Here is a 57,528-nt window from a genome sequence, read left to right as displayed (position 1 = left end):
TACAGCGCACGCAACTCCGGCGACGGGCTGCTCGTCGAGCTGTCGGTCGCGCTGCTGCGCGGCGCGTTCGGCCCCGACACGCGCGTGTCCGTCGTCGCGGCCGATCCCGCATCGTTTGCCGATCGTCCGGACGTGTACCCCGCGCCCGTGCTCGCCGCCGGCGGCGCCGGGCGGCTGATCGGCGCGGCGATGGCGGCGTTGCCCGTTGGCGCCAATCCGGCACTAGCCGATCTGCGCGGCCTGCTGAAGCAGGCCGACCTGATCGTCGGCGTCGGCGGCGGCTACCTGCGCGCGCGCAACAGCGTCGAGGCGCTCAAGCTCGAAGCCGGGCACCTCGTGCAGATGCGTGCGGCCCGTGCGGCGCGCAAGCCAGCCGTCTACCTGCCGCAGAGCATCGGCCCGGCGGCCGGCAACGGAATCCTCGCCGGGCACCTGACGTCGCTGCTCGCCGGCTTCCACACCGTGTTCGTGCGCGACGATCGTTCGATGGCCCTGCTCGCCGCCAACCCGAACACCCGGCGCGCGCCCGATCTCGCGGTGCTCGAATTCGGCCGCCGTGCGGCCGGCCCGCGCAAGCACGCGCATGTGCCGCCGGCCCGCCCCGGCCACATCGCGCTGGTGCTGCGCCGTCCGCCCGCCTGGAGCGCCGCGCAATGCGCGCGTTATCACGCGCAGACGGAAGCGTTGATCGAACGGCTCGGCGCGTTCTGCCGCATCACGTTCGCCGTGCAAAGCACCGGGCGCGGCAACGACGACGCCGCGTACTACCGCGAACGCGGCTTCGACGACACGCGCACGCTGAAGAACGTGCTCGCCGCGGACACGCCCGATGCGGTCGTATCCGTGCGCCTGCACGGCGCGCTCGAATCGATCCTGCATGGCGTGCCGGCCTATCACCTGAGCTACGAGCGCAAGGGGTTCGGCGCATACGCCGATCTCGGCGTCGGCCACTGGGTTGCGAACGCGGCGGATTTCGATGCGAATGCGGTATGCGACACGCTGTTCGCGCCCGACGCGCTGCGCCGCTTCTGGACGCAGACCGACACCGGCATCGCACGGCTCGGCCGCGAGCGCGAGCGGATCGTCGCCGCGCTGCGCGCCGCGCTCCACGACGGAGCGGCACGATGAAGGCCGCATCGTCGCGCCTCGCGCTGCGGGTCGCCGCACTCGCCCTGAAATTCGTGCTGACGATCGTCGTCGCGCGCACGCTCGGCTTCGATGCGGTAGCCGTCTATGGTGTCGCGCTCGCGGTGTCGGTCGTCGCGTCGAAGGTACTTGGGCTCGGCTTCAGCACCGAAATCAACCGCCGGCTCGCCGGCCCCGATCCGCGCGATGCGATCCGGACCTGCATGCGGCTGTCGGTGCTGTATGCAGGCGCCTATGCCGTGCTGTGCGGTGTGGCCGCGCTGCCGGTCGGCGCGTTCTTCGGGCTGCCGCGGGAAGGCGCGCTCGCCGACGTGCCGCTCGCGCTGGTGATGTTCGTCGCGTGCGCCGAACATGCGGCGCTCGAAGTCAACACGTGGCTGTTCTCGCTGCATCGCGTCCGCGCGGCGTCGTGGCTGCTGTTCGTGCGGACCGGCGCATGGGCCGGCGTCGCGGTCGCCGCGCTCATGGCGCGCGTGGCCGCGTCGATCGACGACGTGTTCGCGATCTGGCTCGCCGGCGACGTGCTCGTCGTCGCGCTCGGCTGGCTGTTGATCTCGGGCGCCGCGCGCCGGCTGCCGGCGATGCCGGCGCTGTCGGCCACGCGCTTGCCGCTCGCGACGGTCTGGCGCAGCGGCGCGCCGTTCTTCGTCGCGTTGCTGCTGCTGTCGGTGCTGCAGTATCTCGAGCGTTTCGTCGCATCCGCGCTGCTCGACGCGAGCGAGCTCGGCCGCTACGTGTTCGTGTGGTCGATCGCGAACGCGATCCAGACGGTCGCGTCGGCCACCGTCGCGGCAGTCGCCGCGCCGCGACTCGTGCGCGCGCTCGACTGCCCGCGAAGCGCGCCGCAGGCATTTCGCGGCGAGCTCGCGCACGCGCTGCGCGGGTCGGTGATCCTGACCGGCGCGGCCGCGCTCGCGATCGTCACGGTACATCCGTGGCTGTTCCGGCTCGCGCACGAAGGCGGCGACCTGCCGTCGACCGTCATCCTCGCGATCCTGCTGCTGTCGTTCGTCCTGCGCGCCGCCTGCGACGTACTGTGGGCCGCCGCCGTCGCGTTGCGGGCCGGCCGCATGGTCGCGGGCGTGATGGCGGCGCTGACGCTCGCATGCGTGCCGATGACGATCGCGCTCGTGCATGACGGGCACGCGATCGGCGCGGCCGTCGCGCATCTCGTCGCGAGCGTCGCCGTGATCGCGTGGCTCGTCTGGATCGTGTCGTCGCGCGCCCCGGTGTCGCGCCGCGCCGCCCGGCCCGGAGCGGCCGATGCTGCGTAACCTGATCGCGAGCGGTCCGCTGCTGAGCCGCGGCTTGCGCGATGCCATTGCCGCGTGTCTTGCGCTGCTGTATGTCGGTGTCTATGCGAACGCGCGCGTGCTGCTGCCGGAATTCATCTTCCGCGACGCCGACAAGATCCAGACGCAGATCGGCGGCGGCTCGACCTACGACGGCTCGTCGTTCGATGCGGTCGGCAAGCTGTACCAGGCACTCGGCGGCGCCGGCACGGCCGTGTTCGTCGTCGCGCTGGGCGTCGCCACGATCTGGATCGCGTTGCGCGCGACCCGGCGGCTCGGTGCGCTGGTCGCCCATCTCGCGCTGATCGCGCCGTGCCTGTTCTTCAATCTGTTCGTCGCGAGCAAGGACACGCTCGTCGTCGCGATGTCGATCGTCGTCCTCGCCGTTGCACGCGTACGCGGCACCGTGGGTGCCATGCTGATCGCCGTGCTGCTGTATCTCGGCTACGCGACGACGATCCGTAGTTACTTCGCGCTGATCGTCGCGATCGCGCTCGCGGCATGGGTGTTGCGCCGTGTGTCGACGCTGCCGAGGCTGGCCGGCGCGCTGCTGGTTGTCGCCGTGCTCGTCGCGTTGCCGAATGCCGCCTATACGCTGCTTCAGCAGCCGCGCGATCTCGCGGTCGACTATCTCGTGTATGCATCGCCGTTCGGCGCGCGCACGAGTTTCTACAATCCGTTTCCGCCCGATTCGTTCGTTCACTTCGCGGGCAACTATGCGTATTCGCTCGTGCGGCTCAACCTGCCGGTGCTGTTCTCGTTCGATCCGAAGGGATTCGCGATGCAGGGGCTGGTCGCGCTGTTTCTCTGCGCCGCATGGCGACGCGTTCCGGCGCAGCGTACCGGCGAAAGCGTGAACGACCTGCGCCGCAACGGCGAACTGCTCGCGTGCCTGCTGCTCGGCCATGTGGCGGTATCGATGCTGTTCGAGCCGGATCTCGGCAGCTACCTGCGACACCTGTCCAGCGTCGCTCCGTTCGCCGTCGCGCTGTGGGCGATCCGCACGCACGGCCCGGCTTGACGGCCGGCTAGGGCTGCGGCGGCGGCGCGCGCAGCGACGCGCCGGCGGCATCGAGCGCAGGCTTCGGCGACCGGTCCGCACGCACGAGCCCGTAGCTGCGTTGCGCCGCGTCGTTCGCATTCGCCGTATCGGCCCATTCGTAGACCGACAGCAGCGGCGTGCCGAGCATCGTGCGCGCATCGAGCAGCGCACGCACGCGTTGCGCCTGCCGTTCGTCGCCATCGACACCGACCGACGCCGCGCCGTCTTCGGTCACGAGCGCCGACAAACCGTAGCGTACGCGGATGCCGTGCGCGGCATCGCGGATCTGCGTCGGCGTCATGCCGTACGCGTGGTACGACACGGCATCGAGGCAGGCCGGTGCGGCGCCATGCACGCCCGCCAGCAGACGGCCGGGCACGCTGCCGGGCAGCGGCGGCCGCGCGAAGCCGAAGCCGACGACCGGAACGTCCGGCCGGCGCGCGGCCAGGCCGCGGCACAGTCCTTCGGCAAACGGCGGAAAGGTATGCACGACGTCGCCGGTCGGCCAATAGCGGCCCAGATCCGGTTCGTTCCACAGCTCGATCGCCACCAGCGCACGGTCGTATTGCGCGGCGAGCTGCGTCACCGTGCCCGCGAAACGGGCGCCGGCCGCCGCGAGCGATGCGCGGTCCGCCTTCGCTTCGCGCATCCCGTCCGCTCGTTGCGCGTCGCGCAACGCGGGCCCGAGAGGCGCGAGCGTGCGCAGGGTCAGCAACACCGGCAGACGAGCCGAGCGCGCCGCCGCGAAAGCCTCGTCGATCTGGCGGCGGTAGTCCGCGCGATCGAGACGATCGGTCCATACGCCGAAGCGGACGAAGTCGAAGCCGGTCTGCCGGATCCGCCGCGCATCGGCGGGCGTCAACGACTGGATCTTCGCCTGGACGCCGACAAGCGGCCGGCCGTCGGACACAGCCGGCCAGCGCGCGCGGTCGTCCGCATGGGCGGGCGACAGTGCCGTGAAACACAGTGCGACGGCGACGAACAGCGTGGAAATACGGAGCATGGGCGGGAGAACGATCGGGCATGCCGGCGGCGTGTGGCGTGTTGCGGAACAAACCCGCGCGCGCGCGGCCGGCGGAACACAGGGCATCGTGGCCGATCGTGCATTGTTGCAGAGCCGCGCGCTCGCCACCATCGGACCGGTCCGAGCGCGTTCGCCTCCTCGCCGGCGCACCGCGCGCACGCAGGCCTGCCCGGCCAGTCGCGAGCCTCCGCCGTCACGCCTTCTTCTTCCCTCTCAACACGAACGCCGCCGCCGTACACCCGATCATCGCGATGCCCGCGATCAGGAACGTATCGCTGTACGCCATCAGCAGCGCCTCGCGCATCACGCGCTGGTTGACGAGCCCGAGCGCCAGCTCGTGCACGCCGGAGATCGACCCGCCGGGCAGCACGTCCGCGCGCGGCGCGTGCACGCGGGCAAGCAACCGCGCGAGCATCGCCATGCGTTCCTGGAACGCTTCGGAAAACGGCGTGACCGCCTCGCCGATGCGCATCGCATGCAGCTTCTGCCGCTCGACGACGATCTGGCTCATCACCGCGATGCCGATCGCGCCGCCGACGTTGCGGACCATGTTGAACACGCCCGACGCGGAGCCGAGCTGCGCCTTCTCGATCCCGTCGACGGCCATCACGGCCAGCGCGATCACGACGAACGACTGCCCGATCCCGCGCACGATCAACGACGGGACGATCACGTTCGACGCCGCATCGGCGTCGAGGTGGATGTTCATCAGGCAGCCCGCCGCGACCAGCACGAAGCCGAGCACGATCGTCGTGCGCGGGCTCGTGCGGCGCATCAAAGGCGGCGTCAGGAACGACATCGCGAACTGCACGAGCCCGTACGGAATCATCGCGAGACCGATGTCGCGCGCGCTGTAGCCGTGCAGCTCGGCAAAATAGTTCGGCACGAGAAACACCACGCCGAACACCACCGCGCCGAACAGGAACTGCATCAGGCTCGCGATCCCGAAGTTGTACTGGCCGAGCAGCCGCAGGTTGATGAACGGCTCCTTGCGCCGCAGCTCGATCGCGACGAACGCGGCCAGCCCGAGCGCCGCGACGATCGACAGCTCGACGATCAGGTCCGACGCGAACCAGTCCTTGCGCCCGCCCTCCTCCAGCACGATCTGCAGCGCGCTCAGGCCCACCGCCATCGTCGCGATCCCGAACCAGTCGGCGCGCCTCAGCATCCCGAGCTGCACGGGTACGGGCCGGATCGCCCAGCCGATCGCCGCGACCAGCGCGATCGCCGGCGGAATCTGCAGATAGAAGATCCAGCGCCACGAATACATGTCGGTCAGCCAGCCGCCGACCGACGGCCCCGCCGCCTGCGCGACGTTGTTCGCGATCGCGAACAGCGCCATCCCGAGCGGATGTTTCGACGGGGGCAATTCCGTGACGATCAGCTGGAACGACAGCGGAATCAGCACGCCGCCGAACGCCCCCTGCAACGCCCGCGCGATGATCATCGTCGAGATGCTCGGCGCGACCGAGCACGCGAGCGAAAACGCGAGAAAGCCGGTCGCGCCGACCAGCAGCACGCGTCGCGCGGAAAACACCTGCACGAGCCAGCCGGTCAGCGGAATCACGACGATCTCGGCGACCAGGTACGCGGTGGTGATCCACGAGCCTTCCTCGAAGCTCGCGCCGAGCGAGCCGCGGATGTCGGGCAGCGACGCATTGGTCACGTGCACGTTCATGCCGGCCATGAAGCAACCGAACACGCCGCCGAGCACGGCGACCCACGCGCGAAGCGAAACGGTGTCTTCGTGCGCAACCTGCGCGGTCGTCGCGCTCACGAGCCGGCCCCCTGCGCGCCGCGCGTGTCGACGCGCGCGATCACGGACATACCGGGCCGCAGCACGACGCCGGCCGGCGGCGCATCGACGCGGATCTTCACCGGGATGCGCTGCACGATCTTCGTGAAGTTGCCGGTCGCGTTGTCGGGCGGCAGCAGCGCGAATTGCGCGCCCGAGCCCGGCGCCAGGCCGGTCACGCGGCCGTGCAGCGTGTGGCCCGAATAGGTGTCGACGTCGATCTCGACGGGCTGGCCGTCGTGCATCGCGCCCAACTGCGTTTCCTTGAAGTTCGCGACCACGTACACGTCGCTCAGCGGCACCACCGCGAGCAGCGGCATCCCGACTTCGACGTACTGGCCCGCCCGCACCGCGCGCTGGCCGACGCTGCCGTCGCGCGTCGCTCGGATCACCGTGTGGTCGAGATCGAGCTGCGCGAGCACCAGCTTCGCCTGGGCGGCTGCGAGCCGCGCACGCGCCTGCGCGATCGCGGCCGTGCTCTGTTCGCGACGGCGCTGCAGCACGGTCTGCTGGTCGGTTTGCACGCGCACGGCCGCGCCGGCACGGGCCAGCTCGGCGCGCGCCTTCAGCGCATCCGCGTGGGCCTGCTCCCAGCGCTGTCCGCTCGCGGCGGATTCGGCCAGCAGTTGCTTGTAGCGCGTCGCATCGGCATCGCGCCGCGCGGCTTCGGCACGCGCGGCGGTGGCATCGGCGTCGGCCTGCGCGATCTGGCTGCGCTGCTGGCCGATCTGGGCGTCGAGCGTCGCGGCCGCGGCCTGCTCGGCCTGCAGCGTCGCCTCGGCCGCCGCGACGGCGGCCTGCGCATCGTCGACCTTCGCGCGATAGTCGCTATCGTCGAGCCGCACGAGCACGTCGCCGCGCTTGACCGGCTGGTTATCGTCGACGGCGACCTGCGTGACGTAGCCCGACACGCGCGAGCTGACGGTCACGACGTCGGCGCGCACATACGCGTCGTCGGTGCCCTCGATGAAACGGCCGACGGTCCACCAGTGCCAGCCGAACACGGCGAGCGCGATGACGGCGAGCACGACGCCCGCGGCGATCAGTTGGCGCCGGGAGAACCAGGCGGATTTGGCTTTTTCGGGTACGGCAGTCGTGCTCATGATCGAAATGATGGGTTGGCGTGCAAGAGAACGGGCAGGGATGCTGCGAACGCGGCCGGCTATGGTTGCCAGCCGCCTCCGAGCGCCTTGAACACGGCGACCTGGTCGAGCGAGACCTGCTGCGTCGACTCGGCCAGCGCCGAATCGACCGCGACGAGGCTGCGCTGCGCGTCGAGCACGCCGAGGAAATCGAGTGCGCCGGCCTCGTAGTTCAGCTCGGCGAGGCGATAGGCGCGCGCATGCTCGGCGCGCGCGGTTTCGAGCGCGGCGCGGCGGCGCCATGCGGCGCCGTAGCGAGCCAGCGCCTGCTCGGTTTCCTTCAGCGCGCGCAGCACCTGCGCATCGAACTGGGCACGGGCGAGCGTGTCGTCGGCGCGGGCCTGCGCGAGCCGCGCGCGGCTCGCCGCCATGTTCGGAAAGCGCCACGTGATCAGCGGGCCGACGCCCCAGGCGATCGCGTACTTGTCGCCGAGCGTCGACGGATCGCCGCCGGTCGACAGCCAGTTGACCGAGCCGCCGAGCGAAATCGACGGATACAGTTCGGCCGTCGCCACGCCGATTCGCGCATTCGCGGCGGCCAGCTGACGCTCGCTTTCACGCAGGTCGGGACGGCGGCGCAGCAGCGACGCGCCATCGCCGACCGGGAATGGCCGGGCGAGCACCGGCGCGGTACGGCAATGCGCGACGGCGTCGGGCAACGCGCCGGGCGCACGCCCGGTCAGCACCGCGAGTTCGTACAGCGCGGCGCGGCGCGAGCCGACGAGCGCGGGCAGATCGGCGCGCGTGTCGTCGGCGAACGCGCGCGACCGCGCCACTTCGAGATCGGACACGAGCCCGTGCGTGCGCTGCTTCGCCGTCAGCGCGGCCAGCCGGTCCGCGATCCCGACCGACTGCTGGGCCACGTCGATCCGCTCGCCATACGCGCACACTTGCGCATACGCGGCCGTCGTCTCGGCGGCCACCACCACGCGCATCGCATCGGACGCGGCCTGCACCGCGTCCGCATCCGCGCGCGCGGCATCGACCAGATGACGCACGCGGCCCCACAGATCGACTTCCCACGACAGCGAAAACGACGGCGCGAAGCCCCAGCGCGTATGCGCATCGGTGTCCTTGGCCGCCGCGACGATCTGGTCGGGCGCGTGCTTGCCGTAATCGACGCCGAACCCGGCCGTCGTATCGGGCAGCCGCGCAGCGCCGGCCTCGTCGAACACGGCACGCGCGCGTTCGACCCGCGCCACGGCCGCCGCGAGATCGCGGTTCTGCGCGAGCGCATCGCGCACGAGGCCGTCGAGCACGGGATCGTCATAGAGGCGCCACCAGCGTTCCGGCGGTTCGCCGGCGGCCGCGGCCGGCACGTCGGCCACCGCGTCGAATGGCCCGGTGCGCGCCGCGTCGGACACGGGCGGCCGGTACGGCTCGCCGACCGAACACGCGGCCAGCGCGGCCGATGCCAGCAGCACGGCCGCACAGGTGGCGCGCCGCACGCGCGGCAAGCATGTCTCGACGGCGGGAGAAACGGGCGAAGCGGACGGAATGGACGGAACGTGCATCGGGTGGCAAGGAGGTCGAACAAACGATGGGCTTATGGTAATTTCGACCTGAGCGGTCGATCTCGCGCGTAAAGCGCATTCGTCGTCGAGAAAAGGACAAATCGGATCAATTGGAAAATTTCTTCATCGCACTCGAACGCCAGGCGCGTGACAAGCAGATCGCCGTCGTCGCCTCCGACTCGCCGGCGGGCATGGCGTACCCGCCGCATTCGCACCGCCAGGGCCAGCTGATCCACGCGATTTCCGGCGTGATGATCGTGCACGCGGACGCGGGTAGCTGGGTCGTACCGACGGGCCGCGCGGTATGGGTGCCGGGCGGCACGCAGCACGAGATCCGCTCGGCCGGCGACGTGCAGATGCGTACCGTGTTCGTCGGCCCGGAAGTGCGGCCGAGCCTGCCGACCGAATGCCGCGTGATCGAAGTCGGCACGCTGCTGCGCGAATTGATCGTGACGGCCTGCGACCTGCCCGCCGACTACGACCTGTCGCACCGCGCGGGCCGCGTGCTCGCACTGATCCTCGACGAGATCGAGATCGCGCCGTCGCTGTCGCTGCACGTGCCGATGCCGCGCCATCCCGCGCTCGTCGCGCTGTGCACGCGGCTCATCAACGACCCGTCGTCGGTCGTCACGCTGCAGGCGTGGGCGCGCGACGCACACATGAACGAGCGCACGCTCGCCCGTGCATTCAAACGCGAGACGGGCATGACGCACGGCGCGTGGTGCCGCCACGCGCGGCTGCTGCTGAGCCTGCCGCGCCTCGCCGCCGGCACGCCGATCCTCGAACTCGCGCTCGAACACGGCTACGACAGCCCCAGCGCGTTCGCGGCGATGTTCCGCAAGGCGCTCGGCGTCGCGCCGAGCGAATACTTCCGACGACGCTGACCCGTCCGTCGATTGTCCGTTTTGCGACGATCGATCGCTGATGCGCGCGCGCGGCGTGCCGCGGCCGTCGCTACAGTAGCGACATTGCCACCTGGCCAGCCGGAGGTTTCGTTATCCCGATGGATCTGATTCAAAGCATGCAGGCGTTCGTCACGCTCGCGGACGCGGGCACCTTCACCGAGACCGGCAAACGGCTCGGCATCACGACCGCACACGTCAGCCGGCTCGTCGCGTCGCTCGAGCAGCGTCTCGGCATCCGGTTGCTGAACCGCACGACGCGTTCGATGTGCCTGACCGAAGCGGGCGAGCGCTATCTGGCGCGCGCCCGCGACATCACGCTGGCCGTCGATGCGAGCGAGCGGGAGGCGCGCGACGCGCGCGTGCATCCGCACGGCCGGCTGCGCGTGCATTGCAGCGCCAGCATCGCGAACCATTTCGTGATTCCGCTGATCGGGCAATTCCAGGCGCGCTACCCGGACGTCAGCGTCGACCTGACGCTCGCGCCGCACTTGCCGAAACTGGTGCGCGACAGCTACGACGTCGCGCTGATCGCGATGCCGAGCCTGCCGAGTTCCGAACAGGTCGCAATCGACGTCGGCCGCATCCGCAGCGTGCTGTGCGCATCGCCCGCGTATCTCGATGCACACGGCACGCCCGATTCGCCCGGCGCGCTGGTTCACCATCGTTGCGTACAACTGGTCGCGCCCGCGTATCACGAGCGCATCTGGACGCTGTGGAATGGCGCGGAAGCACAGACGGTGGACGTCGATCCGTCGATGACGGCCGACGTCGCCGCGTCGCTCGCGATCGCGGTGCGCGAAGGCGCGGGGATCGGCTTGCTGCCGGACTTCGTCGCCGCGGCAGACTTGCGCTCGGGCGCGCTGGTACGTGTGCTGCCCCACTACCAGGCGGAAGAAATCGGCGTGTTCCTGGTGTACGCGTCACGTCAGCATCTCGATGCGAAGACGCGCGCGTGGGTCGACTTCATGAAGGCCGCGCTGCGCGATGCATTCGCACAGATGCACGACGACGCGTGCGCACCACCGGCCAGGAAAAAAAACCACGCGCCGGGCAAGGCCGGCGCGTGGGCCGGCGCCGCCGCGTAGCGGCACGGCGCCGACGGGCGATGCACGGTTACTGCGGCTTGAACAGCGCGCGCAGGTTCGTCATCGCCATGTCGAGGAAGCCGGTGACGAACGCGTCGAATTCCGGCTGGCGCGCGGCGCCGCCGTGCGACGGTTCGCCGGCGATGTCCCACGTCACCGTGCAGGCCTGGTCGCCGCGCGGCTCGACGCGCATCAGCGCCCACAGATTGCCGATGTCGAACGACGTATGGATCAGGCTCCACGTCATCACCATCGCTTCGTCGTCGTGGCTGTTGAGCTGTTCGACGACGACGTTGCCGTCCGCGAAATGCTTGATGCGCAGCGAGCGCACGCCTTCGCCGATCATGTCGGTATGGTCGAGCCCCGTGATGAAGCGCGAGAAGCCGGCGAAATCGCCGACCACGCGCCACGCGTCACGCGCCGGCACGTCGAGATCGGCCGAGCCGGACAGGATCGGCGTTTGCGGCGCGTAGACGAGCGTGGACGGACGGGGTTGCGTTGCAGTACGTTGCAGCATGATGCCTCCTTGATGAATGATGCGATGACAGCGATTGATCAAACGGGGTACGTCTTCACCACGCGGGTTCGGGTTCGGCGTCGCGGCGGGCGTCGTTCGCGCGCCGCGACGGCTCGGCCGGCGGCGGCATGAAGCCGCATTCGGCGAGATAGCCGAAATGCGCATCGAGCAGCGCGTCGTCCTTGTCCGGATACGTGACGCCGAGCCGACGCAGCGTCGCCTCGGTGCGCGCGTGGTCGATGACGGCCATGTCGCCGATATCGTCCTGCCGGTCGTCGAGATAGAACGCGACGACGTCGAACAGCGCATTCGATTCGTCGATCGACAACAGCCGTTCGCGCCAGACCTCGGGCGCCTCGAAACGCAGCGGATAGCCCCGCCGCACGAGTGCGCGCAGGTAGCCGGCCCAGTCGAGCGGGCGCGGGTTGTGCAGATGGAACACGCGCTCGGTGCGCGCACCGTCGAGCGTGCACGCGACGATCGCCCGCGCCAGGTAGTCGACCGGACTCAGGTCGAACAGCCCGCCCTCGGTCGCGAGCGGCGCGCAGCCGAGCTGAACCGCGCCCTTGAGCAGCAGCAGGATCCGGTTGCGTCCCGGCTGGCACAGCCCCGTGCGCGAATGGCCCGTGATGTTGCCGGGCCGCAGGATCGTCGTGTCGATCCCGCGCGCAGCCGCTTCGGCAACGAGATGCTCGGACACCCATTTCGTCAGGTTGTAGCCGTTGTTGACGAAGGCAGGGCCGGCCTCCGACGGGGCCGCCTCGATCAGGCGGCCCGTCGGGCCCGTCGCGCTCGCCGCGGATAGCGTCGATACGAAATGCAGCGCCTTGCGGCGACCGCTGCAGCACAGGCGGAGCAGCTCGAGCGTCGAGCCGACGTTCTCCGCGTGCAGGTACGGGTAGTCGTACACGTGGTTCACGTGTGCGCCGTTATGATGAATCGCGCCGACCTCGGCCGCGAGCGTCTGCCACACCGCGTCCGACAAGCCGAGACGCGGCGCGCCGAGATCGCCGCGCAGCACGCGCACGCGCGGATGCCCGCACAGATGGCCGAGCCCGTTGACGAACGCCGCTTCGTCGAGCCGCCTGCGCGCGCTCGCGTCGTCGTCGCCGCGCACGATGCAGTAGACGATCTGATTCGTATGACTGATCAGTTCGCTGAGGATGAAGCTGCCCAGGAAGCCGTTCGCACCGGTCAACAACACCGCGCCGGGGCCGTTGCCCGCCGGCTGGTCGGCCGGCAGTCGCACGTCGTCGGGCAGGCGGCGATCGTCGTGCACGCGCGCCGGCACGTTCGCACCGCGCTCGCCCGACTCGTCGGTTAGCAGCGCCGCGAGCGCGGCGATCGTCGGCCGCTCCATGAAACGCGCGAGCGCCGCGTTGCCGCCCAACTCGCGCTTCACCGCAAGCATCAGCCGCGACACCAGCAGCGAATGGCCGCCCAGTTCGAAGAACGACGCATCGCGGCCGATCTCGTCCGGCGCGAGTTCGAGCAGCGTCGCCCACATCGCGGCGAGACGAAGCTCCAGCGCGCCACGCGGTGCATCGCGCGTGTCGTTCCCCGCACGCGACACCGGCAGGCGCGCGAGCGCGGCGCGATCGATCTTGCCGTTCGGCGTCGCGGGCAGCACGTCGAGCGCCGTGATGTCGTACGGCACCATGTAGTCGGGCAGCGCGGCGGCCAGCATGGCGCGCAGCGCGTCAGGCGTCGCCGCCGCGTCGACCGGCTTCGCGGCGAACAGCCGGATGCGCTTGCGCTCGTCGGGCACCACCACGCATTGGCGGTACAGCCCCGCCGCCAACGCGGCCGTCTCGATTTCGCCCGGTTCGACGCGAAAACCGCGAATCTTCAGTTGCGCGTCGCGGCGGCCCACGTAGCGCAGCGTACCGTCCGGCTCCCAACTCGCGATGTCGCCGGTCCGGTACATCGTCGCGCCCGGCGTGCCGTACGGATCAGCGACGAAACGCTCGGCGCTCAGGTCGGGCCGGCCGAGATAGCCGAGCCCGACGCCCGCGCCGGCGATGCACAGCTCGCCTTCCTCGCCGGTGAGCGTCGGACGGCCGTCGGCCGCGAGCACATGGCAGCGCGCGTTCGCGATCGGCCGGCCGATGCGCCGGTTGCTGTCGCCGGCGCGCAGTTCGCCCGTCGTCGCGAGCACCGTGCATTCGGTCGGGCCGTAGATGTTGTGCAGCCGCCGGTTCGCGCTCCAGCGCGCGATCGTGTCGGGATCGCACACGTCGCCACCAGTGACGAGATGCGCGAGCGCGGGCCAGTCGCAATCCGGCAGCGCCGCGAGCAGCGCGGGCGGCAGGAACGCGTGCGTGATGCGCGCGTCCGCGACGAGCGCCGCAAGCGCGTCGAGTTCGCGGCGCTGCGCTTCGCTCGGCGCGACCAGCGTCGCACCGGCGAGCCAGGTCGGGAACATGTCGAGCAGCGACGCATCGAACGCGATCGTCGAGAACTGCAGCACGCGCGACGACGCATCGAGCGACACGTGCGCGCGATACCAGTGGCAGAAATGCACGATGTTCCGGTGCGACAGCATCACGCCCTTCGGCACGCCGGTCGAACCCGACGTGTAGATCGCGACCGCGCAGCGCGCATCGCGATCGGGATCGCTTTCGAGCGGCCACGCGCCGGCCTGCGTATCGCGCGCACCATCCGCTTGCGTGTGGGTGCCGCAGTCGATCACGTCGAGGTCGAACCCGTCGAGCAGCGCCGGCTCGACCGCGCGGTCGACGACGAGCGCTTGCGCACCGGACTCGCGCAGGATCGTGCGGGCACGCTCGGGCGGAAACGCCGGATCGAGCGGCACGCAGGTCGCGCCGGCGCCCAGCACGCCGACGATCGCCGGATACAGCGCGACGCCCTTGTCGAGCCGCACCGCAACCACACGCGGCGCGACGGGCCGAGCGGCAATGCGCGCGGCGACCTGGCGGGCACGCGTGACCAGCTCGCGATAGGTCAACCGGCCGTCGGCCGCGACGAGCGCGCAGGCATCCGGCGCACCGGCCGCCGCACGCGATACGAGTTCGGGCAGCGACGGTTCGCACGGCCATTCGGCCATCGTATCGTTCGACGCGTGCCAGCCGGCCAGCCGTTCGAGATCGAGCACGATGTCGGCCGGCCCGGGCGGTGTCGCGCGCGGCGCGTCGTTCGGATCGCTCAGCTCGCGGGCGATCCCGCTCGCGACTTCGTGCATCAGATCGACCGCGCACGCGGCGATCTCGTCCGCGAGATCGGCACCGTTGAGCGCCACGCCGAACGCGAGCGTCGCGTCGGCCAGCTCGCGCGTGTCGCCCGGTGCCGCGTCCGTGAGCCACGCGACACGTACCTCGCGCGGCGGAAAGGCATCGGCGACGATCTCGCACCGCAGCGGCCGAGCGTGCGCGCAGTGTACGGCCGGGTCCGGCGCGCCGCAGACGATCGACCACTCGGCCGCGTTGCGCAACGTGTCGGGTGCCGGCGCCGGCAACAGCAACGCGTCGGCCGCGTCGCGTAGCGGGCCGTCGCGTCCGTCGGCGATGCAGACGGTATGGCCGGTCGCCTCGAGTTCAGCCGCCAGCCGTGCAGCGAGACGGGTCTGGCCGCCGATCGCAATGATGATCGCTTTCATCGACGTGACTCACAGGTAGTCGGACAAGGCCGCGCGGGTCGGCGCGTGATCGAGCAGGCCGCTCATCCGGAAGAACTGCCGGATGTTGACGATCATCGGATGCTGGCTCGTGATCGGATACGCGCCGACCATGTCGTCCGCGATCCGCGCGCGCTCGGCGGCCGGCAGATCGAGCGCATCGATCAGGCGGCGATCGAACTGCAGTTGGAGGTCGGCGCTCAGGTATTCGCGCAGGAAGCACGGCAGCCCTTCGCCGAGCGCGAGCCGCGCGAGTTCGTCGATCTCCGACCAGTACAGCTTCACGAGATTGATCCAGAACGCCGAGTGACGGCCTTCGTCCGCGAGGTGATCGGCCATCACGCCCTTCACAGAGCGCTTCAGCGTCGCGTCGCGCGAGAACGCCGCGACTTCCGCCGTGACCGTATTCTCCGAGATTGCGACGCACAGCAGCTCCATGCCGTCGCGATACTGCGCACCGACCCGCTCGACCGCGCGCGGAATCGCACGCGACAGCTCGATCTCGCTGTTCGGCGGCAGCGGCGCGATGCCGGTGGCTTCCTCGACCTGCCGCAGATAGTCCATCGCGACGTACGCGTGGTAGTCCTCGTCGATTACGACGGTCATCGCATCCTGCCGGCACGCGAACGGAAACGGGTGCGCGAACCGGCCGCGCGCGATTCGCAACGCGGTGGCGTTGACGATCTCCGTCTCGAAGATGATCACGTCCTGAATGTACTTGTAGAAGCTCTGCAGCAGGACGAAGTCGCGCACCGCGTCGCCCGCGTCGACGATCGCCGGGTGCGCGCACAGCGGCTGGCGTTCGAGCGGGTAATAGCGCAGTTCGTCGTCCTCGACGATCCGCCGCGGGCGCGATCGCACGGTCGCGCGCGCCTCCCAGCGATCGACGTGACTCACGTATGTGACGGCGGTCGTCATCGCGTGTCCTCCGGGGAACCGTAGTAATGGATTTCGAGCAGCAGGCAGCCCGCGTCGCTGCGAAACGGGCCATGCGGCGTGCCGGCCGGACGCACGAAGTAGCTGCCTTCCCGATACGTCGCGCGAGACTCGCGCGTCACGACGTCGACCAGGCTCTGGTCGCCGTCGATCAGGTGCACTTCCTCGTGGTAGTCGTGCAGGAACGGCACGCGCGTGCCCGCGCCGGGATCGAACCGCACGATCCGGGTCCGGATGCCGCGCTTCGCGTGCTCGTCCAGCGTATCGACGAGCACAACCTGGTCGATGCCGTCGTCGAACGCCGCCGGGTGCTCCCAGTCGAGCGCCGCGAAATCGACGATGCGCTCGGACAGCCCGCGCGCGTTCATGCCGGCACCACGTTGCGGGTGCGGCCGAGATGCGCGAGCAGCCCGTCCCACAGACGCATCCGCTCGTCGATCGCGTCGAGCCCGGCCTGCAGCGCTTCCTCGAGCTTCGCCGCGTCGCCGTCCGCCGCTTCGCGGATCATCGCGCGCGCCGCCGGCCCATGCTCGCCCGAATCCACTTCGATATGGCGGTCGAGGTAATACACGAGCAGCGGAATCGACGAGCGCTCGATCTTCCATTCGTCGAGCAGCGTGCGGAACATGTCGGGAATCACGTTCTCGCGGCCGTAGAAGAAGTTGCCGAGCACCTGGTGCGTCGCGCCCGACGTGCACGCGGCCATCGTCGCCTCGACGAAGCGGATCACCGGCTCCGGCGCATCGACGGCCTTCAGCGCGGCCGACACCGAGAAGCCCGAGCGCACCAGCGACACCATTTCCTCGATGCGTGACGTCGACGCGCCGACATCGCGCATCGCGTGCAGGTACAGGTCGTAGTGGCTCATGTGGCCGTTCGGCGTTTCGTCCGATTCCTCGCCGAGCACGATCTCGTTGATCAGGCGCGACGCATTCGCGTTGCGCGGCGCGACCCACGGCACCGCGACGGTCGTCAGATCCTGTTGCAGCCGCTTCACGAGCGACATGAAATCCCACACGGCAAATACGTGCCATTCCATGAACACGCGCAGCTCGTCGATGGTACGGATCGATCCGAACACCGGATGATGCGCGAGCCGCTCGTGCTGCTCGCCGATTTTTCGCTCCAGCCCTTCCAGTTGATTCACGGGACTCTCCTAGTAATGTCCGCTCGCGCCAGCCCACTGCGCCGGCTTCCGGCGCCGGAAACCGTTTCCGGCGAATTGCCTGCATGCCGTTTTCGGCTTGCTCAGCAATTTCAGGCGTCGATGCTAAATAAGCTGATAATTTGCCGCCTATTGAAAACGGACATTCTCATATTCTTTCCGGACCAGACTACTCACCTATCCACAAAAGCCTTTACCAGCAAGGCTTTGAAGAATTACCAGCAGAACGCACGGAATTGACAGCCGCAAATCGGGCTGTCTAGGATAAGAATTGCGATTCATCAAAAATGAAATGCACGATGCGAATATGTATTTTTTATTAAACAAATACGCATTTAATTCATCCACCGGAATCAGCTTTCCAGGAGAAACGACGTGACCGATTCGACGCTTCAATTGCCGCTGTCCGCGCCGCAGCGGGATTTCTGGGAGGCCGCGCTCGCGTATCCCGTCCCGTCGACGCATATCTACGCAGCCGAGTATTTCGAAATTCGCGGCGCACTCGACACCAGCGCATTCGAACGCGCGCTGCGGCAGGTGATTCGCGAGGCGCAGACGCTGCACACGACGCGCATCGTGCTGGATGGCGGCACGCCCGTACGCGTGCTCGACGCCGCGCTCGCCGACCACTGGACGCTCGAACACATCGACCTCGCCGGCACGAAAGACGCACACGCCATCGCGCTCGCCGGCATGCGCGCGCACTGCACGGGCGCGATCGAGCTGGCGCGCGGGCCGTTCTTCCGCCATACGCTGTACCGCATCGCGCCGGATCACTACTACTGGTATCACGGCTACGCGCACATCCTGGTCGACGGCTATTCGGGGAGCCTGATTGCCACGCGCGCCGCCGAGCTGTACAACGCATTCGCATCGGGCGTCAAGGTGCCGCCCACGCGCTTCGCGTCGCTCGCGGAGCTTCAACAGGACGAAGACGCGTACCGCGCGTCCGAACAGTTCGCGCACGATCGCCGCTACTGGCTCGAGCGCTTCGCGGATCAGCCGCGCACGGTCACGCTCGCCGGCCCCGCACGCTTTCCCGAGCGCGACGACGGGCCCGACCTGCGCGAGACGCGCGTCGCCACCGCAACCGAAAGCGCGCGCATCGAGGCGGTCGCCAGGGGTCTCTTCACGTCGACGGTGCCGCGCCTCGTCACCGCGCTGACCGCCGCGTACCTGTACCTGAACACCGGCGCGCACGACATCGTGCTGTCGGTCGCCGCGATGGCGCGCACGTCGGCGCGCGAGCGCCGCACGCCGGCGCAGTGCGCGAACATGCTGCCGCTGCGCCTGCACGTCGAGCCGGGCCACACGCTCGACGATCTATGCCGCCAGGCGAACCGCGAAATGATCGCGCTGCGCCAGCACCAGCGATACCGGATGGGCGACCTGCACCGCGAGCTGACGTCGCTCGACAACGGCCAGGGCGTGTTCGGCCCCGAGATCAACATCATGGCGTTCGACTACGACCTGCGGTTCGGCGATTGCGTGACGACGTCGCACAACCTGTCCGTCGGCACGACCGACGACCTGATGGTGAACCTGACCGACCGACGCAACGGCGAGCCGCTGCGCTTCGACTTCGACGCGAGCCCGCAGTACTACAGCCGCGACGCGCTGAACGCCCACGTCGGTCAGTTCCTGACTTTCATGCGTGTCGCGCTCGACGAACCCTTCGCGACGCTCGGCGCGCTCGAAAGCCGGCTCGACTTCCAACCGGCGGCGCTCGCCGGCTGAGCGTCACCTGCGTCACCGTATTGCCTCGTCCAACCTAATCACTACGGAGTCCTGTCATGTCCTATTCGGAATCGCGCTTCTGGCATCCCCGGCAACATCCGCTCGCCGCGTCGCGCCAGCCGATCCGCATCACGCGCGGCGAAGGCTGCTATCTGTACGACGACACCGGCCGGCCGTATCTCGACGCGGTCGCGTCGCTGTTCAACGTGTACGTCGGCCACGGCCGGCGGGAAATCAAGGAAGCGATCGTCCGGCAGCTCGACGAGCTCGAATATCACCCGGTGTTCGCCGGATTCAGCCATCCGCGCGCGGAAGAGCTGTCGGCGCGGCTGGTCGGCATGCTGCAGCCCGAAGACATGAGTCGCGTGATCTTCGGCTCCGGCGGCTCGGACGCCGTCGAGGCCGCGCTGATGATCGCGCGGCAGTACTGGAAGGTGTCCGGGCAGCCCGAGCGCACCAAGTTCATCGCGCTGCGCCAGGCTTATCACGGCTCGCACTTCGGCGGCAGCTCCGTCACCGGCAATACCGTCTACCGGCGCAACTACGAGCCGACGCTCGCCGGCTGCTTCCACGTCGAGACGCCGTGGATCTATCGCAACCCGTTCACGCACGATCCAGAAGAACTCGGCCGCCTGTGCGCGTCGCTCGTCGAGCGCGAGATCCTGTTCCAGGGGCCCGATACCGTGGCAGCCTTCATCGCCGAACCGGTGCAGGCGACCGGCGGCATCATCGTGCCGCCTGCGAACTACTGGCCGCTGGTGCGCGAAGTATGCGACCGCCATGGCGTGCTGCTGATCGCCGACGAGGTGGTGACGGGCTTCGGCCGGACCGGCGCGGCATTCGGCAGTCGCGGCTGGGGCGTCGCGCCCGACATCATGTGCCTGGCGAAGGGCCTGTCGTCGGGGTATTTGCCGCTCGGCGTGACCGTCGTCAACCGCCGCATCGAGAACGCGTTCGTGTCCAATCCGGGCGGCATCGGCACGCTGATGCACGGCTACACCTATTCGGGTCACCCGATCGTCTGCGCAGCCGCGCTCGCGAACCTGCAGATCATCGTCGACGAGGATCTCGCCGGCAACGCGGCGCGCGAAGGCGCGTACCTGCTGGAACGGCTGCAGCCGCTCGTCGACCGCTATCCGGTGGTCGGCGACGTGCGCGGCAAGGGCCTGCTGGTCGGCATCGACCTCGTGAAGGACAAGGTCACGCGCGAATCGATCGATCCGTCGGACGGCTATGCGGCCGCACTAGCCGACGCGGCGCGCGATGCCGGCGTGCTGATCCGCTCGCTCGGCAACCGGCTCGCGATCGCGCCGCCGCTCGTGATCGGTCGCGAGGACGTCGACCGGATCGTTCATGCGGTCGAGCATGCGTTCGAAGCGGTGCCACGCTGGACCGCACGCTGAACGCAGCGCGGTGGCAGCGGTGGCAGTGGGGGTCAGCGCGCCGCCGCTTCCGCCGCCGCGAGGTACTGGCTCGGCGTGACGCCGAACGCGCGCTTGAAGGTGGCCGCATAGGTGGTCGGGCTACGATAGCCGACCTGGTGCGCGGCCTGCGTGACGGGCATGCCGCTCGCGAGCAGCGCGAGCGACATCGACAGCCGCAGTTGCTGGCGCCACGCGGCCACGCTCATGCCGGTCTCGCTGCGAAACAGGCGCGCCAGATGGCGCGCGCTCAGCGCGGCGTCGCGTGCGAGCGTGTCGAGCGGCAATTCGCAGTGCGGCTCGCGCTGCAGCCGCTCGCACAGCTTCAGCAGGCGCCGGTCGCGCGGCAGCGGTAACGTGAGCGGCGTCTGCGCGAGTTCGCGCAGCTCGTCGGCGAACAGGCGTGCGAGCGGGTCGTGCTCGATGCTGCAATCGAACGGATGGGACACCCGCGTGGCGAGCTCGCGCAGCAGCGGCGATACGGTCATCGCGCACAGCGTGGCCGGCAGCCGCGCGCTGAGCGCGTCGCCGAGGTAGAGCGAGCAGAACTGGACGTCGTCGGCCACGTGCATCGCATGGACGGTGCGCGCCGGAATCCAGATCGCGCGCAGCGGCGGGGTGATCCAGCGCTGGCCTTCGACGTCGAGTACTAATACGCCGCGCGTCGTAAACAATAGTTGCCCGGCCTGATGCGCATGCGGTGCATACTCGTGAGCAAGCGCGCGGGCGGGGGCCGACGCGCGGGGCGGTTCGATCGCGCGGATCCCGCCGAAGGCGAACGCGCGCGCGCCGGCGCGCGCGAGGAGAGGCACGTCTTGAACGCTGGTCATGGTCGATCGTCCTGATACGAAACCGGAGGGGTACCGCAACACGTGAAACGACGGGGGACAGGTGCCCGCACAAGCGGGCCCGTCGTGCGAACAGCCGCCATTAAACCGGCGTCGGCTTCGCCTCAAAACTGTCCTTTTGAACAGGATACGCGCGGGCCGCAATGCACGGCCCGCCCACACCGACGAGGATCACCGATGGACCTGACAATACTGCACGACTGTTTCGACGCACTACAGCGCGCGCCCACCGCGGAAGCCGCGTTCCCGCCGATTGCCGCCGCCGCGGCCGCGCTCGGATTCCGGTATTGCGTGTACGGCTTGCGCCGCACGCTGCCGCTCGCCCGGCCCGACATACAGATCGTCGGCAATCATCCACGCGAATGGGAACACCGTTATGTGAAATTCGGCTACGTCGCCATCGATCCGATCATCAAGCGGGTCGCGAGCCAGCCGCGGCCGGTCGTATGGAATGCGTTCGACGAACCGGGCGACACCGCGTTCTGGCACGACGCGGCGTGCTTCGGGATGCGTTACGGCTGGTCGCACGGCGGCTACGATCGGACCGGCAACCTCGGCGTGCTGACGCTCGTGCGCGACACGACACCGCTCGATGCGGACGAGATCTCGCGGCTGCGCGCACCCTGTGCAAGCCTCTCGCATGCGGCGCACGCGTACCTGATGCCGCGCCTCGCCGATCCGATCGCGCCGGTCGGCACCGGGCTGACGCTGCGCGAGCGCGAGGTGCTGGCGTGGACGGCCGACGGCAAGACGGCCTACGAAATCGGGATGATCTTCGGGATCGCGGAGCGAACGGTGAAGTTCCATCTGCAGAACGCCGTCGTGAAGCTCGACGCGATGAACAAAACGCATGCGGCCACCAAGGCTGCGATGCTCGGGCTGTTGCCCTGACGGCGCACGCGCGCGTGCCGTGACCTGAAAAAGAAACCCGGGCCGGCCCTGCCGCCCGGGTTTCGACCCGCTTATGCGACGGCCTGCACCGCCGGCTGTCCGGCAAAGAAGGTTGCCTGTGCAACCTCATCCGCGCGGGCATACGCGCGGTTCACGCCGCTGATCACCGCGCGAATCGACGCAGTCGTCAGGTTCGCATCGACGCCGGCGCCGAACGCGCTGCCGCGCACGCCCGTGCCGGCCAGCTCGGCGATCGCGATCGCCTTCGCATCGGCGCCCTGCGACAGCGCGCGCTCCTCGTAATGCTGGATCCGCAGCGGCGTGTGCAGCGCGTGCATCAGCGCGTCGAGCGGGCCGTTGCCTTCCCCGCGCAGCACGCGGCGCTCGCCATGCACGTCGGCGGTCAGCACGATCGTCTCGCGGCCGTCGCGCTCGGTCAGCTCGTGGCTGACATAGCGCAGCGGCGTGTCGCTTTCGACGTACTCCTGCTGGAACAGCGCCCAGATCTGCGCGCTCGTCACCTCGTGACCGCTCTCGTCGGTCAGGCGCTGCACGGCCGCGCTGAAATCGACCTGCATGCGGCGCGGCAGCACGACGCCGTAGCCCTGTTCGAGCAGGTACGCGATACCGCCCTTGCCCGACTGGCTGTTCACGCGAATGATCGAATCGTACGTGCGGCCGAGGTCGTTCGGATCGATCGGCAGGTACGGAACTTCCCATACGGTATCCGTGCGCTGGACCGCGAAGCCCTTCTTGATTGCGTCCTGGTGCGAACCGGAGAACGCGGTGAACACGAGGTCGCCGACATACGGATGGCGCGGGTGGACCGGCAACTGCGTGCATTCCTCGGACGTGCGCGCGACTTCGTTGATCTGCGAGAAATCGAGGCCCGGATCGACGCCCTGCGTGTACAGGTTCAGCGCGAGCGTCACGAGGTCGACGTTACCCGTGCGTTCGCCGTTGGCGAACAGGCAGCCCTCGATCCGGTCGGCGCCGGCCATCACCGCGAGCTCGGCCGCCGCGACCGCGGTCCCGCGGTCGTTGTGCGGGTGGACGGACAGGATCAGCGAATCGCGGCGCGCGAGATTGCGGTGCATCCACTCGATCTGGTCCGCATAGTAATTCGGCGTGCCGATTTCCACCGTGGCCGGCAGGTTCACGATCGACTTGCGCTCGGGTGTCGGCTGCCATACGTCGAACACCGCGTCGCAGACTTCCTTCGCGAAATCGAGTTCGGTCGCGGTAAAGGTTTCCGGGCTGTACTGCAGCGTGAATTGCGTGTCGGTCGCCGCATCGGCGCACCGCTTGATCGTGCGCGCCGCGTTCACCGCCAGTTGCTTCACGCCGTCGCGATCGAGGTTGAACACGATCTTGCGGAATTCCGGCGCGGTCGCGTTGTACAGGTGCACGATCGCGCGCTTCGCGCCGCGCAGCGATGCGAAGGTGCGCTCGATCAGGTCGTCGCGCGCCTGCGTGAGCACCTCGATCGTCACGTCGTCGGGAATGTGGCCGCCTTCGATCAGTTCGCGCACGAAGTTGAAATCGGTTTCGGACGCGGACGGGAACGCGACCTCGATCTCCTTGAAGCCGATCGCCACCAGCGTCTTGAACATCCGCATCTTGCGCGTGGCGTCCATCGGCTCGAACAGCGCCTGGTTGCCGTCGCGCAGGTCGGTGCTCATCCAGATCGGCGCCTGCGTGATCGTGCGCGACGGCCACGTGCGGTCGGGCAGGTTGACGGGCGTGAACGGTCGGTATTTGGTCGCGGGGTTCTTCAGCATCATGATGTCGGTCCTCGGTCTGTTTGTCGGTGAAGCGCGGCGCGACGGCCATCGGCGTGATGAGCCGGATATCTGCGCAGCGGTAAAAACGGCAAAAAAGCGGCACAACGGCAAAGCGGTACGGCAAACGACGGCCTTGGCGGTTGAGCGACCGGGACGGAGCGGAGTGGTGACGGAAGAAAAGACGAACTCGGGCGCCGGTCGACAACCGGGGCCAGGTCGGTGATGCGAGGAAAATCTAGCGCTTCAGGAAAGAAGCAGATGGAAAGCGCGCAGCCGCAGACCCAGCCCGGAGAAGCGGGCTAGTAGTCGTAGCGAGAAAAGGAACTGGGCGGCGTGCATGACCGGCATCAAATCACAGGGTGGCCGCGGCTGTCAACCGGGTGCGCATTTATTCCGCGTCGCCCGCTGAACGCGCGTTTGCGCAGAATCAGCCCCGTCCGATAGGCGGCGGCTTCCCACGTCGATATGCTTCACGGGTGCGGCGCCGGTGAGGTCCTATTCATGTTCGGAGTGAGTCGGTCCACCCTCTTCGCCGGTCGCCGCATACCCCTCCCCTGCAATCGGGCTTCGGTGCAGGCGTTCGACGGTGGCCGGTGGGCGCGGCCACGGCAGAGATGCTGATGTTGAAACGAAACGCTGCCATATGCGAACGCCGAGCGCTTGCTCCGAAGTCCGATTGCCCCGCCTCTCCCGCCCGCCTTGCGCTTGCGCATCGTTCAGGAAAGCGATACACCCATCGATATAATTCATCGAATATATCGAAATGGATGTCGTTAATTACACTCCATTAAATCGGCTAACGCTGTTTTTCGGTTTACTGAACAATAATCATTCTCGACTGAATATTTTTTTATTTATTTTTCGCCATGCTTTGTATGTCGCGTTTCAAACGGCAAACGTTTGCGCGACAAGGCCCCTGGCCTTATCCAACACTCCAAAGGAGAAAAGCATGGCCGACTCTCAAACGTCATCCAACCGCGCCGGCGAGTTTTCGATTCCGCCGAATACCGATTTCCGCGCGATTTTCTTCGCGAATGCAGCCGAGCAACAACACATCAAATTGTTCATCGGCGACAGCCAGGAACCCGCCGCGTACCACAAGCTGACGACGCGCGACGGCCCGCGCGAAGCCACGCTGAATTCCGGCAACGGCAAGATTCGTTTCGAAGTGTCGGTGAACGGCAAGAAGTCGGCGACCGATGCACGCCTCGCGCCGATCAACGGCAAGAAGTCGGACGGCTCGCCGTTCACGGTCAACTTCGGGATCGTCGTGTCGGAAGACGGCCACGATAGCGACTACAACGACGGGATCGTCGTGCTCCAGTGGCCGATCGGCTGACCTGACACGCGATCGACGACCGAGCGCAGGCGGCCGCGCCGCCTGCGCTGGCCGACGGTTTGCGCCGAGTACGGCGGCGCCCCGCCCGTCCCTCCTTCCGGAGATACCCATGCCCTTCCTTTCGGTTTCGATCGTCAGCGCACCCGTCGTGACGTCGGCGACTTACGTCGACATTCCGGGCCTGTACATCGACATCGCGAAGGCCGAGATTCGCGACGGGAGACTGCCGACGACGATTACAACGACGGCACCGTGTTCCTGAACCGGCTGCGCGGATGAGCACGGTCGTCGCGAAACATCGCAATGGCGACGGGGCCAGCCACCCATTGCGGATCGTTCGAGCGGTTCCACGCTTTGCTTCGCGCGGCCCGATGAAAACCGATCACCGGCCGCGCGATGCGAAACCATCCATCAAGACGAGGACGACATGTCACAACCCTTTACCCACGACGACCTGTACGCACTGCTGCAACTCGCGGGCAACGACGCCACTGCCGTGCAGACCAACGGCGATCAGGCCGTGCTCGACCGGATGCGGCAGTTCATGACCGCGCAGCTCGTCGAGAAATTGCCGCAATACGACGTGTTCGTCGATATCGCGACGATCCCGTACAGCTTCGACGTCGGCAGTTGGCAGAACAAGGTGAAAACCGATGCGGCGGGCGAGGTCGTTGCCTGCACGGTGACGTGGGCCGGCGCGCCGGGCGTGTTGCCCGGTGCGGCGGCGAAGTTCGGCGTCGGCGCGGTGGTCAATTACTTCTCGAAAGCGACGCCGCAACCCGTACCGCCGACGCCCGTGCCGAGCGGCGGCGGCGAACGCGACGGCGTCTTCAACCTGCCGCCGAACATCGTCTTCGGCGTGACCGCGCTGGTCAATTCGTCCGCACCGCAGACGATCGAGGTCTTCGTCGACGACAACCCGACACCGGCCGCGACGTTCCAGGGCGCCGGCACGCAGGACGCGAACCTGAACACGCAGATCGTGAACTCCGGCAAGGGGAAGGTGCGGGTGGTCGTGACGGCGAACGGCAAGCCGTCGAAGATCGGCTCGCGTCAGGTCGACATCTTCAAGAAGACCTACTTCGGGCTGGTCGGATCCGAAGATGGCGGCGACGGCGATTACAACGACGGCATCGCGATCCTAAACTGGCCGCTGGGTTGACGACGCGGCCGCCCGACTAGTGTCGCCACGCCGCCCGGCGTGGCGATCGATCCTCCTCGCGCCCTCGCCATCCACGGGCCCAAGCCCCCGACGTGGTCGGTCCCGCTGATCGTCCGAGACGGCATCTGATCGCCAGCAAGCTCGTCGACAGGACCGAGTTGCTTGGTGCACTGCCGACGACGGCGCGAGAGTTTGGTTGAGGCTTCGTTCTGCCCCGTCCGCCATCGGTCTTCACGGGAAGGCAATGGAACCGCCGGACTCATTCGATCGAATCGGAATCCGGGACGACTGCGCCATGTCGTTTTTCTAGTGCGCTGCATCGGCCGGTTCGATCCGCCATACAGGTTGGACATACAGATCGCGAGACTATATTCTTTCCCGAAGTCGCGCCGGCACGACGATCACTCCAGTCGAACATGACCGTTCCATTCAAATCACCAGGAAAATAGATGTTCAACGGAGCATTATTCATTTTCGAAATACTCGTCGTCGCTTTAATTATTATCGCGTCGATCATCGAGGCCATTCAGCACGATGGCCTACGCAAATGGTACTGGATGACCTGCGCATTTATGTCACTCGCTGGGACGATAGGTACTGCTTACATCCTGATGTTCCCGTTGAAATCTGCCGGCAACATGGGAAATTCTGCATCGACAGCGCATCTGGCGATAATTTCAATATCATTCACCTGCATCGGAACGCTTCTTTCCCTGCTTGGCATGATTCATTCATCAATCGGACGACTAACAAAGAAGTCGTGAAATAGACTCGGCCGGCAGATAGTTCGTATCGCTGGACGACCGCCGTCGGAGCCGCCATTCGACGCGCCCCGACGACGATCAAACGACGGGTTGCCTGGCCGCGCTGCCGCCTACCTCGCGCCATGCCGGAGAAAACGCCGTCCCGATCAATCCACGTATGAACCAGGCGACCGTGCCACGGCCAATCGCCGCCGATCGACGCGCCTCGTCGTCACCACGCCCACCGCACCCCTGCATTACCGGTGATCGTGCGCTGGTGCTCGCCGCCAAGGTTCGTCAGGTAGCTGACCGTCGCATACACGCTGCCGCGCTTCGTCAGCTGCGCGACGAGCCCAGCGCCGATCTGGCCGGCCGTCTGCCCGACCTGCGTGCCGATCGTCGTCGCGCCGCCGAACGTCGTCTTGTCGTCGGCACCGAACGAGCGCAGCACGTTCACGCGCAGATACGGCTTCCAGCTCACGCCGCGCGCATCGAACGCGTATTGCAGCCGCGCGCCGATCCGGCCGAGGAACGTGTTGCCGTTGTTCCACGTGACGTCCGACACGCCATCGTTGAATCGAGCCAACGACAGCCATTGCCACAGCAACTGCGCCTGCGGCTCCAGCGTCAGCCCATAGCCGAGCGAGATCGGCACGCCCGCTTCGACCGAACCGGTGACCGCGTTGCCGTCCGTCGAACCACTCACATTGTTGCTCGAATGCGTGCGTACGGTCAGCACGCTCCCCATCACCACTGCGTCCGTATACCAGCCACCCGGGCCAATGTGTGTCCAGTATCCGCCGAGGTTGTACGCATTCACCTGCAGCGAACCCACGCCCAGATCCGGCTGCGCGAGCGCAAAGCCGTTCACGTCCCCAATCGCGCGCGAGAATCCGAGGAAGAAGCCGTAGTGGTTACGGTGTCCGCTCGGCCGGTTGTCCGCATAGAGATCCTGCCCGACCTGCATCCCCCATACCGTTCCGTCATAGGACGGCGTCACATCGCCATTCTGCTTGATGTTGCTGTAGCCGCCCCATACACGTGACCACGACACGGGCACCGAGCCGTTTTCGGCCAGCAGTCCCTGTTCGCCCTGGCGATCATGGAAGGTATCGATCTGCAGCAATCCAAGCTGCCGCGCGACAGCCGGCACTTCCGAGTACAGCGGGACTTCGGGACGGTAAACAGGTTCCGGCTTGGCGTCGGGCGCCGCGTTCTTGACAGCCTCGACGATCGATTCCGGCGTACCGTCGGCAATACTGAATGGCGGTTGCTGCGTTGGCTGATCCGGCCGCGGAGGAACCGTGCTGCGCAGATACCAGTCCTCCCCCGTCAAGGCGGTAACCCCGCCTTTCACCAGATAATAGGAGTAAGCGCCAGCGCTGACCGTACCGCCCGCCAACGTAAACGCGTTACCCGTATTTGCAAAGTTCACGGCGTAAACCAACCGAATACCGTCGGACTTGGTCAGCGCACCGGCACCACCGACGTTCGTTACGTTCAGTGTCGTCTTGCCGCTTGCCGTCGCCGCTGCCGGCACACCACCGATCATCAACGTGTCCGATGGCGCACCGTCGCCGGCAAGCGTCGTATTCATGTTGACCGCTCCATTCTGCCCGACATAATTGCCCGACACGGCCAATCCGTTACCGACAACGCGCCCACGGAGCTCAACAACTCCCGCATTCGTCAGGGTTCCGAATATCTGGAAGTCTCCCGGCAAACCGCTGGCCAGACTAGGCAGCGCATTCGCGACTGAAATCGTGCCATTGTTCGTCACGTTACCCGTCACACTGCCATACCCGCCAAGCGTCGCACCGGGCGCGATGGTCAAGGGGCCACCGCCCCGCAGTCCCGCCGCCGCATCGAGATCACCGACAATGAGCGTGCCGGCAGCCACGTTCGTTCCGCCCGAATAAGTGCTGTGTACGCCATTCAATGTCAGCGTGCCGTCTCCCAGCTTGGTGAGTCCGCCCGAACCCGTGATGTCCTGCATGATCGTCGTGTTGAACCCCTGCGTATCGATCGCGCCGTTGTTCGAAGTGGTCGAGATCGCGCGGCTCGACGCGAGATTGAACGCGCTGCCGAACTGCAGCGTGCCGCCGTTGAAAGTCAGTCTTCCCGATGAAGCGCCGAGCGCGTTGTCCGCCGCAACCGACAGCGTGCCTTGCGTGATCGTCGTGCCGCCGGAATACGTATTGCCGCCCGCCGCGGACGGCGCGAGCGTCAACGTGCCCGCGCCGGTTTTCTCCACCGCACCCGACCCGCCAATCGTACCCGTGTACGTGCCGGCGCCGTCCTGCTGGAAGCGCACGAGCCCGTTGTCGGTGACGGACAGCGGCAGGTTCGACGCATTCGCCTGCAGCGTCGCGCCCGCGTCGACGGTCGCAACGACCGACGCCGTCGTCGTGCCGAGCGTGCCCGTGAGGTTCAGCGTGCCGCTCTGCACCAGCGCGGTCGAGAACGTGCCGGTGCCGGCCCACGTCCAGTCGGTGCCGGCCATCGTCAGGCTCTGGAAATTCGTGAACGCATTCGACGCGGTGCCGGTGCCCTGCAACGTCACGGTGTTGGCGCCCGCGCCGCCGTTGGCCGTGCCGACGATCTGCGAGCCGGTCTGCAGGATCAGCGTCACGTTGCCGTTGCCGCCCTGGATCGCGGTGCCGCCGCCGCCCTGGATCAGCCCCGCGTTGGTGATCGTCGTCGCGCCGTTGGTCGAGCGCACGCCGATGCCGTTGTTGCTGATGATCCGGCCGCCGGCCTGGTTCGTGATCGTTGCGGTAAACGAGCTGCCGAGCGTGTTCGATACGACGGCGTCGACGCTGCCGCCGCTGGTCGCGGTGCCGGTGGTCTGGATCGTGCCGCTGTTGACGAGCGTGTCGTTGTTGCCCTGCATGTAGACGGCCGGCGCATCGCGGCCGTTCGACGTCAGCGTGCCGCTGTTGGTGATCGTACCGTTGCCACCGAGCAGCGACGCGGCGCGCGCGTTGTTGCCGGATGTCATCACGGTACCCGTGTTGACGATCTGGTTGCCCGATGCGCCGGGATTGCTTTGCCCCCACGCGGCCGTCATCCCGTACGCGTTGTTGCCGGTGGTCGTGATCGTGCCGTTGTTGACGAGCGTGTTGTTGTTGCCGTTCGCGGCCATCCCGTCGTTGTAGGTGCCCGACGTCGAAATCACGCCGGTCGCCGCATTGGCGAGCGTATTGCCGTTGTTCACGCCGAGCAGCACCGCGCCGCGGTTCGCGACGCCCGTGCCGTTGCCGGACATCGACAGGTTGCCGTTGTTGGTGATCGCGCTCGACGAGTCGACCGAAAACGGCGTCGGCGTGGACGTGAGCACATAGCTGCCCGTCACGGTCGAATCGAGGTTGACCGTCACGTTGGTGCTGCCGGTCGTGGCCACGACCGACGGCGCATTCGAGCCGGTACACGTCACCGTCGCGCCGCTGCCCGGCGCGGTGGCGGAGCACGCCGCATGCGCGCCGACCGGCACCGCGCCGGTGAGAATCGCCATTCCACCCAAACCCAGGTTCCGCGCCTTTCTTTTCATTTTTCCGCTCGCATTTATTGGTGACGTTATTGCTGCAAATCGGTGCGTGAAACGGGTTATATCACCTATCTCGAAATAATCGCAAGCTCCCGTGGCGTGATATCGGGAATCACGTTGCCATTCATTGCGGAACGGGAAATAACGAAAAGGGTCGCGTTGCTGCGTTGCGGAAAATACTGCGCGACGGGGCTCACGGAAGCAAACGGAAGCGAAGCGGTTTAATTTTCCGGTTGTTATGAAATCCCTGAAAGCCGTGATGACGAAATTCGGGCGAATCGGAAAATATGACGCGATGCCGCAATCGCCGGACCATGCAAAACAACATGAATAATTCGGTCATGTTGCTTTGCACGAAGCAAGGCCGCCCGCTTTCGGACGACTAACTGGCCGGAGGTGTTGTCGATGCCCTCGACGACCTCGCCGGAAGATATTTCGGATAGCTGGACGACCGCCGTCGGAGCCGACATTCGACGCGCTCCGACGACGATCAAACGATGGACCGCTCAGCCGCGCTGCCGCCCACCTCGTGCCATGCTGGAGAAAACGCCGTCCCGGTAAATCCACGCGTGAACCAAAGCGGCCGACAGATGGGCCAGCACGACGACGAACAGCAGCCGCGCCAACAGGCCATGCGCATCGCGCAGCCATGCAAAGAGCGTCGGACTGGCCGGTACGATCGCGGGCAGGTTGACGCCCTCGAACAGCACGATCGGGAAGCCGCCCGCCGACAACAATGCCCAGCCGATCAGCGGCAATGCCAGCATCAGCGCATACAGTGCCCAGTGCGACGCTTTCGCTGCGAGTACCTGCCAATACGGCAAGCTCTCCGGCAGTGCCGGCGGACGGCTGCGCAGACGGTTCGCGACGCGCAGCAGCGCCAGTACGAGGATCGCGATACCCAGCGGCCGATGCAGGTCGATCAACCAGATCCGATGATGCAACGACGTCATCATCCCGGCGCCGATGAACAGCATGGCCAGGATCATCGCGGCCATCAGCCAGTGCAGACCGCGCGCCAGCGCGTTGAAGTGGCGCGGTGCGCCGCCGTTCGTGATCTTGCGCGGTTTCATTTGACCTCCTGCTTGCCGACGGCCTCGGTCGCCTTGCCGTAGCCGATTTCCCGCTCGCGGCGATTGAACGAATGCGCGTATGCCCCCGAACGCGCGTTCAGGATCGGATCGTTCGACACCTCGACGCCCGCGGGCACGATCGACGGATCGAAGTTGATGTCGCGGCACGCGCCCTCGGCCTGTTCAACGACGCGCGTCATTTCCAACGTGCCGGCGACGAGCTGCTTGCGATCGGCCGGCCACGGCTGCGACGCGTCGTCGACCGGATCGCCCGGCTGCGCCAGTTGCAGCACGTAGTCCCAATAGAGCGGCTTCCGGGCGAGGCGCTCGCGCACGCCTTCGAACAGGAAATCGTGGTCGGCCCTCTGCCGCTGTGCGTCGCTCATCGGCATGAACGGATCATGCGGACGCATCATCCAGCGCACCGGCTGCCGGTGACCGTCGGCGGCCACGAGATAGAAGGCGTTGACGCTGTAGAACGTCGCACCCGCGAAACTGCCCGGGGCCGGCTCCCGCGCCGCCCATTTCATGAACTTCTCCGCCTCGGGGTACGCTTTCAGGAACGCGGACACCCGCGCCGGGTCTGGCTGGCCCGTGGCCGGGTCAGGCGCGGTCGCCTGCTGCATGGCCAGAAAGCCCTCCGGTTCGTGTGTCGCGAAGTACGGCTGGTTGTTCATCGCCATGCGCCATTGCTGCTTGTCGTCGGTCGTCAGCAGCAGCGCCATGCTCAGCGTCGTCGTGGAACTGTCCGCCGCGTACGGGCTGCCGGTGCCGATCGACAGCCGCCCGACGACCGGAATGTCCGCCTGCCTGAAGACGCGCGCAGTCGACAACGATGCCGCCGCAGGGTCGGGACGGAAGGTGCCGGCGAAGCAGACGCCCTTGCCGTGCGCACGGCGAAAGCCGGGCGGAAACGGCTGCGGGGTTTCCGACACCAGCGATACGCTGGTCGTGCGCGAGCCGATCCAGCCGGCCGTCCACGCAAGGGCCGAGGTCAGTGCGCCCGCAACGGCGGCGATCGCCGCCAGCGCCCCCCACGTGCGTTTCGACGTGAAATCCAGTTTTGACATAGATGGTTTTTCATCCCGTTGTGTCGTCGTGCGTGCCGCGCCGGGTTTCGCGGAGCGCGGACGTCGATGCATGAAGCGCGTGGCCGCGCTCACGGGCGCCATCGGGCGCCCACGATCGAGTCGATTGAGGTATGGACGTGTAGCGACGATCCGCTGCGGAAATCGCTACACGCGATGCATACGAAAATCTTAGCGACGGGGTAAAAGCGAGACCATCGGACCGGGCTGAAATTGCCGACCGCGTGTAGGACCAGTCCGGCGGAAGCGCGCGGTGCCGTCCCGCGCGCTCGAGTGCGACACGGACGAAACCGTGCGTATCGGCCCCATCCGCATGTAGCGATATTGGCCCGACGTCATCGAAGCGGGCCGTCATTCGGCCGGTATTCAGCCGGCATGCGGCGCCGGACGCGTCGACATCGCAACCGGCTGCGCGAATGGCGCCGACGCCAGTTGCGTACGTGCGTCACGGGCCACGCGGTTGAACGCCACGCGCTGCGCGCCCGTCAGTTTCGCCGCGCTGGATGCGTGCACGAGCTCGATCGGATCGACGAGGCGGGCATGCCGGCGCACCTCGAAGTGCAGATGCGGGCCGGTCGCCGTTCCCGTGCTGCCGACCGCGCCGACGCGTTGACCGCGCATGATGCGCGCGCCGGTTCGCAGCGTCGGCTCGAACGCCGACAGGTGCGCGTAGTACGACGCGTAGCCGCCGTCATGCCGAATCACCACGTACTTGCCGTAGCCGCGCGGCTCGGTGCCGATGAACGTCACGACGCCGTGCGCCGACGCATGGACGGCGCGACCGGCCGGCGCCGCGAGATCGACACCCGAATGCACGTGACGCGCACCGCTCACCGGATGCACGCGCGCGCCGAATCGCGAGCTGATGCGCGTCGCGGCGACCGGCATCGCGAAGTGTGCGCCGGCGAGCGGCATGCCGCCGAGGTCGTAATAGGCGCCCGCCGAACCGGCCTGCGGGACGAACCAGACGGCCGCGACGTGCTGCCCGCGAAAACGGATGTCGAGCGCCGTCACGCGAGCGCGGCCCGGCCGCGTTGCGTCGCGGTCGGGCTCGAACGCCACGCGGAAAGTGTCGCCATGCGCGGCGCGCTGCTTCGGATCGACGCGTCCGGCCAGCATGCGGACGATCTGCGCGGCGACGCCCTCCGGCAGATCCGCGCGCGCCAACGACGCGTGCAGGCTGCCGACGATGGCGCCGGCGCGCGTGCCGCGATCGGGCTGCGCGAGCGTGAACGGCTCGGCGGATGCCAGATCGACGGGACCGTGCGCGAACGCCGACTGCGCGCTCGTCGCGGGCAACGCCGACGCCAGCCCGTAATCGAACCGCGACGCATAGCCGCGCTCGACCGCCTCGCGTGCGGTCTCGCACAGCACGCGATACGCGACACAGGCGCCGAAGCGCGCCACCGGATCGTCGCGCTCGGCGCCCGCCGACACGTTCAACGCCAGCGACGCATAAGCGACGTCGAGCGGCGCGGCCGACGATACACGCAGGCCGCCCCACGTCGTGCGCGCGGAATTGAAGAAAGGCACGTCGACAAGATCAGCCGTTTCCGCCGTCGCGAATGCGAAGGGGGCGACATTGTGAGCGCCCTGGGCTGGCGCGCTCTGAGCGCCGGCCACGCAAGCTGCCGCGATGACGCCGCGCAACAGCGCGCGGTACATCGGGAAACGCACGACGCCGCATCGGACGAATCGACCTTGTTCGCGTGCGAGACGGGAACGCAGGTCGAACCGCATGACGTCGTCACTCGCTATCAATGGAAATTCGGGAAAACCGGGTATCGCGGAGGAACAGGCGTCGCGATCCGGCAACATGAAATCGAGTGTATCGGGCGGCTTGAAACGGGCAAATAGGACCAATCCTATTTTTATGGAACATCGTTTAGTACTGTAACGAAATCCGGATGCGCCCTTCATCCGACACGGCGTCGACTCCGCCTTCACACACGCGTGCGAACCATCGCGCGCCGTGCATGGTCGAACGCTGCCTGCGCACGCTCATGCGCGCCGCGCATCGTTTCACCCAACCGGAATCCGTTCATGTCTCTCGATCAACTTCACCCGGAACGCTGGACGTTCCTGTGGAACGCGTTGTCCACGCTCTCCATCAAACTCTGCGCTGCGCTGGCGCTGCTCGTCGCCGGCTGGTGGCTGTCGAAGCGCATCGGCAACTGGCTGAACCGGCTGCTCTCGAACAAGGAGCGCGTCGACGACACGCTGCGCCCGATCCTCTGCGACGTCGCCGTATGGGGTATCCGCATCGTCGCGATGGTCGGCGCGCTGTCGCAACTCGGCATCGAAACCGCGAGCATCGTCGCGGTGCTCGGCGCGGCCGGCCTCGCGATCGGGCTCGCGCTGCAAGGCACGATGCAGAACATCGCGGCCGGCATCATGCTGTTGTTGCTGCGCCCGTTCAAGGTGGGCGATTACATCGACGGCGGCGCCGGTGTGGCCGGCACCGTAGACGAGGTCGGGCTGTTCATGACGCGCCTGACGAAACCGGACGGCATCTGCGAATACGTGCCGAACAGCGCGCTGTGGGGCAGCGCGATCCGCAACTACACGCGCAATCCGACGCGCCGCCTCGACCTCGAAGTCGAAGTGTCCGTGCACGACGACATCGACCGCGCGCTCGACGCGCTGCGCGGGCTCGCGCTCGCCGATCCCGACGTGCTGCAAGATCCGGAGCCGAACGTCATGGTGATGCGCTTCGACGACAGCACCGCGGTCGCGAACATGCGCGTGTGGACGCATACGGACAAGTTCTGGGACATGCGCTGGCGTCTCGCGCGACAGGCGCGCAAGGCGCTCGCGGATGCGAACTGCGCGCTGCCGATCCGCACGCGCGAGCTGCACATCGTGCACGACGCGGAGCGTCGCGCGGACAGCACGCGCGTCCGACGCGTGTAATCGCCGCGGCGGCGGGCGTGCCCGGAGCACCCCGCCGCCATCACGACCACGGCGGCGATCGCCGCATCGCGGTACGCAACCGCCCCCGGGTCGAGTTTTCGCCCGATCCGCCTTCGAATCGGACCCGTCTGATTCACTGCGCGACGTCGTCTCGCGACAATGGCCATGCTGGACGAAACGGTCATCTCGTCCGGCACTCAGTAGCGAACCTGTCCGTACCTTGCCGCCCTTCGCGGGCGGCGTCTTTTTGTCCGCCGTTCGACGCGGGCATGCAATCAGGAAACCGAAATGAAAGAACGCGCCACCGTCCTTTGTCGACGCGGCGACCGGATCCTTCTGGTCGCCCGGTTGAATGCCCGCTGGGCGCTGCCCGGCGGCCAGCCGCACGACGGCGAATCGCTGCGCGACGCCGCGCGGCGCGAGCTGCTGGAAGAAACCGGCCTCACATGCGGCCACGCCCGTTATCTGTTCCGGATCGCGGGCACGCACAAGCTGCATCACGTGTTTCTCGCCGAGATCGATCCGGCTGCGATCGCGCACCCCGCGCAGGAGATCGCACACTGCGCGTGGATCGACCGCGAATCGCTCACGTCGCTACATTGCAGCCGGCCGACGCCGATGATCGTCGAGTTCGCGTTCGAATGGCTGCGGCAGCCGCGCCTCGTGCCCGGTGTAGTCGACCGCGACGTGTTCGCCGATATCGCGGCCTGAGGTCTTCGCCTGCGGCCGGCGCGCGATACCGGCCGCCCCGCATTGCATCCTGACGCTGTCGAGCAGCGCCTTCCTGCCACTCTTGTACGTGAACACAGGGATCGCGCCGTGCTTCAGGTCGCCCTGCGGCGTGAGGACGGACGTATCCGTCCCGATGTCGCTGCTTCTGGCGTCGTTACGCGGATGCGGTAGCCTGAGCGCGATTGCAGGCGCCCCTGCGGCTGACCGCCCCTCTCAAAGGTGCGGATCCTGTGCATCAGGTCGGCATACGCACCCGTGACAGATAGCGAAGGTTCTTGCGCCGGTCATTTCGCACCTCGACGCAGCGCCAGCATGCAGAACCAGATCGATCGCTCCCGGCACGAGGCGCACAACAATTTTCCTTAAAAATCAAATACTTGATTGACTTCCTGGAGTAAATTTCCCGTAAATCAAAGGCCCTGCCATACCTTCGAAGCCCTTCGACGCTTGACGCTTGACGCTTGACGCTTGATGCTTGATGCTTGATGCTTGATGCAATTGTAGTAAAATGGAGCTGTTTGATGCTGAATGGGAGAACCACCTCATGCGTACCACGATCGATATCGATGACGACGTCCTCGCATTCGCCCGGGAACGTGCAAGGCCGGGTACAAGTATCGGCAAGGTCATTTCCGAACTCGCTCGCGCCGCATTGCAGCGAACGCCGGCCAACCAGACGAGCCGCAACGGGTTACCTCTGATGCCGGTCTCGTCGTCAGCCCACCCGGTCACGCTTGATACTGTTAATCAACTTCGTGACGATTCGCTTTGATCACCTACCTTCTCGACGTCAATGTTCTTATTGCATTGCTGGACCCTTCGCACGTTCAGCACGAATCCGCGCACGCATGGTTCGGTCGCGTCGGATACGCTAGCTGGGCCACATGCCCCCTGACCGAGAACGGCGTTCTTCGGATCATCGGTCATCCAAAATATCCGAATACGATGGGTTCGCCGGTATCCGTTGCGCCGCTCGTCGCGCAACTGCGGGGCCACGCAGGCCATACTTTCTGGCCGGACGATGTGAGCTTGCTCGACGCAGAACACGTCGATGCGACTCGCTTGTTGTCCTCTGCGCAGCTGACCGACACGTATCTGCTCGCGCTCGCTCGCGCGCACAGCGGCAAGCTCGCGAGCTTCGATCGGCGACTTGTCGTCGATGCAGTGCCGAACGGCAGAAAACACTTCGAATTGATTTCTTGAACGTCAGTCGAAGAAAAAGCGAGGCTGCGACGAACGTCGGGTTTCGTTCAGCCGTTCCGACTCGTTTCGCTCGAAGCGACGCGGGCGGAAGGGGAGGCGACGGCACGTCAACCGGCACTCGCCACATCCAGTAATTTGCGCAAAGATGGATTCGACCCACTCTCCATCGTAGCCGCGCGCGCCGGTCACGATACGGCTCGAGTCCGCCGCTTGCGCTCCCCTTCAGCCATCGCACGGCGCAGCCGGTCAACCTCGCCGGCGAAGCATTGACGTCGGCCGCCCGACGCCCCTGCGCTCCCCGCGAAATCCCGCTTTCCCGCCCCCTTTTCCGGAAACCCGGACGCACGAAAAACCCCACAAAAACAGGGATATTCAGCGTCTGCGACACGTTGTCCGAGTTCGGTTATATTACGCGCCCCTTGCCGTCCCGCCCTGGCAAACGCGTCGCACGCGGCCGCTTTCGACGCGGCCCGAAGCGCCGTCCGCTCGGGCTTGCCGCCACGGCCCGGACGCGTGTCGCACCGTCGCGACGCGGGCGCTTGCCGGCTCGCGGGAAGCCGATCCGAAGGTGTCCTTCCGAATGGCTTCGCGTGCGCAAATGCAACGGCGCGCAGCGTCGATCCGGAGTTCCGGATTCGCGGTCCGGATCTCCGGAGCCGTGTTTCGGCGCAACGAAACCGCGGGAACCGCGCGCCGGGCGGCATGGCAAACCGATGCATCCAAGTTGAAAAAGGGATCTGCTGTGATCAAAACGTTACGGGTAATACTGTCGGCGCTCGCGCTGTGCGTCGCGACATCGTCCGCGCACGCCGCCGACACGAAGAAGGTCGACGTCCTGCTGGTGGGCGGCGGCATCATGAGCTCGACGCTCGGCGTCTGGCTGCACGAACTCCAGCCCGACTGGTCGATGACGATGGTCGAGCGCCTCGACGGCGTCGCGCTGGAAAGCTCGAACGGCTGGAACAACGCCGGCACCGGCCACTCGGCGCTCGCGGAGCTGAACTACACGCCGGAGAAGGCGGACGGCAAGATCGACATCTCGAAGGCGATCGAGATCAACGAGTCGTTCCAGATCTCGCGCCAGTTCTGGGCGTGGCAGGTGAAACAGGGCGTGCTGAAGAACCCGCATTCGTTCATCAACTCGACGCCGCACATGAGCTTCGTCTGGGGCGACGACAACGTCCGCTTCCTGAAGAAGCGCTACGAAGCGCTGCAGGCCAGCCCGCTGTTCCGCGGGATGCAGTATTCGGAAGACTACGACCAGATCAAGCAGTGGGTGCCGCTGATGATGGAAGGCCGCGATCGCAACCAGAAGGTGGCCGCGACGTGGACGCCGATCGGCACCGACGTGAACTTCGGCGAGATCACGCGCCAGTTCGTCGGCTACCTGAAGACGCAGCCGAACTTCACGCTGTCGCTGTCGAGCGAAGTACGCGAGATCTCGCGCAACGCCGACGGCACGTGGCACGTGTCGTGGGTCAAGCTGCACTCGGACGAACCGCCGCAAGCGGTCGATGCGAAATTCGTGTTCATCGGCGCGGGCGGCGGTGCGCTGCACCTGCTGCAGGCGTCGGGCATCCCCGAAGCGAAGGACTACGGCGCGTTCCCGGTCGGCGGCTCGTTCCTCGTGACCGACAACCCCGAGGTCGTGAAACAGCATCTCGCGAAGGCATACGGCAAGGCGTCGGTCGGCTCGCCGCCGATGTCGGTGCCGCACCTCGACACGCGGATCATCGACGGCAAGAAGATCATCCTGTTCGGGCCGTTCGCGACGTTCTCGACCAAGTTCCTGAAGAACGGCTCGTACTTCGACCTCGCGAAGAGCACCAACCTGCACAACGTCGCGCCGATGATGCGCGTGGGCGTCGACGAATTCCCGCTGGTGCAGTACCTCGCCGGCCAGTTGATGCTATCCGACGACGACCGCTTCAACGCGCTGAAGGAATACTTCCCGAACGCGAAGAAGGAAGACTGGCGCCTGTGGCAGGCCGGCCAGCGCGTGCAGATCATCAAGCGCGACCCGGTCAAGGGCGGCGTGCTGAAGCTCGGCACCGAGATCGTCAGCTCGAAGGACGGCAGCATCGCGGGCCTGCTCGGCGCGTCGCCGGGCGCATCGACCGCCGCGCCGATCATGCTGAACCTGATGCAGAAGGTGTTCAAGGACAAGGTCGCGACGCCCGAGTGGCAGCAGAAGATCCGCCAGATCGTGCCGAGCTACGGCACCAAGCTGAACGACAGCCCGGCGAAGGTCGTCGAGGAATGGACCTACACGAGCGACGTGCTGCAACTCGCGCCGCCGCCGAAGATCGACCTGGGCGCGCCGGCTCCGTCCGGCGCCGGTGCCGCGCCGGCCCGCCCGGCGAAGGCGTCGGCCGACATGGCGCTGTAACGCGCCGAACCGCGACACGCCACGCGAACCAGACGGGCGACCGTTGCCCGTTCCGGCCTGTTCGCCTGAAAGGCGGACAGGCCCTCGCTCCGGTGCATGGGGCGGCAGCCGGCGATCTGCGGCCATCCGGGAGGATGGCCGTTTTTGCGTCGGCGCCCGGCGGCCGGTGCGCACCACCGACCACACGACCGCGACACCCCGGGCGAAATCGACCGATTGCGCCGGTTCCGCCGCATCCGGCCCGGCGTGGCGCGCGGTATCCGCTAGAATTGCAGCACGCGCGATCCCGAATCGCCCTCCCGATCCATCATCCGCAGCGCCGCACCCTTACGCCCCCGTCCGCACCGCCCCGCGCCCGCGGGTGCACGCGACCGCCGCGGCCATGCGACGCCCGCGCCCGCCCGCAAGGGCGCACAACCGAATTCAGCTGGAGAAAGACCGTGTTTACCTGCCGAAACCAGAGCTGCGGCACGCAGTGGGAGCAGTCCGACGTCGTCATCAAGGACGAGGGCCAGGGGCTGCTGTTCCGCTGCCCGCTGTGCGGCGCCCGCAACTATCTCGAACGCTTCGAGGACGACGAAGGCAACGTCGTCTACGAGCAGATGGAAGGCCGCCCCTACCTCGGAGACCTGTCTTGACCCAACCGACCGCCACGCCGTTCAGCGCGCTGCCGCTGACGCCCGCCACGCTCGCGAACCTCGCGCAGCTCGGCTATGTCGACATGACGCCGATCCAGGCGGCCAGCCTGCCGGTCGCGCTGGCCGGCCAGGACCTGATCGCGCAGGCGAAGACGGGCAGCGGCAAGACCGCCGCGTTCTCGCTCGCGCTGCTCGCGCGCCTCGATGCACGCCGTTTCGACGTGCAGGCGATGATCCTGTGCCCGACGCGCGAGCTCGCCGACCAGGTCGCGCAGGAAGTGCGCCGCCTCGCGCGCGCCGAGGAAAACGTGAAGGTGCTGACGCTGTGCGGCGGCACGCCGATGCGTCCGCAGGCGCAGAGCCTCGAGCACGGTGCGCATATCGTCGTCGGCACGCCGGGCCGCATCATGGATCACCTCGATCGCGGCAACCTGAAGCTCGACGCGCTGACTACGCTGGTGCTCGACGAAGCCGACCGGATGCTCGACATGGGCTTCTTCGACGACATCGCGAAGGTCGCTCGGATGTGCCCGACGACGCGCCAGACGCTGCTGTTCTCCGCGACCTATCCGGACGGCATCGCGAAGCTGAGCCAGCAGTTCCTGCGCAATCCGAAGGAAATCAAGCTCGCGGAACGCCACGACGACAGCAAGATCCGCCAGCGCTTCTATGAAGTGACCGAGGACGAGCGGCTGCATGCGGTCGGCCAGTTGCTGAACCACTACCGGCCGGTGAGCACGATCGCGTTCTGCAACACCAAGCAGCAGTGCCGCGATCTGCTCGCCGTGCTGCACGCGCAGGGCTTCCATGCGCTCGCGCTGCACGGCGAGCTCGATCAGCGCGAGCGCGACCAGGTGCTGATCCAGTTCGCGAACCGCAGCTGCTCGGTGCTGGTCGCCACCGACGTCGCCGCGCGCGGGCTCGACATCGCGCAGCTCGAAGCGGTGATCAACGTCGACGTGACGCCCGACCCCGAAGTGCACGTGCACCGCATCGGTCGCACGGGCCGCGCGGACCAGGACGGCTGGGCGCTGAGCCTCGCGAGCATGGACGAGATGGGCCGCGTCGGCGCGATCGAACAGGCGCAGAAGCGCGACGTCGAATGGCATCCGCTCGCCGAACTGACGCCGGCGGACGACAGCGTGCTGCTGCCGCCGATGGAAACGCTGCAGATTCTCGGCGGACGCAAGGACAAGATTCGTCCGGGCGACGTGCTCGGCGCACTGACCGGCGACGCCGGATTCGACGGCAAGCAGATCGGCAAGATCAACGTGACCGAGTTCTCGACCTATGTCGCGATCGAGCGCGGCGTCGCGCGCGACGCGCTGCGCAAGCTCAATGCCGGGAAGATCAAGGGCAAGCGGGTCAAGGTCCGGTTGATGGACGAGGCGTAAACGGGCCGCGCGGCGGACGGCCGCGGCACCGCCGCGCCCCGTGCGTCACGCGAGTTCGGGATAGCCGTGCGCGACGGCTTCCCGCTCGAACCGCGCAATCGCATCGTAGTCGGCCGGCGACAGCCGGTCGAATCCCTTCAGCCTCAGCACGCGCGCGCGCTGCGCATCGGCCGCGACCGCGCGATCGAGCGCATCCTGCAACGCGCCGACCTGCGTGTCCGCCAGCGCCCGCGACGCGATGAACGGCAATCCCGGCGCGGATGCCGTCGTGCCGACGATCCGGATATCCGTCAGCAGATCGGGCAGCGCGTCGTGCACATACGCGAACGTCACGCAGTCGATCGCCGCGCAATCGGCCTCTCCCGACGCCAGCGCACGCAGCACGTTCAGGTGCGAACCGAGCGGCGTGACCGAGCCGAAAAACCGGCCGTCGTGCGCATGCGGCGCGATCGCGTGCCGGAATGCATTCATCCCGCTGTGTGAATCCTCGCCGTTGAAGGCGGCCCTCAACCCGCGGCATGCGGCGAGCGTCGTCGCGCCGCCCGCATGCGCGCGCGCCGACACGACCAGCACGCTGCTGTAGCGCGCACCGTCGCAACCGTGCGCGTCGAACACCGGGGTCGCGACCAATCGCACGGCATCGCGCAGGCCCAGCATCCGGTACGGGTAGCCGCAGGTCTGCGACAGCAGCAGATCGTCGCGCCGCCACAGTGCATGCAGGTCGTCGAACGGCGCGTCGGGCAGCGCGACGTCGGCGGGCCCGCCCGCGTTCGCGAACGCATCGAGCGCGTCGCGCAGCAGCGCGCGCCACAATTCGGCGTGGCGCGGCGTCACGTTGTACATCGGCAAGACTGCGATCCAGGGCTTCATGCGGACATTCTACGCATCGGCAGCGGCCCCGATGCTTATCGGCGCCAGCATGATAAGCAAATGCGAATCGATTGGTTGGCGTTGCCGCGCCGCCCCGGTACCGTTCGAATGCCTGTCGGCGCCGCCACCGTGCGCGACGCCGTGCAGGTCGACCGTGATCCGCGAGACACCAGCGCACCCGGGCCGAGCGCCCCGGTTCCATCGCTCGTTCCCCGCACTGCCCGATCCATCCCGCCTCAACGCCATGGCCGAATACTTCGACGTCGACCACGCGCGCGCGATCGCCGCGCTCGACGCCCGCTTCACCGCCCGCACCGAGTGGCCGACCTGGCTGCTGGTCGTCGTCATTTACGGCGGCTGGCTCGCCGTGCTGCTGCTCGTGCGCGACGGGCGCCTGTCGCTCGCCGCCGCGACGCCGCCGCTGATCCTGCTCGGCGCGTGGCATCTGTCGCTGCAGCACGAACTGCTGCACGGCCATCCGACGCGTTCCGCGTTCGTGAACAAGCTGCTCGGCTATCCACCGCTGACCGTCTGGTATCCGTACACGCTGTATCGCGACACGCACCTCGACCATCACCGCGACGAAGACCTGACCGTGCCGGGCATCGATCCCGAAACGAACTACGTGACGCGCGAACGCTGGGCGCGGCTGCCACGTTGGCGCCGGGCGCTGACGGTCGCGCGCAAGACTTTCGTCGGGCGAATCGTCGTCGGGCCGCCGCTGGCCATCGCCGCGACGTTCGGCGATGCGTTCGTCGCGTTCCGGCGCGGCGACTTCCGTTATCTGCCGATGTGGGCGACGCATGCCGCGTGCGTGGCGGCGCTGCTCGCGTGGCTGCACTACGCGATCGGCGTACCGTGGTGGTACTACCTGCTGCTCGTGACATGGCCCGCGCTGTCGCTCGCGATGATCCGCTCGCTGTACGAGCATCGCGCCGCACCGCATCCGAAGGCGCGCATCACGATCAACGAAGCCGGGTTCGCGATGCGGCTGCTGTACCTGAACAACAACTATCACCTCGTCCATCACGACCTGCCGAAGCTGCCGTGGTACGACCTGCCGCGCGCGTACCGGATGCGGCGCGACGCATATGCGCGCAAATGCGGCGGCTTCGTGATCCGCGGCGGGTATCGCGAGCTGCTCGCACGCCATGCGTGGACGCCGACCGATCCGCCCGTGCATCCGTTCGACCAGGGCACGGCATCGCTGTCGACGGGCAGCGGCGTGAAAGTGGCGGTGGTCGACAAGGTGTTGCAGATCAGCACGTGACGTCGTCCGGCACGCGCTGCCGATCCTCCGGGCTTTCGCGCCCATTCTTACGAAATGCCGACAATGCCGCTCGGCCGCGCCCGAATTGCCAATTGCGTCGGCAATGCCCAGAATGGCGGCTCATCCGGGCCTTCCAACCGACATTCGCCCCGGCTCCGCCGCACGGCCGCGCGCCGCATTCCCCGACGACGATGCAACCGAACACCCCACCCGGCGCGATCCGCACGCTCGGCCACGACTGGTCCGTTTCCGCGATCACCGCGGGTTTTCTCGCGGTCCTGATTTCCTATGCAGGCCCGCTCGCGATCTTCTTCCAGGCATCGCAGGCCGCGCATGCGTCCAACGACATGGTGTCGTCGTGGGTCTGGGCGATCTCGATCGGCGCGGGCGTGTCGGGCCTCGTCGCCAGCTGGAAGCTGAAGGTGCCGGTCGTCACTGCGTGGTCGGCGCCCGGCACCGCGCTGCTCGTCGGCCTGTTTCCGCAACTGACGCTCAACCAGGCCGTCGGCGCGTACATCACGGCTGCGCTGATCATCCTGGCGATCGGCGTCTCCGGCTATTTCGACCGGCTGGTGCGCCACATCCCGCGCGGCATCGCCTGCGGGATGATGGCCGGCATCCTGCTGCCGTTCGGCATGCATGCGTTCTCGGCCGCGTCGGAGCAGCCCGCGCTCGCGTTCGGGATGATCGCGGCCTACGTGATCTTCAGGCGCCTGCTGCCGCGCTACAGCATCGTGCTCGTGCTGCTGACGGGCGCCGCGCTCGCGACGCTGCTCGGGATGACGCATCTCGGCAACGTGTCGCCGAGCCTCGCGCGGCCGATCTTCATCGCCCCCGAGTGGACGCTCGGCACGACGCTCAGCCTGGCGCTGCCGCTCGTCGTGGTCAGCCTCACCGGCCAGTTCCTGCCGGGGATGACGATTTTGCGCGTGTCCGGCTATCACACGCCGGCGCGCCCGATCATTATCGCGACCAGCGCGATGTCGCTGGTCGTCGCGTGCTTCGGCGGGATCACGATCGTCGTCGCGGCGATTACCGCGGCGCTGTGCACCGGCAAGGACGCGCACGAGGACGCGGACCGACGGTACGTCGCCGGGCTCGCGAACGGCGTGATCTATCTGATCGGCGGGCTCTTCGCGGGCACGATCGTCACGGTGTTCTTCGCACTGCCGAAGGCGTTCGTCGCGATTCTGGCGGGGCTCGCGCTGATCGGCGCGATCGGCGCGAACGTGCACGGCATCTTCGAGGACGAGAACCATCGCGAAGCGTCGGTGATCACGTTCCTCGCGACCGCATCGGGAATGACGTGGCTCGGGCTCGGGTCAGCGTTCTGGGGGATCGTGATCGGATCCCTGTCGTATGCGGTGTTGAACAAGGTGCGACGGCCTGCGTGACGCGCCGCGCGCCGACGCTTCGCTCAACGCGCATGCCGGCGCACCAGTTGCGCAAGGGCCTCCTCCAGCGGAGTCGTACCGTACACCCGCTCCGACACGTCGGCCTCGACGTCGATCCGCCCCGCGTTGTGCACGTCGTACAGATCGACGATCAGTTGCGCATGGCGTTCGCTGAGCCCGGCGCGCAGCAGCGTCGCGCTCCACGTGTCGCGCGGCAGCTCGTGCGCGACGATCGCACGGCCCGCCGACGTGCCCAACGTAGCCGCGATCGCTGTCACGCTCACCCGCCGCGGCCCTTCGACGCTGACGATGCGCGGCCCGCTGCCGCCTTCGGGCGCATCGAGCAGCAGCCGCGCCGCGACGACGCCCACGTCGGGCGCCCAGACCGTCGGAAACACCTTGTCGACCGGATGGTGGAAGCTCGGCAGCACGCCGGTGCCCAGCGCGACCGGCAGCACGCGGGCCCAGTTCTGCAGATGCTCGGCCGAGCGCAGCAGCGTCAATTGCGTGGGGATCGTCTTCAGCCGTTCCTCGAAGTCATGGAACAGGCGCGTGATACCCGTATTGCCTTCAAGCTCCGCGCCGTAATCCGACAACGCCAGCAGCGCGGGCGGCGGGTTCACGGCGAGCGCGGCGGTCGCCGCGTCGATCGTCCGCGTCATCGTCGCGGCCGGATCGGGGTCGGCAACCGGCACCGGGCACAGCATCTGCACGGCCTGCGCGCCGTCGATCGCCGCGGCGATCGCGTGCGCGTCGGTCAGGTCCGCGATCGCGACATCGCAGCCGAGCTGCACGAAGCGTTCACGATGGCGTGCATCGCGCAGCACCGCGCGCACGGAATGGCCTGCGTTGCGCAAGGTCGTCACGGTCGACAGGCCGACGTTGCCGGATGCGCCGAAGATCACGAACACGATTCGCTCCTTGGGGGATGGAAGTGCTGTGATTGTCGGCATGCGCGGCCCGGGTGGCGCGCACGGACGGATGAATCGAGCAGGAAAGGATGACGGGATGAACGGCCGTGGCCATGCGCGCTGCTCGATGTGACACCGATCGCGTCGGGTCGGGCGATGTGCCGATCACGAGGAACAACACACCTCAAACGAACAGCCGCTCACATCCGACGCGTCGCGCTTCGACAGCGCTCGTGGGCGCCGGAGAAGCGAGCACGGCAATTGTCCAACACCTGTCGGACAATTGCCGTCGAATCACATGCGACGCCCGTGCACCGCTGTTTCGTCATGCGTCCCTGCCCCATCCTCGCCGTGATAGGCAAGCCGCAACCCGCCCCGCGCGCCGCCCGACCGCGCAATCTCCGTCGGCGTCGCGCCGAGCACGCGGTTCATCCAGTTCGCCATGTGACTCTGATGCGCAAACCCGGCTTCCAGCGCGATCTGGCTGATGCTGAGCCGGCCTTCGAGCAGTAGCGCCTTCGCACGCTCCACCCGCCGCCGCACGACGTACTGATGCACGGGCATCCCGAGCGTTTCGCGGAACAGCACCTTGAAATGCGGCACGCTGATCGACACGAGCGCCGCGAGCTCGGCCAGTGTCATGCGCCGGTCGAGATTCGCCTCGACATAGTCGATCACGCGCGCCGCGGCCTTCGGCGCCAGCGTGCGCCGGCGTTCGCGAAACGCGGGCCGGCCGTCGACCAGCCGCGCGACGAGCGCCGTGCACAGGCTTTCCGCATAGAGCGGATCCGATGCGTCTTCCGCTTCGAGTTCGGCGGCCATCGCCCATGCAATGTGCTGCAGCCGCGGATCGCGCACCTGCAGCCGCCGGCGGATCTGCGCGTGCGACGGCTTCAGGTCGAGCTGCTCGACCGTGCGCCGCACGAAGGTGTCGCTGAGCGCGATGTGCAGGATCCGGCAGTCGGCGCTGTCGGTCCACTGGCCGGGCAGGCCGGCCGGAATCACGTCGACGTCGCCGTGCGCCTGGATACGCGACACGCGCTCGCCGTCGCATACGCAATCCGCCCGCACCGGCGCGCCGATATGCACGCCGATCCGGTGATGCTCGGCTGCCGGAATCCGGTACGTGCCCGCGCGGATCTCCAGCAGCGACGCACCGAAGCCGTGCCAGCCGAGCCCGCGGCTGGAGCGCAGGCTGACCGGGACGCCGTTGTCCGTCGGTGCGGCAAGAATCGGATCGCTCATCGAGGGTCTCCACTAGATCGGGTGACGAATGCGCATTGTGACGCGTTTCGCGCCGGCGTGCCGGCCGTGCCCGGCCGTCTGCGGGTCAAGCAGAAAAAGATCATCCGTTTCTGCTCGGGACGATCCTTGCGTGCGCGCAGACGGGCGCCGCCCCGCTTACGATCGGCTCATCCGACACCTACGGAGCCCGTCATGCCCCATTACTGCCCGCAACGCGCGGCGTTCGTCGCGCGCTCGCCCCGCGCCGGCCGCCCTTCATCCGGCGCCCACGCCCGCCGCGGCCGCACCGCCATCGCAGCGTGGTGCCTGCGCATCGTCGGCTGGCACCGGCTCGAACGGTTGCTCGCGTCGATTCCCGACAGCAACGACGATTTCGGGCTCGTCTGACCGGCCGGTCGACACCCCGCTTACTTGCGTCGCCTACTTGCGTCGCCTACTTGCGGCTGCCTACTTGCGCCGCCGCTCGTGCGGCGCCACCGTCGCGCCGTCGATCACCGGCGCACCCTGCTTGATCAGGAAATCGCGAAACAACCCCGTCACCTGCGAGATGCGCCGGTCAGCGAGCGTCACCACATACCATTCGCGCTCGATCGGGTTGCCGGGAAACGGCAGTTGCCCGAGCAGCCCCGTGCGCAGTTCGAGCGCACACGCGTGCAACGACAGGAACGCGACGCCGAGCCCGGCTTCGGCCATCTGCTTGATCGCCTCGTTGCTCGACAGTTCGGAGCCCACATGAAAGCGGTGGCCCGCATTCTTGAACAGGCTCTCGACGGTCGAGCGCGTGCCCGCGCCGCGTTCGCGCACGAGCAGGTGCGCGGATTCGAGATCCTTCAGCGCGACGCGCTTGCGCCGCATCAGCGGATGGCCGGGCGCCGCGACGAACACCATCGGGTGCTTCGCGAACTCGACCGCATGCGTACGCAGTTCCTTCGGTGCGCTGCCCATCACCGCGAGATCGATTTCATGCGTCGCGAGCATGCGGATGATGTCGTCGCGATTACCGACCTTGAAATACGTCTTCACGTGCGGACGCGTCGCGGTGAATTTGACGAGCAGCGGCGGGATCAGGTATTCGGCCGTCGTGATCGCGCCGATCCGCAGCGTGCCGCCGAGATCGCCCGTCAGCGCGGCCACTTCGTCGCCGGCCTCGCTCCACAGATGCAGGATCTCGCGCGCGTAGCGCGCGACGATCTCGCCGGCCGCGGTCAGTTGCACGCCGCGCCCCACTCGCTGCAACAATGCGGCGCCCACGGCCTCTTCGAGCAGCCGAACCTGCAGCGATACCGCCGGCTGCGTCAGGTTCAGCTCCTCGGCCGCGCGCGACACGCTGCCGAGCCGCGCAATCATGTCCAGCGCCTTCAACTGCCGGAACGTCGCGGTCTTTCCTATAAGTGAATACATATGAGTCGCTTATAAACATTAAATTGTTCGAGTGGGTTCGAAACTATATCGTCGGTTCCTGAGCAATGTCATCCGAATCGTCATTCAGCGGGAGCCCAACATGGACAACGTCACGCCCAACCTTGCAACGGACCGCGCGCCGCGCCCGCCGCGCATCGTGATCGTCGGCGGCGGCGCCGGCGGCCTGCAGCTCGCGACGCGTCTCGCCGATACGGTCGGACGCCGCGGGCAAGCCGACATCGTGCTCGTCGACCGCTATCCGACGCACTTCTGGAAGCCGCTGCTGCACGAAGCCGCGTCGGGCCATCGCGATCCGGCTTCCCACACGATCGAATACGCGGCGCAGGCGAAGCGCCACGGCTTTCGCTTCGTGCAGGGCGCGCTGCAGCGGGTCGATCGCGCGACACGCACGGCGACGATCGCGGCCGTGCAGGATGCGGACGGCACGGAAATCCTGCCGCAGCGCGTGCTCGACTACGACGATCTCGTATTGGCGGTCGGCAGCGTGACGAACTTCTTCAACGTGCCTGGCGCCGAGCGTCATGCGCTGCCGCTCGAAAACCTCGACCAGGCCGAGGATTTCCGCCGCAAGTTCCTTGCCGCCTGCACGAAGGCGAATCACCTGGCCGAGCAGCAGCCGGCACGGCGCGGCGCGCCGATCTGCATCAACGTGATCGGTGCGGGCGCGACGGGCGTCGAGCTGGCCGCCGCGCTGCGGCATGCGGTCCAGCAACTGACGACGTACCGCTTCAAGGCGCTGGTGTCCGCACGCGACGTGCACATCCGGCTGATCGAAGGCGGCCCGCGCATCCTGCCGGCGCTCGACGAACGGCTGTCCGGCAGGATGCACGCGCAGCTTCGCGCGCTGAACGTCGACGTGCTGACCGATACGCGCGTGGCGGAAGTCGGCGCGGATGTCGTGACGACCGCGACCGGCGAACGGCTCGCGAGCGACATCACGATCTGGGCAGCCGGCGTCGCCGGCCCCGCGATGCTGCGGGACATCGGCGACATCGCGCTCAACCGCTCGAACCAGGTGATCGTGACCGACACGCTGCAGACGCCCGACGATCCGCACGTGTACGCGTTCGGCGACTGCGCCGCGTGCCCGTCGACCGGTGCAGGCGGGTTCCTGCCGCCGCGTGCGCAGGTCGCGTACCAGCAGGCCGTGTATCTGGTCGACGCATTCGCACGCCGCGTCGCCGGCAAGCCGGTGCCCGGCTTCACGTTCCGCGATGCGGGCACCGTCGTGTCGCTCGGGCATGCGGGCGCCGTGTATCAGGCGGATATCGGCATGCGCTCGCGCTCGCTGATCGTCGACGGGCTGGCGGCGATCGGGCTGTACAAGTTCCTGTATCGCAAGCACCTGTTCAGCGTGGTCGGCATGAAGAGCGCGCTGTTCCAGTCGCTGAGCCACTGGCTGCAAAGCCGCAACCAGCCGTCGATCAAGCTGCATTGATCGCCGCCGTTTGCACGCAACATCGCAGCGACGCATATCGGACGAGCATCGTCCGATATGCCGTTTTTGCCATATGGATATGCGCGATTTAGTCGGAATGTGCGCCACGCCGGTGCATCGCATCGAAGGCCGTCGATACGATGCGATTCATGCGCGATATGTCGTGCTGCGCGTATCCCGCGCCCGCCCTGGCTTGCCACCCCATTCATTAGTCGAATCGTATGAGTCGGCTATAAATATTGATTGGTCGCGTTTTCCGCATCGACGCTAAGGTGTGTGGCATTCCCGTCGGCGAACGGATCATCACGTTTCTGAAAAGGAATCACCGTGGTCATCGAAGCCATCGTCACCCGTCTCGACGCAGCATTCGCGCAGATCGAAGCCACGCCGGATTCGCGCGAGTCGCGCCATCAACGCGACGCGATCATCCGGTGGCTGGACCGGGCATCGGAAGAAGGATATCGACTCGGTCTCGTCACGACGCTGCCGGCCGCGCGTCTCAACGACATGTTCGAAGGCCAGTTCGGCCGCGCGAACCTCGACCGCTTCTCGGTCGTCGTCACGGACACCGATCAACAGGACTCCCGATCGAATCGGCATCCGTTCGACGTCGCGCTGCAGGCGCTCGGCGTGCCGCGGGAGCGCGCGGTCGGCGTCGCGAGCAGCGAACCGGAACGCCGCGAAGCCGAGCATTTCGGGTTGGCGCGCTGTGTGAACATCACCGACACCGTACGCTCGATCGCATCGGCCGGGCTGCACTGAACGCCGGCACCCGGGCCGGCTCGAGCCGGCCGTCATCGTCGATCCGGCGGCAATCCGACGATTGCCCGACCGCACCCTGACATTCTGCTGTCAAAGTCGCTTGCAACACTTCGGGGCTCGACCACATTCCCCCGGAGACGGGATGACGCGCATGCGTATCGTCCCGTCCGTTGCCCGCCACGATGACACGCCCGACCCGCACCGCCACCGCCCTCACGATTGCCTGCCTGTTGCTCGCCGCTTGCGGCGGGGATGACTCGACGCCGCCCACCACGTCGGCCGACAACAACGGCACGGCGCCCGCACCGCAGCCTCAACCTCAGCCCGCGCCGGCCCCGGCACCCGCGACCTACTACCAGACGAAGACGCCGTACCGCCCGCAGCAGGACGCCGCGACATACGAAGCGCCGCCGGCCGGCTACGCGCCGGTCTATACCGAACTCGTCGCACGTCACGGCTCGCGCGGACTGTCGGGCTTCAAGTACGACGGCGCGATCTACGCGATGCTGATCAAGGCCGAGGCCGACGGCGCGCTGACCGCGCTCGGCGCGCAGCTCAAGGCCGACACGTACGCGATGATGAAGGCCAATGCGCTGCTCGGCTACGGCGTGCAGGGCATCTCGACGCCCGGGTACGGCAACCTGACTCAAACCGGCATCCGCGAACATCAGCAACTCGCCGCGCGTCTCGCGCAGCGGCTGCCCACGCTGTTCTCCGCCGGCAACCGGCAGGTGGTGGTCGTCAACTCGGGCCAGGACCGCGCGGTCGACAGTTCGACGTATTTCTCGGCCGCGCTCGTCGCCGCGCAGCCGGCACTGGCGCCGGCCATCACGCTGCCGGCCGCGCCGGCCGGCTATCCGGCGAGCGCACCGGTCGCGCAGCCGGCCGGCACCAACCGCTTCCTGTTGTATTTCCACTCGCTGAAGCCGGCCACCGATCTCGTGACCGACACGAGCGATCCGTACTACGCGACCTATCAGGCGAGCCAGGCGTACCAGGCCTACGCAAACGACGCGACGGTGGCCGCCAAGCTGAAAGCGATCAAGGCCGCGCCGCAAGCGGCCGACGTCGCGCAAACGGTGCTGTCCGCACTCGTGTCGCCGGCCTTCATCGCGAAGCTCGGCTCCGACGGCTACACCTTCGCGAACACCGGCACCTATGCGTTCACGTCGACGGACGGCAAGTTCACCAACACGCTGAAGGGCGACGGCAAGACGAAGATCGCGACCGCCGTCGATGCGGTGAACGTGCTGTACAACCTGCTGCAGGTTGCGCCCGCCATGACCGCGGAAACCGGCGGCGTCACGATGGAGAAGTACATCGGCGCCGAGCAGGCGCAGTATCTCGCGTATCTGCAGGATGCCGAGGACTACTACCAGAAAGGGCCCGGCATCCAGGAAGCGAACCCGGTGACGTACCGGATGGCGAAGGTGCTGCAGGACGACTTCTTCGGCGAAGTCGACGCGATCGCGCGCGGGGACCTGACGCACGCCGCGAAGCTGCGCTTCACGCATGCGGAGATCGTGATTCCGTTCGCGTCGATCATGAACCTGAAGAACGTGTTCGTGCCGACGCCGCAGGCGCAGACGTACACGTATGCGAACAACCCGTGGCGCGGCGACCAGGTGTCGCCGATGGCAGCGAACATGCAGTGGGATGTCTATCGCAACGGATCGCGGCTCATCGTGAAGATGCTGTACAACGAGCGCGAGACGGATTTCCAGGCCGCGTGCGACGGCGCGAAGATCGCGCCGGGCAGCCACTTCTACGACTACGCGGGGCTGAAGCAGTGTTACGGGTATCAGTGACGTGAAGCGCAGCGCCGCAGCCTGCAGCGGTGTGGCCGGCATCTCGCGCCGACGAACTCGCGGCGGCTCGCCGGGTCGAACGAGCATCGTCGGAGGACTCCCATGAAACGCGTCGCGCTTGCCGCCGTCCTGACCCTGTTTGCCGCCATCGGTGTGCCGGCTATCGCCGGTACACCATCGGGCGCCGCCTCGGCGGCCCCGACTCAGGCATACGCAAAGAATTGCGTACCGTCGCGAGACACCGCCCAGGGCGCCGGTTCATCCTCCCATGCGCCGCCGATCCGCGTCTGCGTCGGCGATTCCGACACGCAACTGAACCTGCCGTGGTTCCTGACCGATGTCCTCACCGCCGTGGACACGCACCAGTCGCCCGGCGGCCTGTTCCGCAAGATGCGCAACGATTTCTGAATCGCCGCGGGCACCGCACGCTCATGATGCGTCGGGACGCTTCAGCACCTCGATGAACGTGCCGACGATGCCGGCCCACATCGCGGGGTCGGCAATGCGCTCCAGCAGCCCCCGCAATTCCCGCCGTTCTTCGCTCGACAGCATGCCGTGCGCGCCGCGAATGCTGTCGTAACGCGGCGTACCGCGCGATGCAAGCGCGCGATCGAGCGAATAGTCGCGGGCGGCTCCGTCCACCGAGATCCGAATCCACAGTGAACCACCGTCCGCCGCGGCGGCGCCATCGGTCACAATGACCGGGGATGCGGCATTTTCTTCCATCGCAACGTCCCGGTTGGCAGTGGACCGACAACGGCTCCGCATGAAAATGTTTCTTTTTGAGACACAATCGAGAAATCGCATCAATATTTAAACAACAATATTTCGCAATGGCGCGCCGCATCTTATACTTGCCGCGCACCATCCTCGTGCCAAGAGACGGTGTCTTTGTCCCGGCTGCACACATTGTGCGGCCGGGGCTTTTTTCGGTACGCTGCGTCCATATACATGCTTGATGCGAGCATGTTATTACGGAATGCTGCCGGATAGATGGCCGATCGCGACAGGCTCGTGCCGATGCCCGTCGCAGCGGCCGAATCGACCGGCGTCCCGAAACCGGCGCGCGAGCCGCATGGCCCGGATCAGGCATGCGGCATGCGCGCCGTTTGCACATCGACCGGTTCGATTTGCCACGCCATGCGAACAACACCAAAGGCAACCGGAGGACCGTGGGCGCGCCCCCGCGGCTCGAAGCCCGTTTTCCACCGCAGCGGCGCGTGGCCGCGCATCGTGTTTCTCGCCGCCGCGATCATTTGCGTGCTCGTGCCCGCGTTCGCGATCGTGCTGGCCGACCGCTACGCGCACGACGCCGTCACCGCGCATGAGCGCGTCGTCGCAAACGACATCGTGAATTCCGTAGACCGCATCCTGGACGGCGTTCGCCTTCGGCACGCGGACGAGCTGACCGCACTCGTCGGCCGGCCCTGCGCGACGGTGTTCCGGACGCTGGCCGAAGTGGGCACTCGCCTGCGCTACCTGCGTGCGGTCGCGCTGGTGAATGACGGGCGCGTCATGTGCTCGTCGGCGCTCGGTTCGATCGACCTGCCGCTCGCCGCCTATGCACGCGAACCGGACCCAGGCTCGACGGTCGTCACGCTGCTGCGGCAGACGCCGTTCCAGCACGACATTCCGGTGCTGTCCGCGTTTCGCGCCACCGCGCGCGGCGCGGGCGTCCTGTACCTGATCGAAGGCGACTACGTAGCCGACGCGCTCGCCCACGGCACCGGCAATGAAGCGGCGACGGCCGTGCTGTCGATCGCAGGTTCGGGCCGTCTCGATCAACACGGGAAGTTCACGCCGGAAACGGACACAGGTCCCGCGGGCGGCAGCACGATCGCTTCGCAGCGCTGGCCGTTCACGGTGTCGGTCATCGCATCGACGCACTACGCGTCGCAAGTCCAGCGCCACTACCGGTTGATCTGCGCGACGATCGTGCTGCTGGCCGACAGCCTCGTGATGGCCGCCTACCTGCTCGCGATGGCGCCGCGGCGGCTGTTGCTGAAGGCCGTGCGTCAGGCGCTCCGGCGCAACGAATTCCATGTCGTGTACCAGCCGATCGTCGACGTGCAGACGCGCAGGACGGTCGGCGTCGAAGCGCTCCTGCGCTGGCACCATCCGAAGTGGGGGGCCATCAGCCCGGCCGTGTTCATCCCGCAGGTGGAATCGAGCACCGTGCTGCCGAAGGTCACCGAATTCGTGCTGCGCACCGCCGTGTCGGAGCTGACCGCGCTGACGCCGTCCGCGCCGCTGCGCATCGCGGTGAACGTCGCACCGCAGGACCTCGAGCGCGGACGGTTCGTGGCCGTCGTCGAGGAAGCGATCCACGCGCTGCCGCCCGGCTTCACGCTGGTGCTCGAAGTCACCGAACGCATCCTGCTCGAGAAGAACGCGCGAACCACCGAGATCTTCCAGGCGCTGCGGTCGAAAGGCGCGAAGTTCGCGATCGACGATTTCGGCACGCATCACAGCAATCTCGACATGCTGTCGCGCTTTCCGTTCGACTACGTGAAGATCGATCGACAGTTCGTCTCGCAACTGGACCATGGCAGCGCGAGGCTGATCGAGGGGATCGCGGCCGTCGCGCATCACTACGGCCTGAAGATCATCGCGGAAGGCGTGGAGACGGAAGCGCAGCATCGCGCGCTGCAAGCGGTCGGGATCCAGTATGCGCAGGGCTACCTGTATCAGCGCCCCATGCGCGCGGAGCACCTGACACGGGATTTCGCCGGGGCAGCGGTGTAGCGGCGCCGCGGACGGCGACTACTGCGCGCCGTATTGACCGCCGAGGTGCACGCGGCCCTGCTCGATCCATCCTTCGAAATCGTCGCCGGTCTTGCCGTTCACGTACATGACGTTGTACCAGCGCCCGTGCGACTTGTAGACGGTCACCGAATCGCCGGGGACGATGAAGGTCCGCTTCGTCATGCACTGCGCGTCGGGCGCCGAGTAGAAATACGCGCGCCCCGCGCCGACGACCGTGCCGGACGCAGGCGGCCGGAAGTTGTCGTCCGGGCCGCTCGTGGCTGCGTCGAGCTTGCCGCAATCGACCGTGCTCTTCGCGTGCGTGCCGTTCGCGCCCAAGCTCGCGCCGAGCACCAGCATCGCGACGCCGATGCGCATCGTCGCTTTCATCTGCATGATTCGTTCGGGATACCGTATTTTTTCGGTTTGCCGGTTCGCGGCCGGCCCACGTTCAATCCTGCGCGACCGTCGTCGCTTCGACCCCGGCCGCTTCCGGACGATGCCCGAGCCGCTCGGAAATCGCCTGCCCGGCCTCCTTCAGCAACGCGACGTAATGCGCTTTCGTGTCCGCACCGCACCGCATCGTCGGAAACGACAGCGACAGCCCCGCGATCACGCGACCGAAACGATCGAACACGGGCACCGCGAGACACAGCAGGCCATCTTCCTGCTCCTCGTTGTCCTCGCCGTAGCCCTGCCGCCGCACGTGCGGCAGGATGCTCATCACCGCATCCGCCGACGCGAGCGTTTTCGCGGTCGACTTCCTGAACTCGATGCCGGCAAGCACCGCCCGCGCGTCGCCGGGCGGCATCCATGCGAGCAGCACCTTGCCGATCGCCGTGCTGTACAACGGATTGCGCCGGCCGATGCGCGACTGCATGCGCAGCCCGTAATCGGCGTCGATCTTGTGGATGTAGATGATCGCGTCCTCGTCGAACGCGCCGAGATGCACGGCTTCGCGCGTCAGTTGCCCGATGCGGCGCATCTCGAGATCGGCCTCGCGCACGAGATCCACGCTCTCCAGTGCCTTGCTGCCGAGCTCGAACAGCCGGATCGTCAGCCGGTAGCGATCGGTCTCGCCTTCCTGCGCGACATAGCCGAGCGCCTTGAGCGTCTGCAGGAAGCGATGCACCGTCGTCTTCGACATGCCGAGCTGGTGCGACAGTTCGCTGATGCCGACCTCGCGGCGCTCGCCGAGCGCGGCGAGGATCGTGAAGACCTTGCCGACGGCGGCAACCGAATCGGGCTTCTCGACGGCGCCTGCCGCCGAAAGGTCAGCCCCGGTTTCCGGGTTCGCGTGATCGCGCTTGCGCTGCCTGGGCGTTGCTGTCATGTCCGTGAATCCGTGAGATGCGAATCGGGAGAGCATAACGCGTTCGTCGCGCAATACGGTCAGCGCGCGAGCCAGCCGCCGTCGACGGCGAGCGTGTGGCCGTGCACGTAGTCCGACGCGCGCGACGCGAGAAACACCGCCGCACCCGCGAGATCGTCCGGCACGCCCCAGCGGCCGGCCGGGATGCGCGTGAGGATTTCGTCGTTGCGCCGGCTGTCCTCGCGCAGCTGT

The 57,528-nt window shown here is 67.3% G+C and carries 51 protein-coding genes (2 of these 51 running past the window's edge); 27 read left to right on the top strand and 24 right to left on the bottom strand.

The annotated features are described in order from the left end of the window. The 3 genes in view from WS61_RS23000 to WS61_RS22990 are tightly spaced (each overlapping or abutting the next) and all read left to right on the top strand, a layout consistent with a single transcriptional unit that may run on beyond the window. Window positions 1–1,128, top strand: the 3' portion of a protein-coding gene (locus tag WS61_RS23000) for a polysaccharide pyruvyl transferase family protein (protein WP_059503855.1). 36 nt of this gene lie to the left of the window's left edge; the window shows 1,128 of its 1,164 coding nt (coding positions 37–1,164); the start codon falls outside the window, past its left edge; the stop codon is at window positions 1,126–1,128. After that, window positions 1,125–2,420: a lipopolysaccharide biosynthesis protein gene (locus WS61_RS22995; protein ID WP_059503778.1), complete on the top strand. Its 1,296-nt coding sequence runs from the start codon at window positions 1,125–1,127 to the stop codon at window positions 2,418–2,420. Before WS61_RS23000 ends, WS61_RS22995 begins: the two co-directional genes overlap by 4 nt. After that, entirely contained in the window at window positions 2,410–3,459 is a 1,050-nt protein-coding gene (locus WS61_RS22990; RefSeq protein ID WP_059503775.1) for a hypothetical protein, read from the top strand. Before WS61_RS22995 ends, WS61_RS22990 begins: the two co-directional genes overlap by 11 nt. 7 nt (window positions 3,460–3,466) lie before the next feature. Here the strand turns inward: WS61_RS22990 and WS61_RS22985 are convergent, their stop codons facing one another. The 4 genes from WS61_RS22985 to WS61_RS22970 form a co-directional block, all read right to left on the bottom strand. Further along, complete coding sequence (locus WS61_RS22985) at window positions 3,467–4,483, bottom strand: hypothetical protein (RefSeq protein ID WP_059503774.1); 1,017 nt, start codon at window positions 4,481–4,483, stop codon at window positions 3,467–3,469. A gap of 214 nt (window positions 4,484–4,697) precedes the next feature. After that, entirely contained in the window at window positions 4,698–6,281 is a 1,584-nt protein-coding gene (locus WS61_RS22980) for a DHA2 family efflux MFS transporter permease subunit (protein WP_059503772.1), read from the bottom strand. Continuing rightward, complete coding sequence (locus WS61_RS22975; protein WP_059503770.1) at window positions 6,278–7,402, bottom strand: HlyD family secretion protein; 1,125 nt, start codon at window positions 7,400–7,402, stop codon at window positions 6,278–6,280. Before WS61_RS22975 ends, WS61_RS22980 begins: the two co-directional genes overlap by 4 nt. Window positions 7,403–7,461: 59 nt before the next feature. After that, window positions 7,462–8,889 (bottom strand): efflux transporter outer membrane subunit, encoded by a 1,428-nt coding sequence (locus WS61_RS22970; RefSeq protein ID WP_257127341.1) that lies wholly within the window; start codon window positions 8,887–8,889, stop codon window positions 7,462–7,464. Window positions 8,890–9,065: 176 nt separating this feature from the next. On the opposite strand from WS61_RS22970, the gene WS61_RS22965 reads away from it, so the two are divergent. Continuing rightward, a complete protein-coding gene (locus tag WS61_RS22965) occupies window positions 9,066–9,839 on the top strand; it encodes a helix-turn-helix domain-containing protein (RefSeq protein ID WP_041489435.1) in 774 nt (257 codons plus the stop codon). A 119-nt stretch (window positions 9,840–9,958) separates the two neighbouring features. Next, on the top strand, window positions 9,959–10,945 hold the full coding sequence (locus WS61_RS22960) for a LysR family transcriptional regulator (RefSeq protein ID WP_059503766.1): 987 nt from the start codon (window positions 9,959–9,961) through the stop codon (window positions 10,943–10,945). A gap of 28 nt (window positions 10,946–10,973) precedes the next feature. Here WS61_RS22960 and WS61_RS22955 read toward each other — a convergent pair whose 3' ends face one another. The 5 genes from WS61_RS22955 to WS61_RS22935 are packed head-to-tail and all read right to left on the bottom strand — an operon-like array spanning window position 10,974 to window position 17,179. Next, window positions 10,974–11,462: an SRPBCC family protein gene (locus tag WS61_RS22955; RefSeq protein WP_006479988.1), complete on the bottom strand. Its 489-nt coding sequence runs from the start codon at window positions 11,460–11,462 to the stop codon at window positions 10,974–10,976. A gap of 55 nt (window positions 11,463–11,517) precedes the next feature. Then, entirely contained in the window at window positions 11,518–15,078 is a 3,561-nt protein-coding gene (locus WS61_RS22950) for an amino acid adenylation domain-containing protein (protein WP_059503765.1), read from the bottom strand. Window positions 15,079–15,087: 9 nt separating this feature from the next. Further along, on the bottom strand, window positions 15,088–16,014 hold the full coding sequence (locus WS61_RS22945; RefSeq protein ID WP_059503764.1) for a diiron oxygenase: 927 nt from the start codon (window positions 16,012–16,014) through the stop codon (window positions 15,088–15,090). Continuing rightward, window positions 16,011–16,400 carry a cupin gene (locus tag WS61_RS22940; protein ID WP_059503763.1) on the bottom strand — a complete coding sequence of 130 codons (390 nt, stop codon included), beginning with the start codon at window positions 16,398–16,400 and terminating at the stop codon, window positions 16,011–16,013. Before WS61_RS22940 ends, WS61_RS22945 begins: the two co-directional genes overlap by 4 nt. Beyond that, the gene (locus tag WS61_RS22935; RefSeq protein WP_059503761.1) at window positions 16,397–17,179 is read right to left on the bottom strand and encodes a DUF3050 domain-containing protein; all 783 of its coding nucleotides are present in this window, start codon (window positions 17,177–17,179) and stop codon (window positions 16,397–16,399) included. The genes WS61_RS22940 and WS61_RS22935 overlap by 4 nt, the downstream gene beginning before the upstream one ends. Before the next feature lie 393 nt (window positions 17,180–17,572). Here WS61_RS22935 and WS61_RS22930 point away from each other — a divergent pair, with 393 nt between their 5' ends. Continuing rightward, window positions 17,573–18,934 carry a condensation domain-containing protein gene (locus WS61_RS22930; RefSeq protein ID WP_059503758.1) on the top strand — a complete coding sequence of 454 codons (1,362 nt, stop codon included), beginning with the start codon at window positions 17,573–17,575 and terminating at the stop codon, window positions 18,932–18,934. Between the two features lie 56 nt (window positions 18,935–18,990). Then, window positions 18,991–20,337 carry an aspartate aminotransferase family protein gene (locus WS61_RS22925; RefSeq protein WP_059503725.1) on the top strand — a complete coding sequence of 449 codons (1,347 nt, stop codon included), beginning with the start codon at window positions 18,991–18,993 and terminating at the stop codon, window positions 20,335–20,337. A 32-nt stretch (window positions 20,338–20,369) separates the two neighbouring features. Here WS61_RS22925 and WS61_RS22920 read toward each other — a convergent pair whose 3' ends face one another. After that, entirely contained in the window at window positions 20,370–21,185 is an 816-nt protein-coding gene (locus WS61_RS22920) for a helix-turn-helix transcriptional regulator (RefSeq protein ID WP_059503723.1), read from the bottom strand. Window positions 21,186–21,380: 195 nt separating this feature from the next. On the opposite strand from WS61_RS22920, the gene WS61_RS22915 reads away from it, so the two are divergent. Continuing rightward, entirely contained in the window at window positions 21,381–22,094 is a 714-nt protein-coding gene (locus WS61_RS22915) for an autoinducer binding domain-containing protein (protein WP_059503720.1), read from the top strand. 71 nt (window positions 22,095–22,165) lie between these two features. On the opposite strand, the gene leuA is transcribed toward WS61_RS22915, so the two are convergent. Next, window positions 22,166–23,875: a 2-isopropylmalate synthase gene (gene leuA, locus WS61_RS22910; protein ID WP_179949699.1), complete on the bottom strand. Its 1,710-nt coding sequence runs from the start codon at window positions 23,873–23,875 to the stop codon at window positions 22,166–22,168. 952 nt (window positions 23,876–24,827) lie between these two features. Here leuA and WS61_RS22905 point away from each other — a divergent pair. The 4 genes from WS61_RS22905 to WS61_RS35000 all read left to right on the top strand — a co-directional run bounded on the left by WS61_RS22905 (window position 24,828) and on the right by WS61_RS35000 (window position 27,143). Beyond that, window positions 24,828–25,217 (top strand): fucose-binding lectin II, encoded by a 390-nt coding sequence (locus WS61_RS22905; RefSeq protein WP_050017095.1) that lies wholly within the window; start codon window positions 24,828–24,830, stop codon window positions 25,215–25,217. Window positions 25,218–25,326: 109 nt separating this feature from the next. Next, entirely contained in the window at window positions 25,327–25,479 is a 153-nt protein-coding gene (locus WS61_RS34040; RefSeq protein WP_257127333.1) for a hypothetical protein, read from the top strand. A 165-nt stretch (window positions 25,480–25,644) separates the two neighbouring features. Beyond that, on the top strand, window positions 25,645–26,379 hold the full coding sequence (locus tag WS61_RS22900) for a fucose-binding lectin II (protein WP_059503717.1): 735 nt from the start codon (window positions 25,645–25,647) through the stop codon (window positions 26,377–26,379). A 449-nt stretch (window positions 26,380–26,828) separates the two neighbouring features. After that, on the top strand, window positions 26,829–27,143 hold the full coding sequence (locus WS61_RS35000) for a hypothetical protein (RefSeq protein WP_157692771.1): 315 nt from the start codon (window positions 26,829–26,831) through the stop codon (window positions 27,141–27,143). Window positions 27,144–27,354: 211 nt separating this feature from the next. On the opposite strand, the gene WS61_RS22895 is transcribed toward WS61_RS35000, so the two are convergent. The 5 genes from WS61_RS22895 to WS61_RS22880 form a co-directional block, all read right to left on the bottom strand. Beyond that, window positions 27,355–30,636 carry an autotransporter outer membrane beta-barrel domain-containing protein gene (locus tag WS61_RS22895; RefSeq protein WP_059503715.1) on the bottom strand — a complete coding sequence of 1,094 codons (3,282 nt, stop codon included), beginning with the start codon at window positions 30,634–30,636 and terminating at the stop codon, window positions 27,355–27,357. A 269-nt stretch (window positions 30,637–30,905) separates the two neighbouring features. Then, entirely contained in the window at window positions 30,906–31,139 is a 234-nt protein-coding gene (locus tag WS61_RS34995) for a hypothetical protein (protein WP_157692770.1), read from the bottom strand. 36 nt (window positions 31,140–31,175) lie between these two features. Continuing rightward, complete coding sequence (locus tag WS61_RS22890; RefSeq protein WP_059503713.1) at window positions 31,176–31,742, bottom strand: cytochrome b; 567 nt, start codon at window positions 31,740–31,742, stop codon at window positions 31,176–31,178. Beyond that, entirely contained in the window at window positions 31,739–32,812 is a 1,074-nt protein-coding gene (locus WS61_RS22885) for a catalase family peroxidase (protein WP_059503711.1), read from the bottom strand. Before WS61_RS22885 ends, WS61_RS22890 begins: the two co-directional genes overlap by 4 nt. Window positions 32,813–33,196: 384 nt before the next feature. Continuing rightward, the gene (locus WS61_RS22880; protein WP_059503710.1) at window positions 33,197–34,570 is read right to left on the bottom strand and encodes a M23 family metallopeptidase; all 1,374 of its coding nucleotides are present in this window, start codon (window positions 34,568–34,570) and stop codon (window positions 33,197–33,199) included. A 303-nt stretch (window positions 34,571–34,873) separates the two neighbouring features. Between WS61_RS22880 and WS61_RS22875 the strand changes: the two genes are divergently transcribed. From WS61_RS22875 to dbpA, 7 genes are all read left to right on the top strand, one after another. Beyond that, complete coding sequence (locus WS61_RS22875) at window positions 34,874–35,743, top strand: mechanosensitive ion channel family protein (protein ID WP_059503708.1); 870 nt, start codon at window positions 34,874–34,876, stop codon at window positions 35,741–35,743. 288 nt (window positions 35,744–36,031) lie between these two features. Beyond that, window positions 36,032–36,454 (top strand): NUDIX hydrolase, encoded by a 423-nt coding sequence (locus tag WS61_RS22870; RefSeq protein ID WP_059503706.1) that lies wholly within the window; start codon window positions 36,032–36,034, stop codon window positions 36,452–36,454. Between the two features lie 565 nt (window positions 36,455–37,019). Further along, complete coding sequence (locus WS61_RS22865; protein ID WP_027781942.1) at window positions 37,020–37,247, top strand: DUF2191 domain-containing protein; 228 nt, start codon at window positions 37,020–37,022, stop codon at window positions 37,245–37,247. Then, entirely contained in the window at window positions 37,244–37,678 is a 435-nt protein-coding gene (locus WS61_RS22860) for a TA system VapC family ribonuclease toxin (protein WP_218921213.1), read from the top strand. Before WS61_RS22865 ends, WS61_RS22860 begins: the two co-directional genes overlap by 4 nt. 742 nt (window positions 37,679–38,420) lie before the next feature. Further along, window positions 38,421–40,067, top strand: coding sequence for a malate dehydrogenase (quinone) (mqo, locus tag WS61_RS22855; protein WP_034205692.1), 1,647 nt, complete (start codon window positions 38,421–38,423; stop codon window positions 40,065–40,067). Window positions 40,068–40,507: 440 nt separating this feature from the next. Continuing rightward, entirely contained in the window at window positions 40,508–40,705 is a 198-nt protein-coding gene (locus WS61_RS22850; RefSeq protein WP_006483193.1) for a hypothetical protein, read from the top strand. Further along, a complete protein-coding gene (dbpA, locus tag WS61_RS22845) occupies window positions 40,702–42,099 on the top strand; it encodes an ATP-dependent RNA helicase DbpA (protein WP_059503702.1) in 1,398 nt (465 codons plus the stop codon). Before WS61_RS22850 ends, dbpA begins: the two co-directional genes overlap by 4 nt. 45 nt (window positions 42,100–42,144) lie before the next feature. Here the strand turns inward: dbpA and WS61_RS22840 are convergent, their stop codons facing one another. After that, the gene (locus WS61_RS22840; protein WP_059503700.1) at window positions 42,145–42,969 is read right to left on the bottom strand and encodes a phosphate/phosphite/phosphonate ABC transporter substrate-binding protein; all 825 of its coding nucleotides are present in this window, start codon (window positions 42,967–42,969) and stop codon (window positions 42,145–42,147) included. A 244-nt stretch (window positions 42,970–43,213) separates the two neighbouring features. On the opposite strand from WS61_RS22840, the gene WS61_RS22835 reads away from it, so the two are divergent. Next, window positions 43,214–44,239: a fatty acid desaturase gene (locus WS61_RS22835; RefSeq protein ID WP_059503699.1), complete on the top strand. Its 1,026-nt coding sequence runs from the start codon at window positions 43,214–43,216 to the stop codon at window positions 44,237–44,239. A 191-nt stretch (window positions 44,240–44,430) separates the two neighbouring features. Next, window positions 44,431–45,633 carry a benzoate/H(+) symporter BenE family transporter gene (locus WS61_RS22830; protein ID WP_059503697.1) on the top strand — a complete coding sequence of 401 codons (1,203 nt, stop codon included), beginning with the start codon at window positions 44,431–44,433 and terminating at the stop codon, window positions 45,631–45,633. A gap of 23 nt (window positions 45,634–45,656) precedes the next feature. Here WS61_RS22830 and WS61_RS22825 read toward each other — a convergent pair whose 3' ends face one another. Further along, complete coding sequence (locus WS61_RS22825; protein ID WP_059503695.1) at window positions 45,657–46,544, bottom strand: NAD(P)H-binding protein; 888 nt, start codon at window positions 46,542–46,544, stop codon at window positions 45,657–45,659. Window positions 46,545–46,838: 294 nt separating this feature from the next. Beyond that, window positions 46,839–47,789 carry an AraC family transcriptional regulator gene (locus WS61_RS22820; RefSeq protein ID WP_059503693.1) on the bottom strand — a complete coding sequence of 317 codons (951 nt, stop codon included), beginning with the start codon at window positions 47,787–47,789 and terminating at the stop codon, window positions 46,839–46,841. Between the two features lie 192 nt (window positions 47,790–47,981). Here WS61_RS22820 and WS61_RS22815 point away from each other — a divergent pair, with 192 nt between their 5' ends. Then, window positions 47,982–48,176 (top strand): hypothetical protein, encoded by a 195-nt coding sequence (locus WS61_RS22815; protein ID WP_059503691.1) that lies wholly within the window; start codon window positions 47,982–47,984, stop codon window positions 48,174–48,176. A gap of 60 nt (window positions 48,177–48,236) precedes the next feature. Here WS61_RS22815 and WS61_RS22810 read toward each other — a convergent pair whose 3' ends face one another. Continuing rightward, window positions 48,237–49,190: a LysR family transcriptional regulator gene (locus WS61_RS22810; protein WP_059503689.1), complete on the bottom strand. Its 954-nt coding sequence runs from the start codon at window positions 49,188–49,190 to the stop codon at window positions 48,237–48,239. 100 nt (window positions 49,191–49,290) lie between these two features. Between WS61_RS22810 and WS61_RS22805 the strand changes: the two genes are divergently transcribed. The 4 genes from WS61_RS22805 to WS61_RS22790 all read left to right on the top strand — a co-directional run bounded on the left by WS61_RS22805 (window position 49,291) and on the right by WS61_RS22790 (window position 53,627). Then, window positions 49,291–50,649, top strand: a complete 1,359-nt coding sequence (locus WS61_RS22805; protein WP_059503688.1) for an NAD(P)/FAD-dependent oxidoreductase — start codon at window positions 49,291–49,293, stop codon at window positions 50,647–50,649. Between the two features lie 327 nt (window positions 50,650–50,976). After that, the gene (locus WS61_RS22800) at window positions 50,977–51,411 is read left to right on the top strand and encodes a phosphatase (protein WP_059503686.1); all 435 of its coding nucleotides are present in this window, start codon (window positions 50,977–50,979) and stop codon (window positions 51,409–51,411) included. Between the two features lie 182 nt (window positions 51,412–51,593). Then, window positions 51,594–53,219 (top strand): histidine-type phosphatase, encoded by a 1,626-nt coding sequence (locus WS61_RS22795; RefSeq protein WP_059503684.1) that lies wholly within the window; start codon window positions 51,594–51,596, stop codon window positions 53,217–53,219. A gap of 102 nt (window positions 53,220–53,321) precedes the next feature. Continuing rightward, the gene (locus WS61_RS22790; protein ID WP_059503682.1) at window positions 53,322–53,627 is read left to right on the top strand and encodes a hypothetical protein; all 306 of its coding nucleotides are present in this window, start codon (window positions 53,322–53,324) and stop codon (window positions 53,625–53,627) included. A gap of 21 nt (window positions 53,628–53,648) precedes the next feature. Here the strand turns inward: WS61_RS22790 and WS61_RS22785 are convergent, their stop codons facing one another. Continuing rightward, complete coding sequence (locus tag WS61_RS22785; protein ID WP_059503680.1) at window positions 53,649–53,945, bottom strand: hypothetical protein; 297 nt, start codon at window positions 53,943–53,945, stop codon at window positions 53,649–53,651. A 414-nt stretch (window positions 53,946–54,359) separates the two neighbouring features. Between WS61_RS22785 and WS61_RS22780 the strand changes: the two genes are divergently transcribed. After that, a complete protein-coding gene (locus WS61_RS22780; protein WP_059503851.1) occupies window positions 54,360–55,964 on the top strand; it encodes an EAL domain-containing protein in 1,605 nt (534 codons plus the stop codon). An 18-nt stretch (window positions 55,965–55,982) separates the two neighbouring features. Here WS61_RS22780 and WS61_RS22775 read toward each other — a convergent pair whose 3' ends face one another. The 3 genes from WS61_RS22775 to kduD all read right to left on the bottom strand — a co-directional run. After that, entirely contained in the window at window positions 55,983–56,354 is a 372-nt protein-coding gene (locus WS61_RS22775; protein WP_059503849.1) for a hypothetical protein, read from the bottom strand. 61 nt (window positions 56,355–56,415) lie between these two features. Continuing rightward, window positions 56,416–57,297, bottom strand: a complete 882-nt coding sequence (gene kdgR, locus WS61_RS22770) for a DNA-binding transcriptional regulator KdgR (protein ID WP_059503678.1) — start codon at window positions 57,295–57,297, stop codon at window positions 56,416–56,418. A 59-nt stretch (window positions 57,298–57,356) separates the two neighbouring features. Next, window positions 57,357–57,528, bottom strand: the final stretch of a protein-coding gene (gene kduD, locus WS61_RS22765) for a 2-dehydro-3-deoxy-D-gluconate 5-dehydrogenase KduD (protein WP_059503676.1). 635 nt of this gene lie beyond the right edge of the window; the window shows 172 of its 807 coding nt (coding positions 636–807); the start codon falls outside the window, past its right edge; its stop codon occupies window positions 57,357–57,359.

Origin of the sequence: Burkholderia sp. ABCPW 11, from assembly GCF_001523445.1 — a bacterium.
Taxonomy (GTDB): domain Bacteria; phylum Pseudomonadota; class Gammaproteobacteria; order Burkholderiales; family Burkholderiaceae; genus Burkholderia.
Note: the sequence above shows the minus strand (reverse complement) of the source record. Positions and strands in the feature narration are given on the sequence as shown.

What these genes read in the sequence shown, in the direction of transcription:
- WS61_RS22995 (WP_059503778.1), top strand. Translation starts at nt 1,125, where the DNA reads ATGAAGGCCGCATCGTCGCGCCTCGCGCTGCGGGTCGCCGCACTCGCC.
- WS61_RS22990 (WP_059503775.1), top strand. Translation starts at nt 2,410, where the DNA reads ATGCTGCGTAACCTGATCGCGAGCGGTCCGCTGCTGAGCCGCGGCTTG.
- WS61_RS22985 (WP_059503774.1), bottom strand. Translation starts at nt 4,483, where the DNA reads ATGCTCCGTATTTCCACGCTGTTCGTCGCCGTCGCACTGTGTTTCACG.
- WS61_RS22975 (WP_059503770.1), bottom strand. Translation starts at nt 7,402, where the DNA reads ATGAGCACGACTGCCGTACCCGAAAAAGCCAAATCCGCCTGGTTCTCC.
- WS61_RS22960 (WP_059503766.1), top strand. Translation starts at nt 9,959, where the DNA reads ATGGATCTGATTCAAAGCATGCAGGCGTTCGTCACGCTCGCGGACGCG.
- WS61_RS22955 (WP_006479988.1), bottom strand. Translation starts at nt 11,462, where the DNA reads ATGCTGCAACGTACTGCAACGCAACCCCGTCCGTCCACGCTCGTCTAC.
- WS61_RS22950 (WP_059503765.1), bottom strand. Translation starts at nt 15,078, where the DNA reads ATGAAAGCGATCATCATTGCGATCGGCGGCCAGACCCGTCTCGCTGCA.
- WS61_RS22945 (WP_059503764.1), bottom strand. Translation starts at nt 16,014, where the DNA reads ATGACGACCGCCGTCACATACGTGAGTCACGTCGATCGCTGGGAGGCG.
- WS61_RS22940 (WP_059503763.1), bottom strand. Translation starts at nt 16,400, where the DNA reads ATGAACGCGCGCGGGCTGTCCGAGCGCATCGTCGATTTCGCGGCGCTC.
- WS61_RS22925 (WP_059503725.1), top strand. Translation starts at nt 18,991, where the DNA reads ATGTCCTATTCGGAATCGCGCTTCTGGCATCCCCGGCAACATCCGCTC.
- WS61_RS22920 (WP_059503723.1), bottom strand. Translation starts at nt 21,185, where the DNA reads ATGACCAGCGTTCAAGACGTGCCTCTCCTCGCGCGCGCCGGCGCGCGC.
- WS61_RS22915 (WP_059503720.1), top strand. Translation starts at nt 21,381, where the DNA reads ATGGACCTGACAATACTGCACGACTGTTTCGACGCACTACAGCGCGCG.
- leuA (WP_179949699.1), bottom strand. Translation starts at nt 23,875, where the DNA reads ATGCTGAAGAACCCCGCGACCAAATACCGACCGTTCACGCCCGTCAAC.
- WS61_RS22905 (WP_050017095.1), top strand. Translation starts at nt 24,828, where the DNA reads ATGGCCGACTCTCAAACGTCATCCAACCGCGCCGGCGAGTTTTCGATT.
- WS61_RS34040 (WP_257127333.1), top strand. Translation starts at nt 25,327, where the DNA reads ATGCCCTTCCTTTCGGTTTCGATCGTCAGCGCACCCGTCGTGACGTCG.
- WS61_RS22900 (WP_059503717.1), top strand. Translation starts at nt 25,645, where the DNA reads ATGTCACAACCCTTTACCCACGACGACCTGTACGCACTGCTGCAACTC.
- WS61_RS35000 (WP_157692771.1), top strand. Translation starts at nt 26,829, where the DNA reads ATGTTCAACGGAGCATTATTCATTTTCGAAATACTCGTCGTCGCTTTA.
- WS61_RS22895 (WP_059503715.1), bottom strand. Translation starts at nt 30,636, where the DNA reads ATGGCGATTCTCACCGGCGCGGTGCCGGTCGGCGCGCATGCGGCGTGC.
- WS61_RS34995 (WP_157692770.1), bottom strand. Translation starts at nt 31,139, where the DNA reads ATGTCGGCTCCGACGGCGGTCGTCCAGCTATCCGAAATATCTTCCGGC.
- WS61_RS22890 (WP_059503713.1), bottom strand. Translation starts at nt 31,742, where the DNA reads ATGAAACCGCGCAAGATCACGAACGGCGGCGCACCGCGCCACTTCAAC.
- WS61_RS22885 (WP_059503711.1), bottom strand. Translation starts at nt 32,812, where the DNA reads ATGTCAAAACTGGATTTCACGTCGAAACGCACGTGGGGGGCGCTGGCG.
- WS61_RS22880 (WP_059503710.1), bottom strand. Translation starts at nt 34,570, where the DNA reads ATGCGGTTCGACCTGCGTTCCCGTCTCGCACGCGAACAAGGTCGATTC.
- WS61_RS22875 (WP_059503708.1), top strand. Translation starts at nt 34,874, where the DNA reads ATGTCTCTCGATCAACTTCACCCGGAACGCTGGACGTTCCTGTGGAAC.
- WS61_RS22870 (WP_059503706.1), top strand. Translation starts at nt 36,032, where the DNA reads ATGAAAGAACGCGCCACCGTCCTTTGTCGACGCGGCGACCGGATCCTT.
- WS61_RS22865 (WP_027781942.1), top strand. Translation starts at nt 37,020, where the DNA reads ATGCGTACCACGATCGATATCGATGACGACGTCCTCGCATTCGCCCGG.
- WS61_RS22840 (WP_059503700.1), bottom strand. Translation starts at nt 42,969, where the DNA reads ATGAAGCCCTGGATCGCAGTCTTGCCGATGTACAACGTGACGCCGCGC.
- WS61_RS22835 (WP_059503699.1), top strand. Translation starts at nt 43,214, where the DNA reads ATGGCCGAATACTTCGACGTCGACCACGCGCGCGCGATCGCCGCGCTC.
- WS61_RS22830 (WP_059503697.1), top strand. Translation starts at nt 44,431, where the DNA reads ATGCAACCGAACACCCCACCCGGCGCGATCCGCACGCTCGGCCACGAC.
- WS61_RS22820 (WP_059503693.1), bottom strand. Translation starts at nt 47,789, where the DNA reads ATGAGCGATCCGATTCTTGCCGCACCGACGGACAACGGCGTCCCGGTC.
- WS61_RS22815 (WP_059503691.1), top strand. Translation starts at nt 47,982, where the DNA reads ATGCCCCATTACTGCCCGCAACGCGCGGCGTTCGTCGCGCGCTCGCCC.
- WS61_RS22810 (WP_059503689.1), bottom strand. Translation starts at nt 49,190, where the DNA reads ATGTATTCACTTATAGGAAAGACCGCGACGTTCCGGCAGTTGAAGGCG.
- WS61_RS22805 (WP_059503688.1), top strand. Translation starts at nt 49,291, where the DNA reads ATGGACAACGTCACGCCCAACCTTGCAACGGACCGCGCGCCGCGCCCG.
- WS61_RS22795 (WP_059503684.1), top strand. Translation starts at nt 51,594, where the DNA reads ATGACACGCCCGACCCGCACCGCCACCGCCCTCACGATTGCCTGCCTG.
- WS61_RS22790 (WP_059503682.1), top strand. Translation starts at nt 53,322, where the DNA reads ATGAAACGCGTCGCGCTTGCCGCCGTCCTGACCCTGTTTGCCGCCATC.
- WS61_RS22785 (WP_059503680.1), bottom strand. Translation starts at nt 53,945, where the DNA reads ATGGAAGAAAATGCCGCATCCCCGGTCATTGTGACCGATGGCGCCGCC.
- WS61_RS22780 (WP_059503851.1), top strand. Translation starts at nt 54,360, where the DNA reads ATGCGAACAACACCAAAGGCAACCGGAGGACCGTGGGCGCGCCCCCGC.
- WS61_RS22775 (WP_059503849.1), bottom strand. Translation starts at nt 56,354, where the DNA reads ATGAAAGCGACGATGCGCATCGGCGTCGCGATGCTGGTGCTCGGCGCG.
- kdgR (WP_059503678.1), bottom strand. Translation starts at nt 57,297, where the DNA reads ATGACAGCAACGCCCAGGCAGCGCAAGCGCGATCACGCGAACCCGGAA.